The sequence below is a fragment of the Bacillus sp. FSL K6-1006 genome (assembly GCF_038593175.1).
GTDB lineage: Bacteria > Bacillota > Bacilli > Bacillales > Bacillaceae > Bacillus > Bacillus safensis.
The window spans coordinates 3,682,653-3,740,323 of record NZ_CP151970.1; the positions used below are offsets into that span (position 1 = coordinate 3,682,653).

Genomic DNA, 57,671 nt, shown 5'->3' on the forward strand with positions numbered 1-57,671 from the left:
CTACTTATAAATTTTATAAGTAGACTTTTAAGCGTAACAATTGCCATTAGAATTAATAAGACTTACATTTTTCTATTTAATATTCTTTTCAATATTACTTCTAATAAAATTCTCAATTTCTGTTTTTTTGCTTTGTTTTAAAATTAATGAAGAAAACTCTCTTTTTTGTATCTTATTATCTATAAATAAATATTTCATTATATTCTTCATATTAGTTGATGAGGCTTTATATTCTATGTCAGCTATAGGGGAACAAGAAATTATTGTTTTTATATCGTCTACAAGCTTTTTATCATTAAGATTAATTTCAAAATAATAATATATTGCTGCTAGTATAATAGATACTCCTACTATAAACTTACTCTGTCTTTCTTTTTTATCTGAAACCATACTCATTGAAAATGGAAATTCTACTTCCTTTGATATCTTTATAATTAGTTCATTAAAATCATCAAATCTTTCTCTCATTTCTATTAAGTTTTCATCTTCATTTTTTTTGAACAATTTGGATTTTCTCTCTAAAAAGACTTTCGAAGCAGTAATTCCATCCCTTATATTTTCTTGTAACCCCTTTTCTAGAACACTAAATATTATACATATTTCTTGGTGATTTTTTTGCTTATCGTTCCTACCTTTCGTAATATTATAAAGTTTCAGTAATTTCATCTCTCTTAAATTATCGAAATGAAATAGATTATCCTCACTATCCTCAATCAAAGAATTAATAAAGTTACTTATAAATTTACTCGTTTCTGAAAAGTAAGTTGCCATTTCAATTTCTTGTATTTCTAAAGGTTTTGTGTTTCTATTATATCTTTTAAATAATTCTATCTCTACTTCTGGATCTTCAAAGCTTTCAAATTCTAGAATTGATAAATGACTCCCTAAGATTTTAATTTTATCTTTTTTATCTAACTCAGAAAATTTTTTATTATCATATGCTGGATTTTCCCCTATTATCTCCAGATTTTTCAATGGAAATTTATTGTTTATATATCTAAAAATCGCATTTAAACGGTGTTGTCCGTCCATTACATGTCTAATTTGAGCATCATTTTCACCAGAAATAACCAGAAAAACTTCTGGTATTGGTATTCCAATCAATAGTGATTCAATAATTGAGCTCTCTTCTCGAATGGAAGATCGATATTTACGTTGATAATCTGGACTTAAAACAATTCCATGTAATATCTCTATCTCTTCTTGTTCAGTTAAGACATCTAATTTTAGATACTTTTCTCCCTTTTCAATAAATGTAACGATATCTTGAACCGATATTAACGGTCTATTTGATTTTATATTTCTCATGGACTCTTTAAATTTAGAGCTCATCATCAAATATCATCCCCCTTCATCATCTCGTGTTGGAAGTTTATAGATTTAACTACATTATCTTTATCAGGATAAATATTTTCAAAAGTAATACCAAGATTAAAAAGCTCTTTCAACATATTTTTCTTCGCTTCTTTATTTATTATTACAATTTTTCCAAACTCAAATAATCTTCTCTCAAAGTCTTCTCTATCTTGTGTAGATACTTTTAAAAAACACCCTTTTTGAAAATGAATTCTTTCATTTGAATTACCTAATTTAATAAAATATGACCTGGCAGAAAATTTATTCAAACCATCTACCACGTTAGTATCGGAGTAATCTATTAATTTCTCTTTCCTATTAATTGTGTCATCATTATAAGAGAGAGCGTCAATAAAGTATACTATAGAATGATGTTCCCTATATTCATAGTCTTCAATTGCAAATAATAAGGAAATCAAGTGTGCTTCAGTAAAGTCTAAATACTCTGTAGGTAAGCCAAAATGTTGGCCTTCCGCTCTTAATGCTTCTTTTGACTTCCCTATAATATCTCTATCATAAAATACAATTTTTTGTTTAAAAGCACTCTCATACTTATCTGCATATATTTCAAAGTCCTTTGTATACCTTCTATGTAATGAGGGGATTAATTTGTTTGTGCAGTTTTTTTGTCCTCTTGAGACATAGTTTTCAGCAGGTTCTAGTTTCGAGACAAAGTCAATATATTCGCTAAGTTTATTTATATATATAATCTCATCTTTATTTATGCCCAGCATTTCGGAAAGTGTATGCGGAATATTATACTCTTTCCATTTTTCTTCTTCTTCTTTCCTTCTATTTACTAAATTGTTTATTTTGCTGTAATCTAAAATCAATTTCCCATCATCTAATTCTTGTTCTAAGTCAATTATTTCTTCTATTTTAATATCTTTTAAATATTCTAATTCATATTTATTTGAATTAATTTCTGGTTCTTTTAACATAATAAAGTAAGACTGCTTTATATATGTTAAATTTTTTAAGTAAACTTCGAACTGTTCTGTCTCTTTATCCTTAAAATTTGAAAGTTCTTTTTCTATTAAGTCATCTTGCATTTGTGTAATTTCTTCTATTTCTAAAGAATACTCTACCATTATTCTTTTTAATTCTTTTTCATTACAACTTAAATCAATCTGTTCTAATAGTTCAATACCGAAAATATTTCTTTTTGTATTTTGCAAGATATCACCCCTTTGTATTATTATACATAAAATCCACTTTTTGTATAATATTACTTATGATAAGGCTCCCCCCGCACAATCCGAAACGCCCGATAAATCTGCTCCACCAACACCAACCTCATCAATTGATGCGGGAACGTCATCCTCGAAAACGATAACTTCTCATTCGCACGCTGCATCACAGCATCACTTAACCCAAGCGACCCACCTATAACGAAACATACTTTGCTTTTTCCGTATGTTGCCAGCTTATCTATTGTATCGGCTAATTCTTCGGAACTTTTCATTTTTCCTTCGATGGCGAGGGCGATGACGTGGGCGTCTGGGTTGATTTTGCTTAAGATGCGTTCGCCTTCTTTGTCTTTGATGATTTTCATGTCTTGATCGCTGAGATTCTCGGGTGCTTTTTCGTCCGCGAGCTCAATGATCTCGATTTTCGCATAGGCTTGTAATCGTTTTGTGTATTCGGCTATGCCTTGCTTTAAATATTTCTCTTTTAATTTTCCTACTGTGATAATTGATATATTCACAGGTCATCCCCACCTTAAGAACAAGTTATTCATATAAGTTATCAACAATTGTGGATAAAATTTGTGTATTTTGTGTCCGATCATTCGTTCCCCACTATATATATTGCAGGTTCATCGCACAATTCACAGGTTGTGGATAAACTGTGTGTATGTTCGATTTTTCTGAATTCCGGCGGCGTTTCATGATCATCTATGTACATGTCTAGTACGGTTTCTATATGTTCTGCACAAGCATAAAATGTTTTGTTCATAAGTTTCTTATTCCTCCAATAGGTTCTCTGGTTATTCACAAGTGTTTCGCTCATTGTCCAATATAACCGATTTATTCACATGTTAATAGTCTTTTACCATTTCCCACACCTTTTATCCACAAACCAAACAAAAAAGCCTCCACTCCTGTGAAGGCTTCCTTCTATCAAAACGGATTATAAAATCTCGTTCCTCTAACAAATGTAATCACTAGCGATACGATCAGTACCACACCAACAAATATTAACGCCGCATAATCTGCTTTTTGAAAGTCTTTTGCTGTAAACCATGTGCGCTTTTTATGTTTCCCAAACCCGCGCAGCTCCATCGCATTGCTGATCGTCTCTATCCGCTCTAAGCTGGAGAAAATCAACGGCATGACAATCGACAGTGCATTTTTGATTCGTTTCCCCAATTTTTCATTCTTCGATAAATCAATACCTCTTGCTTGCTGAGAAATCGCGATCGTGCGGAAATCCCGCTGAATATCTGGAATATAGCGCAAGGCAATCGCTACAGCATACGAAATCCGGTAGCTGACGCCGATTCGGCTGAGAGATGAGGCGAATTCACTTGGATTTGTTGTGACAATAAATAAAAGCGCTGCTGGCATCACGGTCACATATTTTAGCGTAATGTTCAATTGATAGAAAAGCTGTTCAAGTGTGACATTGTACCAGCCGGCAATATGAAACAGCTCATGCTTTGCTCCGTAGATGGCGACACCTTGCTGGGGTGCAAAGATGTAAATGGCGATGTTATTGATCACTAGGAAAACCGCCAGGACGATCACCACGAAGGAAATATCACGAAATCGTACGTTCGACAGCTGAAAGAATACGATACTGGCGGCTAACATAAAGACTAAAATGCCTGTATCATACGTGAGCATCGCTGCGGATGACCAGAGGATAAAGCAAATGAGTTTGGTTGCTCCTGTCAGCCGGTGAATCGGCGACGGGCGATCGATATAGGACAGCATGTCTACAGCCATGTCATTCGTTCCTTTCTGTCAACCTCAATGAAGCGATCCACGAGTTCATTTGGATTCGGCCAATCTGCTTTCAGCGCCAGTTCATACAGCGACGTTTCTTTTAAGCTCGCCTTTTGGACAAGCAGCTGATCTGTCAGCACTTTGGCTGGTGTATCATCTGCGATTTTTTCTCCATCTGAAATGACAATGGTTCTTGTTGTGTATTCGAGCATGAGATGCATATCATGGGTGATCATCAAAATCGTGACGCCCTGCTGATTTAATTGCTCTAAAAACGTCATCATCTCTGTGTAATGTTTAAAGTCCTGTCCTGCGGTTGGTTCGTCTAGGATGAGGATTTCTGGCTCTAGTACAAGTATAGATGCAATGGTGACGCGTTTTTTCTGTCCAAAGCTGAGGGCTGAAACCGGCCAGTTCCGAAATGGATACAGTCCGCACACTTTCAGGACCCGCTCCACCCGTTCTTTGATCTCTTCTTCCTTTATGCCTCTTAAAACGAGACCAAGTGCCACCTCATCAAAAATCATTTGTTTTGAAATCATTTGATTTGGGTTTTGCATGACGACGCCGATTCGTTCGGAGCGCTGTTTGATCGTATCTCCTGTGATGTCATCACCATTTAAAAGAATTGACCCTTTCGTTGGCTTTTCAAATGCACAGAGCACCTTGGACAATGTCGTCTTGCCCGCTCCATTGGCTCCTGCGATGCTGATCATTTCTCCTTTTTTGACGGTAAAAGAGATGTTGCTCAGCGTATTTGGTCTTGTTGAATAGTCAAAACTCAGCTCGCGCACTTCTAGTAAATCCTGTGCTGCAATCTGCTCGACTGACGGCTCAGATGCTTCCATCCACTGCTCGATTTTCTCTTTTGCCTTATCGTCTAAGGTGAGACGCTGTAAATTAGCGATCTGATCTCCCGGTGCAACCGGAATACCTGCATATTTCATCGCCTTTACATATAAAGGCTCACGTATATATGCCGCTTCTAAAACATTTGAGGCGAGCAATTCATCTGGTGTCATATCCGCTGCAATCGTGCCGTCATTGACAACGATGATGCGGTCCACATGACAGAAGAGCACGTCCTCTAATCGGTGCTCAACCATCACGATGGTTTTTTTCGTTTGTTTTTGCAGCCGGTCAATAAGATCGATGACTTCCTTGCCTGTTGCGGGGTCAAGGCTTGCAAGTGGTTCATCAAACAGTAAAATGTCGACATCGTTGACAAGTACGCCAGCAATGGCGACACGTTGTTTTTGTCCGCCTGACAGCTCATGCACGGACGATGCCAGCTTGCCGTCTACCTCTGTTAATCTAGCTGCTTCCTCGACACGTGTTTTCATTTCTTCGCGTGTGACTTGATCATTTTCAAGCGTGAACGCGATATCTTCTCCAACGGTCAGCCCGATAAATTGTCCATCAGGGTCCTGAAGCACCGTTCCGACAAGCTGTGAGAGCGAGAAAATGTTCTCTTTCTCTGCATTTTTCCCGCCGATGTGAAGACTTCCTTCCATAGAACCTTTATAAGACGCAGGAACTAGCCCATTGATACAATGGGCTAGTGTGCTTTTTCCCGATCCAGACGGGCCTGCGATGAGAACTTTTTCTCCTTCATAGATGGTCAGGTTGATATCCTTTAATGTTGGTTCTGCCTGACTGCGATACTTGAATCCGAAATGTTCGAATTGAATCATCGGTTTCTTCATTTATGTGTTCCACCTTGCTTCATGATGTTTCTTTCGATAGGCTGCCGCTTTTGCTTCTCGTTTTCGCATAAGCTGCAATGATGATGGTCCCTAGGACACCAACTGTGATGATGTTTGAAATCCCTGCCACGATGCCTTGGACAAACACTTTGTTCGCAGGTTCTGCATAGATCACAATGTCGAGTACAGGAGCAATGATAAACCAGCCTAATGCCTGTGCGCCTGCTTGTACGGCGTTGAAGAGCGTGATTTTCTTCCAGCCGAAGTCTCCCTCTTCTACTTTTAAACGGTTAGAAATAAAGCCGATCAATAAACCAACGACACCCGATACAATAATCCAGCTCCACCAAGGGCCAAATGTGGTCGCATCTTTAATGAGATGGCCAATAAAACCAATCAGTGCGCCTGCAACAGGACCAAATAGCACGGCCATTAATGCAAGGAAGGCGTATGAGGTTTCAATTTGTGTATTCGGAATTCCAGTTGGAATGGAGACGAAGCGTCCTAAAATCACAAAGACGGCTGCGCCAATTCCAATGGCAACGACAGTTTTCGTTGAAAGTTGTTTTCCTGCCATGATGTATCCTCCTCTTATTCGTATATAATGCGCGGAGCTTTGCGAATCGAAAGGCGCCAGCCTGTGCCTGTACCGATGTTATAAGCCTTTGCAAATGACCCTTGATTGATCGCCACGCCTAAATGATCGAGTGAATTGACATATACGAGTGGTTCGCCTACCTTTAAGTCGGCAAAAGATCGTCCATAGGTCATGATATTTTTATACACATTTTTCGGCCCGTTGGCAATGGTAACTTCTATTGCATCCCCATAATTAATTGAAAGCTGTTCAAATAGCGTGTGATGAATGTTTGTCCATAGGTTTCCGAATCTCACATCTAAAATATCAATCGTCCCTGTGATCACATCTTCTTCCGCATAAGCCTGTACGACTGGAAGATGGATAATATCATCAATATTCGCCTTTGGCCCAACCTCTTCAAAAGAAATCACACCTGATGCAATTCTCGCCCCTGTATAAGCGTAAATGTCTCTCCCATGGAATGTATGTGATTTTCCCGACTTTGGCAGCCGGTTAATGGTTTCATCTAAGTAGCGGGCTTCCACAATGCCAATATCCTGGGCAACGTGCGTGAGTGTCCCGTTATCTGGGGTAATGATATAGTGAGAGCTTGTCGTTTTGACGACAAGACTTTTTCTCTCGGATCCAACGCCCGGGTCAACGACGGAAACGAATACGGTCTCTTCCGGCCAGTATGTGACGGTTTGAAGCAGGCGATAAGAAGCCTCCCAAATGTCATACTGCGGAATATTGTGTGTTAAATCAAAAATGCGGATACTGCTGCTGACCGTATTTGCCACTCCGTACATTGCACTGACAGCTCCATCATCAATGCCGAAATCTGATTGTAAAACCAATGCATGTTCACTCATGTCAATCTCCCTTTCATTTGAAAAAATGGATGTGGTGTTTCACGTGGAACATTTGAACAATTGTATGAAAAAAAGTGGACAATAAAAAATACCCCATCCTTATCTTTGAATCATAAGGACGAGGTATTTGTCTCGTGGTACCACCTTTATTTACTGTTTGCTCGCGCTAAACAGCCTCTACAAGTACAAAGCTCCAATCTGGCTCATATACTGTGGTTTTGATAACGAGTACCAACTCTCGTCGTCACCTACTAATATCATAGATATGTTCAGCACGAGGCTCAGAGACCATTTTTCGAATCATTATTTTTGCTTCTTTTCAGCTGCCGAAGCTCTCTGTGGAAAAATTGATGATTGTACTTTCTCTCGTCATTGCCTGTATAGTTATCTTGAATTAAAGCTATCATACATGATGTTTTTTGATAAATCAAGATATTTTTCTGAACATTTTTAAAAATGAGTCAACTGGTGCTGGAAGAGTCTTCTTTTTATGAAATTTAAACAAATGTTAAAGAGCAAGATATGGTGTCTTTCTTTTCTAGGGGTATAATAAAGGTGAAGGGAGGTACAGCGTGTGTGGACCATCTGTATGAATGAGTTTAAGCAGCTCTTCAAAAGCACAAAATCTATTTTAACAATTGTTATTATTTTCATTTTATCTACTTTTGTTTCAAGTCTTCCGTTTATCGCTGCTCATCAGGAAAAATGGGAACTGGCAAAAGATCCTTATTCTATTGGGAATGAACTGGTGATGTCTTTATTTGGTTTCTTCCTTATTTTTTTGTTGTCTCATGATATTTTAAGCCGCGAAATTCATTTGAAAACCATTCGTTTTCTCGTCAGTAAAACAACCCGTTTGAACATTATCATCGGGAAATATCTTGGACTGATGCTGTTTTGGCTTAGCTGTATTATGACGACATATGTGCTGAATATGGTGATTTCACACCGTTTTCTGTTCTCAGATGCCTTAAAAATCTTAACCTTTATCAGTGTCGGTATCTCATGTGCTTTATTTTTGTCCATGCTCTTTCCAACACCGCAGAAATCAATGTTTGTCGGCATGTTATTTTCCTTTCTTTTCCCAATCGTCAGTTTGATTTCTGTTCTTTCTTCAGAACGAATGATTCATTGGTTCCAATATATGACGCCTTATTATTATGCGCGCTGGAGTGAACCGCTGACCTACGTCCTAATGAACACGGCATTGACCGTTATCTTACTCATTGGAACTGCACTGCTGTTTCAAAGGAGGGATGTGTAGATGCTTCATACAAAGGGGCTCACAAAAAAATACCGTACAAAAGTCGCAATAGATCATATTAATCTTGATGTCAATCAGGGCGATATCTTCGGACTCATTGGACCCAAGGGATCTGGTAAGACGACGTTTTTCAATATTATTACCGGGATCTCCCGCCCTACCTCTGGTACGTTTACAGTGATGAATATGCCTTCGCTAAAAAAAGTGAGACAGCATATCGGTGTTCTGCCAGAATATACGGATTTATATGAAGGTCTTACGGCTCTTGAGCATATTGCCTATTTATCAAAAGTCACCGGAACACGCCAGAAAACAAGTGATTATGAGGAATTACTCGAATTTGTCGGTTTACATCATGATCATCAGGAGAAGGTCGGTGCCTTCACACCTGGTATGAAGAAACGGCTCGGAATGGCGCAGGCCATCGCCCATCAGCCGGAATTTATTTTACTGGACGAACCTTTTGCCGATATTGATGCAGATTCGATCTTGCACATTCAGCAGGTCATTGAAACATTAAAGGATGAAGGGAAAACCGTCTTTTTAACAGCTGACCGCCCAAGGTTCACCAATAGTATTTGTACCAAAACGGCGTTCATTTCTGAAGGAAAATTAGTGTCCCCACATACTCATCCTCAAGAAAAAACCATCACATCCTCAAACATACGTGCAACCTTCAAGCATGCATGGATTGATGATGAGGTGAAGCCTGTTCTCACGCAGTACCTGCAAACTGTCGGAACAGATCTTGTGATCAGTGATGACGAGACCTCATTGTTAATTCGTTCAGAAGCTCAAGTTCCAGCGATCATTCGCGCTTTCGTGAAGTGTAAAGTCGATTTATACAGAGTCACGGCTCAGGATGCCATGACGTCCTCATAAAAAAGTACCGTACGCTTTCTGCACGGTACTTCTTCTTTTTTATAAAGGTTTACTCATATAGATACCGGTTTCTGCAAATCCCGTTTTCTCGTACAGCGAACGAGCGATTTGATTGTGAGCAAAGACATGGAGCGAGAGTTTTTGCACACCTAATGACTTTGCCTGCTCCTCTAATGCAGCAATGGCCTGCTTTGCAAAGCCTTTTCCTCGATAAGCTTCAAACAAAATAAAGTTATAAATAAATCCTTCGTGCTGCGGGTGATTCGGGTCATAGCAAAGCCAAACCCAGCCAATCGCTTCATCTCCGTTTAAGAAATTCCACAGCTCATGATGCTCTGTCTGAAGACCTTCTGGAAGCAGCCTGTCAAATTGTTCTTCTGCGTTCGCAAGTGATTCTTCCTTTTCCCATGTCCCTGCGAGTACCTTTTCTTCCGCGTACCGCTGAATGGCTTTCTCCATCAATACATCGTAATCAGTTTGTGACATCCGTTGTAGTGTAACCAATCGTACCGCCCCCTTTCCTTCATCATATGTCAGTCATGCCAAAAAAACCAGTTCCTAGTTGGAACTGGTTAGCCGCCATATCGGTCGGTTTGAGAAAGTTTGATCTCTGCTGATTTTTTCTTTCCGCTTCGATAAAACTGCACCTTTACCTTATCGCCGACTTTCCTTTGATATAAATACTTACGAAGATCTACGATATTCTGTACACTCTTGCTATCAAAGGAGGTCACGACATCCAGCTCTTTTAGTCCCGCTTTTCCTGCTGGAGACAACGGCTCAACACTCATGACAACGACCCCAGATGTAACCTTAGATGGCAGTTTCAACGTTTCCTGCCAGTGGTAGCTCGCAATATCTGCTAATGATTTCATGCCGACGCCAAGATACGGACGCTTTACCTCTCCGTAGCGCTCTAAATCCTCTATGACAGGGATGACCAGATTCGCTGGAATGGAAAGCCCGATTCCTTCTACCTCTGATTCAGCAATCTTCATTGAGTTGATGCCGATCACCTTTCCGTCCATATTGATCAAGGCACCACCGCTGTTTCCAGGATTGATGGCGGCGTCTGTTTGCAGTACTTCTGCATTCCAATCCGTCTGTCCGTCCCCATTTGAGTCCACAGGGATCGCACGCTCCGTGCCTGAAATGACTCCTTGTGTGACAGAACCTGCGAATTCAAGCCCTAATGGATTTCCAATGGCGATGACTGGCTCACCCGGCTTCACATGATCTGAGTTACCGAAGGCTGCCGTTTTCTTGATTTTATCACTTTTGACAGTGAGAACTGCTAAATCCATGAGCTGATCGCTGCCAACAAGATTGGCACTAATTCTTGTCCCATCATGGAGGCTCACTTCAAGCTGGTTGGCGCCTTTGATGACGTGATGGTTTGTGACAATATAAAACGTGTCACCCTTTTTTTTATAGATCACACCTGACCCGCTGCCTGCTTCTCCGCCTTCCTCCCAAAAGCTCGACTTTTGGATATTAATGACGCCGACCACCGTATCTGACATATTAGACACCACTTTCGTGACTGCATCATTGACGTTTACATTCACAGTTTTTAAAGGGCCCTGAGATGCTTGTCCATCACCGTTCTGCTGCCATCCAAAGGGACTGCTGCTCTGTCCAGATACATAGGGGAAAAAGAACCCCATTAAAAAAGCTCCTACCAATACACCGATCAAACCAGAAAGAAAATATCCTTTTCTGCTTCGTCTCGGCTTCCACTCTACATCGCGATAATCCACTATGTTTCCTTCCTTTCAGTGAATAGATGATGTATATAGTGTTGGTAAGAAGCTCTTATCTTAATCATACGATTATAAAAATCATACGGCGCAAAGCGGAGTTGCTTTTTTCGGGTCCGTATCAAATAAATCAAAGCCGTCCCCAACAACAAAGCCCTTCATTTCAAGCGTCTGCTGGACCGCCATACGGGCTAAATCTTTCATGTTGTTATCTTGACTCAAGTGAGCCAAATAAATGCGTGAGGTGGCATCTCCAATGACATCTGTCATCGCGAGAGCAGCATCTTCATTTGATACATGTCCGACATCACTCAGAATTCTGCGCTTAATGCTCCATGGGTAGCGGCCCATTTGCAGCATCCCGACATCATGATTGCTCTCAAACACAAACGTATTGGCTGACTTAATAATGCCTTTCATGCGGTCACTCACATAGCCTGTATCTGTCATGAGGGCAAGTTTGCGCCCTCCATAATGGAACACGTAAAACATAGGCTCTACCGCATCGTGTGAGACGCCAAATGACTCGACATCAAGGCCGCCAAAGGATTGAACGGTCTCCATATCAAAATGGAATTTCTGCTCTGTGTCAATCTTTCCGATATGAGACTCCATTGCCTTCCATGTTTTCGCATTTGCATAGACAGGAAGCTTGTACTTTCTTGCCATGACACCAAGCCCTTTAATATGATCGGAGTGCTCGTGTGTCACAAAAATGCCGTCTAAGTCCTCAGGCTTGCGGTCGATTTGGCTAAGCAGCTCGACCATCTGTTTGCCGCTTAAACCAGCATCCACCAAAAAGGCATGCTCGTCTGTTTCTAAATAAAAAGCGTTCCCCGTACTTCCGCTCGCTAGTACACTGAACTGCAAGCTCATGTTCTCTCACTCCATTGAAGATTTGTCATCTTTCTCTATATGATCAAGTGTTGAGCCATCAATGGCATTGATCAAATATTCTTCTTCTGTCTTTTTCTTTGAACCTGCTGATACGCCTTCAAGCTCCACCCGCCATACAGGTACCATGACTTGCGTGCTTGCCCCCGGGTATTGCGTATAGTAGCCAAGCTCTACCTTTTTCACGGTCGTGTTTTGGCTCAGCATATTTTGCGTATATAAGTCCTTCACGGTTTCAAGTGCCGGGACAAGGGTTTCTTTTCTCACTTCATTAATCGATGTCACCATTGATTGCTGATATGAGACGATTTCGTTTTGATCGTTGAGATTTAAGGTGATTTGCCCGATGGTTTCGGTGTCATCAAGGCCTTCTTGGAAGATGTATTTCCCTTTATACGTTTGGAAAAAGACGATTTTCCCTGTCTCTTCATCTATACTCCACAGCTTATAATTCTTCCCATCCAGCAAACGCTGGTTCACAAGGTTCGTCGCCGCTGTTTTGATATCCTTTTTCGGCAAGGCAACTGGCTTGTTGAAGGTCATTTCAAGCAGCGTGACAGGATCATCTTTGTCTGTTTTCGGGAATGTGCTTTTCGCCTTTTGATCAGCTAATCCGTCGACATCCTTTTTCGTATATTGCTTCTTTTCAGCTGTAATGCGGTATCCAATCTTCGCTTCATCTGATAGATTGCCATATTTGATCCCGTCTGCCTTCATTTCTTCCAGCGTATCCGTTTTTTCGATAATCGCAAAATGATCGGTTGACCGTTTTTCAAAGTATTGAAAACCTAGAAAGATATCGAGAATGAGAAAGGCTAGGATAAAGATCGTTTTGGTCTTATTCCACTCCATGATTCTCGCTCCCCTCTGTCAAAAGATCATTCGATAGAATCACGGTTTTGCCGTTATATTTCATGCACCATACAGGCTCCAGCCAGACAAACATTGCTTGATCTTGATCTGAAGCAGTTGAAGCAGCTTGATATGCAGGGAAAATCTGTTCAATTTTCTCCAGATCATCATATTTCGTCTGCTTGATGATCAAGTCCTTCAGCTCTGTCCCGTTCATCAGCTTGACCTGTTCACTTTGACTCGCTTTATTGCCAAGAATATAGTTTGGGCGCTTGTAATTCAAAATGTCATCATTCGCCCATTGTACTTCAAGAGAGGTCATCCCAAATGGATGCTTTGTACTGTTCACGATCGGCAGACCGTCCATAAACATATTAAAGGACAGCTGCTGGTTGCTGTTGATGCCAAAATATTGATAGTCATCAGTAAAGCTTCCCGTATCATTGAAATATTTCACGCTTCGCTTAATCAAATCCCCCGTTTGGAAAACAGTGCTGGAATTGATATTGCGATGCTGATATTGAATGCGGTGGTCTTTTTGATTGGCTTCAAGGCGGCTTGTGCCATCTGTGTACACCGTCCGGTTTAAATTAGATTCCTCACCGACAAGGCTCGGGTCCGTAAACAAAGCGTCTTTGAATTTATTTGTCTTAATCGTTTCGATAAAGAACATCTTCGCTTCAAGCTGCTTTTGCTTTCTCGGAAGAAGGAAATCTCGTTTAGAATTCGTTGAGAATGTATAAAGATCATAGCGCGGCATCTCGTTTTGAGCGGCTGCGATACTGTTCATTAGATTACGGTAATTGGCGGACTCAATTGTCAGCTCAAGCACCGTCTCCTTGCTGTATGAGACCAAATACACTTTTTTATTCGCCTTATCCTGCTGGGCGAACGGCACGATCATCCGATCAAACGAGTTGTATTCAATGGACTTGTTCGGCCATTTAAAGAGCGCTTGGAAAATATCAATCGGAATCGGATCATTGAACACAAGATCCAATGTCTTCCCTTGTCCTTCGCGTCCATAGAAGAAATTCTTAAATTTCTGCTCGGAATATTGATCTGACACATCGTTAATCTCTTTGACATCCCAAAGGCTCACATCATTCCAAAAGTTTTGAAAGAGTTCCTTTTGATCCACTTTAAAATGCTCCCCATTTGAATGGATGAACATCTCGCGCGGCTTCACGACATCAATGAGACTTCTAGGCTCGTCGCTTGAAATCTTCTTCGTTTCCACGACCTGTGTGCCGGTATCTGCCTGATCCTGCATGACGGGCTGGAACATCCAGATATTCCACGTAAATACAAGACTGATCGCAATTAGGATTGTCAATATTATGGTTTTAAAGGTCTCACGCTTCATCCCAATCATCCTCTTGTTCTTCATTGTACGGAAGGGTAAAGGTCACCGTTGTCCCTTTTCCTTCAATGCTGTCAGCCCAAATATCTCCGCCATGAGCCTGAACCATTTCTTTTGCTATCGCAAGACCGAGGCCGGTTCCGCCAAGCTTTCTTGTTCTTGCTTTATCCACCCGATAAAAACGTTCAAAGATTTTATCCATATCCTTCTTCGGAATACCGATTCCTTCATCTTTCACGCTGAATAACACAAGGCCTTTCTCTTCATCCAGATCGACGGTAAACGTGATGTGTCCACCCTCTGGTGAGTATTTCATGGCATTGGAAATGATATTATCGAGCACCTGAGTAATTTTATCTTGGTCGATTTCCACATATACTTCACGCTGCGGCAGGTTGCGGATAAAATCGACATGCTGCTCCTTCGTCATTTCAAAACGATCAATGACGAGCGAGATAAACCTGATAAAGTTCGTCCACTCACGGTTGAATTGATAATCCTTGCTGTCGAACTTAGACAGCTGCAGCAGGTCATTGACAAGCCGGATCATCCGCTCAGTTTCATTTTGCGTGACACTGAGGAATCTTGGTGCAAGCTCTTTATCACCAATCGCACCTTCAGCCAGCGCCTCAAGGTAGCTTCGCATCGTCGTCAGCGGTGTGCGCAGCTCATGCGATACGTTCGCGACGAATTCACGGCGTTCAGCATCAATTTTCTCCTGCTCTGTGACGTCATAAATGACCGCAATTAAGCCATCAATTTTCCCATGCTCTTTCTGAATGACGGAGAAATTCACACGCAATACAGACAGCTGGTCTTCGCGTTCAATTTCTATCAGCATAGAATCTTGATTTTCGACTAAATCTTCAAATGTATGAGTTTCCTCTAAGCCAAGCAAAGACGTAATCGGCATCTCTAGTGCTGTTTCACGTGAAACATTTAACAGCTCTAATGCAGGGCTGTTTAATAGAATAATTGCACCGTTTTGATTCGTTGCGATGACACCGTCCGTCATATAGGCAATAACAGAAGAAAGCTTTTTCCGCTCCCCCTCCGTCATCAGCTGAGCTTCCTCCAGCTCTCTCGTCAGATGGTTAAAGGTTGTCGCAAGCTGGCCAATCTCGTCATGTCCATACTTCCGGACCTTTCTGGAGAAGTTCCCTTTGGCAAGCTCGATCGCCTGCTTTCTCATATCTGAAATAGGATGAGTGATCGTTCTAAAGATGAAGATACCAAGTAGAGCAGTCGTCCCAAGTGCAATCAGTGTCCCAGTTGCTAAAATGGTGTTAATGGTTCGCATTTGGTTAAACACACTTTCCATTGAAGACACAACATAAATCACACCAACGGTCTCTTGGTTCTCATTTTTTACGGCTGTCGCAGAAATACGCACCCTTTTATTTGACTCAGGGTCATAGAATTTTTTCTCATAGTCTTTGCCGACCGCAAAAATACGGCTAATGATTTGATCAGTGATTTTCTTGCCGGCAATCTCTTGGCTGCCGTTATTTACAGAAGCAATGACCTCTCTGCTTTCGTCAATATAGCTGACTTCAGAGATTTCATTAGACTCATCTTTGTTGTTAAAATCGTTTAATATCTTTTGAGCATCCTCTTTTAATTCTGCTTTGCTTTTCGATGAATCTTGTTCTAGGTAATACGATAACGAGTAGATTCGCTGATTCAAGGAATTATCATATGAATTAATTAAGGACTGCTCTAGCTGCTTCACAAAGTACACGCCAATGATCTGCATGGCGACGATGATCAGCAGCACGTAAATCAAGGTCAATTTGAAGTGAATCGAGCGAAAAAAACCTACTTTACTCATAAGAATCTTAGTCCTGCTCTGGGTTTCTTAAATAGTAGCCTACGCCTCGTCTTGTCACGATCCAGCTCGGGTGGCTAGGATTGTCTTCAATCTTTTCACGAAGACGGCGGACTGTGACGTCTACTGTACGGACATCTCCGAAGTAATCATAGCCCCATACGGTTTGCAGCAAGTGCTCACGTGTCATGACTTGTCCGATATGTTTCGCTAAATAATGAAGCAGTTCGAACTCACGGTGCGTCAATTCAATCGTTTCCTCGCGCTTAGACACCACATACGCATCTGGATAAATAACAAGTGATCCAACCTCAATATCATTTGATTCAGATTCTTCCTCCGTCTGCGGAGCAGCGGTTTGTCTTCTCAAATTCGCTTTCACGCGGGCAAGCAGCTCCCGTGTGCTGAAAGGCTTTGTCACATAATCATCTGCGCCAAGCTCAAGGCCGATGACTTTATCAATTTCAGAGTCTTTTGCTGTCAGCATGATAATCGGCATATCATATTTCTTTCTCACTTCACGGCACACTTCAACACCATCTTTATTCGGCAGCATAATGTCGAGCAGAATAATGTCCGGCTTGATTTCTTCTACCATTTCAAGGGCTTCGTTTCCATCATATGCACAATGAACCTCATAGCCCTCTTTCCTTAAATTAAATTCCAATATATCAGCAATCGGTTTTTCATCATCTACGACAAGAATCTTTTTTTCCATTGTGATTTCCTCCTGCATTTTTAGCATCTATGTCATTCCATTTTGCATGTATCATTACACCTTTTCCATTTATGAAAAAAAGGCTCACTGTCTATTATAACGTTTTACGAGGCAAAGATAAAAATAATAACGGCTTTCTTTTCTAGTAAACGTTGGATAGGAAGGCGCCGCTCGAAAAAATTGATGACTTTTTCCTTTTTTATTGAAACTTTTCCAATCACCAGCCGTCTATATAGATGTAACGTCTTCTTCTTATGGAGCCGGGCCCTACCTAGGTCCGGCTTCTCCCTTTTTATGCCTTCTTTTCATAATAAAAACGCACCTGCGATTGCAGATGCGTTTGGAAGTGGCTCGGGACGGAATCGAACCGCCGACACACGGATTTTCAGTCCGTTGCTCTACCAACTGAGCTACCGAGCCATCATCAAAAAGATGAATATGTATAAATGGCGGTCCGGACGGGACTCGAACCCGCGACCTCCTGCGTGACAGGCAGGCATTCTAACCAACTGAACTACCGGACCTCAGTAACTTGCCCGAAAAAGCAATCGTGGTGCTCCTTCAAGCAAGTGAGGAAAAAATTAGCTTAACGCTAAAGTAAATCAATGACCCGTACGGGATTCGAACCCGTGTTACCGCCGTGAAAGGGCGGTGTCTTAACCGCTTGACCAACGGGCCAATACATGGTGAGCCATGAAGGACTCGAACCTTCGACCCTCTGATTAAAAGTCAGATGCTCTACCAACTGAGCTAATGGCTCTCGGCTTGTGAAAAGTGAATCTGAAGAAGCTGTATTGCGCCAAACCAATCGCTTTAAAAAAGCTGGAACATCGCATCCTAACAAGTTTCAGAGACCTTTGCAACAACGAGATTTATAATATCATAGAGTAAATACATATGGCAATACGTTTTTCGACATTTTTTAAAAAAAAGTGTCGGATTTGAAATCTCCTGCCAAAGCCCCCATTTTTGCAACCGCCTTCAATTTTGATGCACCTTTTCGGGTGACCACTGCCTACTTAAACACATAGACACGTTTCAGGCCGCTCAAAAATGGCTATACATGAAACAAGTGACATTGTCATTGAAAAAGGAGGAAGCAGTATGAGTTCATTCAAATTAGGAGATAAAATGCCCAACTTTTCACTTCCAACAATACAGGGCGATCACATTGATTTCGACAAACATTTAGAGGAGCATCAAAGCTGGCACCTGATCGTTTTCTTTAGAGGATCTTGGTGCCCGGTATGTGTAGAAGAATTAAAAGAGCTCGAACAGCAGCAGTCATATTTTCAGGACAAGGATATTCACTTGATGGCGATTTCAACGGATAACCCTGATGACTTGAAGGCATTTGCTGATAAAGAGGGACTGTCCTTCCCGATCATGTATGACCATGATCTCACGTCATTAAAAGCATATGAAGTCCACTATCACGGGGAAGATGCCCCATATGAAGATCACGGGGTGCACGGTGAACCTGCTTATTTCTTATTAAATGAAAAAGGTCAAGTGCTCTATCAGCAAAGACAAACAAGTCCGTTTGGCAGACCGCACGCCAACGAACTACGCAAAATCATCCAGTACATCCGTAAAAATTTAAAAGGCCAATATAAAAGCCTGAAGTAAGGAAAAAGCCCTCGCGATGAGGGCTTTTTTATGAACATTTTTTGTTAAATAGCCAGTCAGCGGAGAAAAAAACAAGGAGTCCCGCCATTAAAATGACAAAAGTAACCGGTGGTCTGTCACCTTGGCAAAACGCGTACAGCGCATGCCCTCCTAATACCAGAAGATAAAAGACAAATGCCGGCACAGCTGCTTTATGTGTATTCGCTTGTTCTCTTTTCGTCATTTTTTTAAAAAACATTGTGCTCTCCCCTTTATGATGCTTGTTTCATCGTCACCCTGCGAAGTGCCCGTGAACGGATATATTCCATTGGTCCAATTCTCCAAACCTTTAGGCAAACTGCTGAAATCACGATTTGCAGAAGTGAAACCAACAGCCATGCCAATACAATAAGGGGCGCATTGATTTGACCGCCAAGACCCAATCCCCAGCTATAAAAAAGAATGGAACAGATGACATTTTGCAGGATGTAGCAGCTGAGCGCCATTTTCCCTACATATTCAAACCAAGTCCATATGAACCATGACTCCTTGCGCGCGAGGAGCTTCGCAATGACAGCTATATAGAAAATAGAGAGGAATGGTGAAAAGACGTAGCGCACCACAAATTCCACTAGATCGTTCGAAACGAAGACTAGTGCATTCAGCGGCAGACCAACCCACAGTCCGATTCGGAACATTATTTGCCGGAGAGATTGTCCGCGTTCATTTGCATAAAATACACCGGCTCTCATCATCCGCACACCCAATAAAAACAGAAATGTGTTCATTGGAATGATAAAGACCGCTTCTTCTCGGTACATGAAGAAGTATTGTAACCGTTCTTGAACCTGCGAGATCCATGTCTCTGGCAGCTGCTCTTCCAGCGCCGGTTCACCGCTTTGATCATCGGTCACTGACTCCATTTCAGAGAGGGAGTACAGCATCAGACATGACATCACGAGCAGATGAATCACACCTGAGAAAATCATGCCCTTTTTGATGCGCCTGCTTCCTCCCCGTACAATGTAAGCCACAAGCAGCCCCGTAACGGCATAGCTCATGAGCACATCATATTCCATCACAAGCGTAAAATGGACAAAGCCTTCGATAAATAAAAATAAAAGAATCCATAAATAAGTACCCGGCCAAGGCGTGTCCTTCCTTTTTGCCTGCTGGTATTTCAGCTCCAATCCAACACCAAACATGATCGTGAGCAGCGAGAGCATTTTTCCATAAACGAACATGGAGACAAGACTTTCTAGAAAACTGCCATTTTCATATTCATCCGCAATCTGATCTGTCGCAAAGGTATCCCCTGCATACGCAAAAAACCAGACGTTCGTTCCCAAGGTGCCTAGTATGGCAAAACCTCGTAAAATATCTAATAATCGTATTCTTTCTTTCACTAGAACGCTCCTTCCTCCTATACAGTTATCATATTTTGGTAATGACCGGAAGTCCGTTCTACTGAAATTAAGGAATATTTAAACAAAAAAACACCAGTAAAATGCGAGATTTTACTGGTGCTTCATCAATCTATTCTTATGGACGGTACACGCTGCGGACAACGTTCGTTTGTGAACGATCTGGTCCGACTGAGAAAATGGAAAGAGGAATACCTGTTAATTGTGAAATGCGTTCTAAATAATGGCGGGCATTTGCAGGCAGCTCACTTAAGTTCTTCACACCTGTAATATCCTCTGTCCATCCTGGCATTTCTTCGTAGACAGGCTCACATTTCGCTAATTCATTTAGGCTTGCTGGGAATTCCTCTGTGATTTCTCCATTCAATTTATAGGCGACACAGATTTTCAATTTTTCAATCCCTGTTAGTACATCAATTGAGTTAAGAGATAAATCTGTAATTCCGCTCACACGGCGTGCATGACGGACAACAACGCTGTCAAACCAGCCGACACGGCGCGGGCGTCCAGTTGTCGTACCGTATTCACGGCCAACCTCACGAATTTGATCGCCAATTTCATCATGGAGTTCTGTTGGGAATGGGCCATCTCCAACACGTGTTGTGTACGCTTTTGACACGCCGACTACATGTTGAATTTTCGTTGGTCCTACGCCAGAACCAATTGTCACGCCTCCAGCTACTGGGTTAGATGACGTCACAAATGGGTATGTCCCTTGATCGATATCAAGCATGACCCCTTGTGCTCCTTCAAATAGCACGCGGCGGCCTTCATCTAGTGCATCATTCAAAACAACAGATGTGTCTACGACATATTTTTTCACTTGCTGGCCATATTCATAATACTCGTCTAAAATATCTTCAATCTTGAAGCCTTCTGTGTCATACATTTTCTCTAAGAGACGATTTTTCTCTTCTAGATTACGTGCAAGCTTCTCTTCAAATACTTCACGATCTAATAGATCTGCGACGCGGATACCAACGCGGGCAGCTTTATCCATATAAGCTGGTCCGATTCCTTTTTTCGTCGTACCGATCTTATTAGCCCCTTTCCGCTCTTCTTCTACCTCGTCCAATTTTAAATGGTAAGGCAGAATAACATGGGCTCTATTGCTGATTCTGAGGTTATCTGTACTCACATTCCGTTCGTGAAGATACGCAAGCTCAGTGACCAACGCTTTAGGATCAACCACCATTCCATTACCGATGACACAAGTTTTCTCTTTATAAAAAATACCGGATGGAATGAGGTGTAGCTTGTATGTCACTCCATCAAATTTGATCGTGTGACCTGCATTGTTTCCCCCTTGATAACGGGCAATCACCTCTGCATTTTCTGAAAGGAAATCGGTAATTTTCCCTTTCCCTTCGTCACCCCACTGCGTACCTACTACGACTACTGAAGACATATCGTGCACCTCCGTTAACCTTTCAAAACGTTATCTCTTTCAAACACATTTATTTTATCAATGCACAACGAAAAAGTCAACGCGAAATCCGAACATTAATATCTCGAAATCAAATTTTGTTCGTTTTAAATATAAAGAAAAGCGCTTTAATCACTTTTCCAGTGCTTAAAAATGGAGATTTTGAGCAAAAACAACTTTTTACCGTTTCCAGCTGTTCATCAACATAAAAAAGACCCCCAACAATGGGCGTCTTTTTTAAACAGGTGTAATACCATCTGTGTTCATCAGCACAACTCGATACCCATCTGGGTCTTCAATGGTTGCTCCTCCCCGGTCCCAGTATGGATTCGTTGAGGTGACATGCCGTCCGCCAAATGAGAGCAATCTCTCTTTCATTTGCTGAAATTCTTCTGCATCTGGAATATAGAAAACAAGCAGCTGTTCTGGATGCGGGACGGGCAGGCTTTCTTCTTCTTCATGTTTGGTGATTTCTAAATGAACATGCTGGTGAGGCAGCCCGAGCATCACACCATCGTACCCTTCATGCTGATCAAATGAGCCTATTCGTTTGAGCCCTAAGCCTTCTTCATAAAAGGAAACAACCTCTTTCATGTTGACGGTTGGGCGTGCGATACGTAATTGAGCGGCTTCAAACTGTTGAAATTTCATCAGTCTTCACTCCTTTTCTCCTTTTAGTATACGCTCTCTCTTTTTCTCTCTCCTCCTCATTTTGATTGTTTTTTCAATCATTCTTTCGATGTAGATCAATCAAAAAAGCCCAGCTTCTTGAGCTGGGCTTTAAGCACCGGGCGGAACACCCGCATCATCAAATCTTCTTTCCAAGTTGACGAATTTGTTATATTCTTTGACGAACGCCAGTGATACTGTACCAACGGGACCGTTACGCTGTTTGGCAATAATGATTTCGATAATGTTCTTATTCTCTGATTCTTTGTCATAGTAATCATCACGATAAAGGAATGCCACGATATCGGCATCCTGCTCGATACTTCCTGATTCACGAATATCAGACATCATCGGACGTTTGTCCTGGCGCTGCTCTACCCCACGGGAAAGCTGAGACAAGGCAATAACCGGAACTTCAAGCTCCCTTGCCAGCGATTTTAATGCCCTAGAGATTTCAGAAACCTCCTGCTGACGGTTATCGCTTGATCGCCCGCTCCCTTGAATGAGCTGCAAGTAGTCAATCAGGATCATGCCAAGACCATTTTCTTGCTTCAATCGGCGGCATTTCGAGCGAATTTCACTTACTCTGATTCCAGGTGTATCGTCAATGAAAATTCCGCTGTTTGACAGCGAGCCCATCGCCATTGTCAGCTTGCCCCAGTCCTCTTCTGTCAGATTACCGGTTCTTAGGTTTTGTGCATTGATATTCCCCTCTGCACAAAGCATACGCATAACGAGCTGCTCAGCACCCATCTCTAAACTAAAGATGGCGACACTTTCATCCGTTTTGGTCGCGACATTTTGGGCAATGTTCAATGCGAAGGCGGTTTTCCCTACTGATGGACGAGCCGCTACAATGATTAAATCATTTCGCTGGAATCCAGCTGTCATCCGGTCAAGCTCAGAGAAACCTGTTGGAATCCCTGTGATATCGCCTTTACGGTTATGAAGCTGTTCAATATTATCGTATGTTTGAACAAGAACGTCCTTAATGTTTTGAAAGGCTCCTGAGTTTTTACGCTGCGCCACTTCCATAATGGTCTTTTCAGCATCGCTCAACAGGTCCTCTACTTCATCCTCACGTGTGTATCCATCTTGTGCAATGGTTGTCGCCGTACGGATCAGACGTCTTAAAATGGATTTTTCTTCTACAATTTTTGCATAGTATTCAATGTTTGCGGCAGTTGGGACAGAGTTCGCAATATCGGTTAAATACGAAATCCCGCCTACCTCTTCTAGTAAATCTGTATTGGCAAGCTCAGATGTCACCGTGACAAGATCGACCGGTTCTCCTCTATCGCCAAGTACAAGCATCGCATTGTAAATCTTTTGATGCGACATTCTATAGAAATCCTCTGGAATTAATACCTCAGAAGCGAGCGTTAGCGCAGATGGTTCTAAAAAAACAGCACCTAATACGGCCTGCTCGGCTTCTATATTTTGCGGCGGCAGCCGGTCATCGAGAAGTTCCGTCATGCCAAGCACCGTCCTTTCATAAAAAAATACGCTACTCATCATTTTAACATTTTCATCAATAAAAAAGTGAAAAACATCGACTATAGTCAAAATTACCATGTTGATATTTTGTGCAAACCAGCGCATTTCAATAGAAAAGACTCTGTAACATCAATTGTTATAGAGTCTTTCGTTATCGCTAATGATTTTGTATCCGTCATCGTTCAAGTTTTGTTAATCTATCGCTTTCTTAACCCCATAATTCACTTTTTGCCCAATGTCTTGTAAAGAATCGTTTTGATAACCAATAGATAACACCAAATCTGGAATGGAATCAAACCCGTTTTTCGCTAGGTCAAATAGCTGTGCTCCGTAATGTGAAGCGGCAATGCGCGCATTTTCTGCTGTATATGGATTTTTAAGAAGTTCTTCTTTGTATAGATCAAAAATATTCGTTCCGTTATCCGTTACAAATTGACCATTTACAATGCTTAAATCCTTTAAATTGTAGCCTGTCACCGTTTTGATTTGATTGACAAGATGGAACTTTGCTAGAGAATCCGATGTGAATTGAGTAGAATCATCATTTCTGCTTTTCATAATATGGAAAAATAATTCTCTTGTATTGTTGGTTGTATTTAATAAGTCTTCTATTTGTTTCATCAGCGATTCGTCTTTTGAACCACTTACCACCAATTTAAAATTGTTCGGGTCAATGGTAAAGGTTAGATTTGTATTTTTAGGAATGGATATCCCGTTTTTAGAGAATAAATCTTGTAATTGTTCGTTGACCTTTTGCCGATTGAATATTTTTTTCTCTACGCTTTCTTGAGTAGGATCGTACCGTTTTTCGTTACGGAAGATGGCGTCATTAAAGTCATATTGTCCACCTTTTCCAGAATTAGCCCAGCCAATCTCCATCGTATATGCAGCTTCTCTTTCTACTTTAGTTAGATCACTCCTAAAATAAGGCGAGCGTGGATTTCGATACTTATCGTGTATATGACCATGAGGATTTTTGAAACGTTTATTTTGTTCATTTATTTTTTCATATTTTTCATCTAGTATTTTCATCCGTCTATCAGATTCGGTCATCACCTCATTTGTACTTTTAATAGCTGATTGACCCTTATAGTCTATTCGGTTCTGATTGTTTGAAACACCTGCCGTGTATGACGTATTAATATTCATTTTGATTCTCCTTTTTAAAAAATAGTGATTATTAAATATATCGGCAATTCAGTTAAAATTTGTTAGTTCTGATCCGATATAGTAATTATTACAAGGAGGGTTAAAATATGACAAATACTATCTTCAAACGTTTTTTGTTACCTGCATTGGTATTAGTGCTTGTTACTAGTTTTTTTGCACCTAATTCAGCAGAAGCAGCGATTACGGGGAATAACAGCCCTAACACAGCAAGCTCAATGGGATATTGGAAAAATAGTCGCCCAGATACAACAATCTTACCTGAAGGTGAAAATGAAGCGTATTATCAGTTCACGATCAATAAGGGTGAAAGGGTCTATGTGCGAAGTTCGTATAATAAGCAATATACGGGGATGAAAATCGAGGTATATAATTCGAAGAGTTCTAAACCAGGGTCAAGAGTGATTAATCCTGATTCAGTAACACCCTTTATATTTGCAAATACTGGTGACGTTACTTCAACTTCAGAAACTTATTTTGTGAAAGTGACCCGTGGCTCATATACAGGGAATATGTATTTTACTGTCTCCATTCAAGATCGTATCAAATCTGGGAATGGGACATTCAATTTTACCGGGACTGCTACCAACTTGGGGAATTCATCTTTGAATCTAGCAGGTGTTGATTCTTCTGTCATTACAATGGATTTAACGAACAATTCTTCTATTCCTAACAATGCTATCGTTAAATCGATTTCAACAACTAGTACCCAATCGCCTAACCAAGGAAATGTCACACACAAACTGATGGCTGATGAAAACAAGATTTGGAACCAATCACTTTTTTCATCTGCAACAAGTGGGTCTTATCGTATTTCACTGGAAGATGAATTAAAAGTAGCTCAAAAATGGAGCTTTAAGTACAACGCAAAGGCTACTGCGAGATCTACTATGAGCAATGTCAAAGCCGATATCCGTTACGAATATGATGTCACAGATGGATTCTAATTAAATGGTGTTTACAGACATATACACCGATTGATCAAAAAGTAAGGGGACATCCCTTACTTTTTTCATTTCCGCATTTTTGATGCTATATGATATTTGGCCAACTTTAAAACAGCACCGTCCTTTCATAAGAAATACGATGCTCATAAAAAGTGAAAGTGTTAATGGTGGTTTTGCTTGAGGGCGTGTTGAAAGAGGAGGATGGTGATCATATCGGTGGCCCGCTGGTATAAATCCCATTGTTCATAGGCCGCAAATGTCATCCGTATTTCATGTAATGATTGCTTCATTTCTTGATATTCTTCCACTGTAAACGTATTTTTCAATTTGAGCTGATGTTCAAGCAGTTTTAGCCTTAGCTTTCCTAATGGAGTTTTCATTCTGCCTACATTCCCTTCGATCTTGTCTTCCTTAGAAAATTGTATATGAATTTACGCATGAGATTGAATAAGTTGTGAGATATGCTCACCAGCTTTTCGAAAAATTCTCCTCTTTTTTCCTAAAAATACAAGAAGGTCTATAGACTTATTTTTCCTCAAAATGATTTCAAGAAGAAAAACCTATATATATTCCTGAATCAAACAGAAGAAAATGGTAAATATCCCGTGACGGTCAAGGTCTTTTGGCATTTCTCCTCTTTTTAAATGACTCAGTCCGGCATTCCCTATTTCCATTCATTTGGTAGTTATTTAGTCCTTTATTTTCCGAAAATTTAGATCAAATTATCAATTACACCACTTAATGAACATTTGACTTCATAATTGATAACCATTATCATTTGATTTGCTTGCGTGATAATTGAGAATCATTTTCATTTGAAGGGACCATTCTTCAATCTCTACACTCATCCTATATCCGCAAGCCTGCTTTTATCAGCATATGAGAGTCAATTTGAGGAAGGGGATTTTTTACACATGTCCAAACGCCCTGAAGGAATGGGTACTGAGGATTCTCTTTTCGGAGAAAGCCGTCCTTTTTTTATACCCGGGACGGAGCAACTGGATATCACAGCACACCCATACAGACTTTTTATATTTAAACCGAATACTACTCCTCCAGCGGCTGGTTTTCCAGTCATGTACGTGCTTGATGGGAATTCACTTTTTGGCACAATGGTCGAAGCCATTCGTTTACAGTCAAGAAGACCCGAAAAAACAGGTGTTGTACCTGCCATCATTGTTGGAATTGGCTATCAGACAGAAGCGCCCTATCATCCGCTCAGGCATTATGATCTCACTCTAACCGGCCCTGACGCTTCCATTGGTGACAAAAGAAAGGATTTCTCCACCCATACATATGGCGGCGCCTCTGCGTTCTTTTCTTTTTTAGAAAAGATTGTAAAGCCTTATATCGAGCAGCGCTTTCCGATCAACCAGAGTCGTCAAACACTATTTGGGCACTCTCTTGGCGGTCTTTTTGTATTACACACACTATTTGAGCACCCTGATGCTTATCAAACATATATTGCAGGCAGTCCTTCTATCCACTGGAACAAAAAATTATTTCTAGAAAAAGAACACCAATTCACCAGCCATATACGTCAGATGCCTATGGATGTCAGGCTGCTTGTAGGTGTAGGTGAGTTAGAAAAACATCATCCGTGTCAAATGAATGATCATGCAAATTCACTAGCAAATCGTATGCTGCCCTTATCCCCATATGGCTTGCATACAGCCTATCACGAATTCCCTAAAGAAGGACATACGTCCGTTTTACCGGTGCTGATGAATGACGCTTTTCGATTTGCACTCTATCATGATGATCCTTTCACAACCACAGACATGAAGGAAAGGCAGTGAACACATGAAACACAGTGGTCTATCTCAAAAAGTTGTCCTTATCACAGGCGCAGGACAGGGTATTGGACAAGCAGTCGCAAAAAGACTAGCCGAAGAAGGTGCGATTATTGCAGCAGTTGACGTAAAAGAAGATCAGCTGCAAAGCACCGTCCAGCAAATGAAGGATGAAGGCATACGTGCCTTTGCCTATCCAGGTGACATTACCGATCAAGCATCTGTTCAGCACATGGTCGATCAAATTGAAAAGCAGCTTGGCCCCATTTATTTACTGGTCAATGTAGCAGGCATTCTTCGAATGGGTTCTATTGACCAGCTTAGTGCAGATGACTGGCAACAAACTTTCGCAGTCAACACACATGGTGTCTTTTACGTATCTCAAGCTGTCTCCAAATACATGATGAAAAGATCAGAAGGGGTCATTGTGACCGTCAGCTCTAACGCAGGTGCCATTCCTAGAATGAATATGGCTGCCTATGCCGCTTCAAAAGCAGCAGCCACTTCATTTACAAAAACGCTTGGATTAGAACTGGCTGCCTATGGAATCAGGTGCAACGTCGTCTCTCCTGGGTCTACCGCAACACCTATGCAATGGGCTTTATGGCCTGATAAACAAGGAGAAAATCAGGTGATTAAAGGTTCACTAGAGACGTATAAAACCGGTATTCCTTTACAAAAAATCGCTGATCCTCAAAATATCGCTGATGCAGTCATTTTCTTTGCATCTGAGCAATCCAGTCATATTACGATGCAGAATCTCACGATCGATGGCGGCGCAACACTCGGAATCTAGCATTTCATTTAAAAGGAGGCCTTTTCATGAAACATTCATTATTGTCGTCCGAAGAAAAAGTACAATTGCTTCAAGACTATCAGCCAGGCGCTTTTTTTCTTGCTTCACCTAAACGCACGATACTTGCCGAAGGGATTTTCCAGCATATTGAAACCAATCAGCTAAATGAACTATCCACAAGGGTAGCGCACGTATTTGAAGATGCCAAACAAGCTGGAATTCAAACACCGATTGTGGCTGGTGCTGTCCCATTTGATCCGGCGCAGCCCGTTCGTTTAAATGTACCAGTCCATGTACAGTTTAGTGATCCACTCGAATTTCAACAAGGTGATGAGGAGTCAGAAGCGGCATCGCCATCCTATGAGGTGACACCTGACCCTTCTCCTGAAGTCTACATGAATGGTGTGAACGAAGGGTTAGCTAAAATTGAAAAAGGAGAGCTTAGCAAAATCGTCATTTCTCGATCTCTCCATCTCAAATCAAATCAAGACATTCCTACGAAAACAATACTCGAACGACTGGCTCGTCATAATACGACTGGCTATACGTTTGCTGCAAATGTAGCTGATCCGAAGTCTTCCCAAAAGCGCACACTTCTTGGGGCAAGCCCTGAGCTGCTCCTTTCTAAAACCGGTTCATCTGTGATTTCCAATCCACTCGCTGGTTCCCGGCCGCGCAGTTCAGATCCAGTAGAAGACCAGCGCCGCCGCGATGAACTCCTTACCTCAGCGAAGGATTTACACGAGCACGCAGTGGTTGTTGAAGCTGTTACTAAAGCGCTTACTCCATACTGTCATACACTAGATGTGCCTGCATCTCCATCCGTCATTCAAACAGAAACGATGTGGCATTTATCTACTGTGGTCAAAGGTGACTTAATAGATTCCAGTGTGTCCTCAATTGATTTGGCACTTAGCCTTCATCCAACACCCGCAGTATGCGGAACACCTACAGCAGATGCACGTGAAGCCATTCAAGCGATTGAACCCTTCGATCGAGGATTTTTCACAGGAATGATCGGTTGGGCAGATACAAATGGTGATGGTGATTGGATTGTCACCATTCGTTGTGCAGAAGCTGAGGGTCACTCCCTACGTCTCTTTGCTGGTGCAGGAGTGGTCAAAGGATCAAAGGCAGAAGAAGAGCTAGCTGAAACATCTGCAAAATTCAACACGATGCTTCACGCGATGGGCATCCATCAGTGATAAAAATAAATAGGAGATGACAAAAACATGTTTGTTCAACCACCTACATGGCCAGAAGAATTTGCAAAACGCTACCGTGAAAACGGCTGTTGGCGTGGGGAAACCTTTGGCGGTATGCTTCGTGAACGCGCCGCATCGTTAGGAAATAAAACAGCCATTACATACGCTGATACGCACATAAGCTACCAAGAACTTGATCAGCGCGTCAGCAGTCTTGCTGCCGGTTTTCTTCAGCTTGGAATTCAGAAAGGAAGTCGAGTTGTCGTGCAGCTTCCTAACATTCCTGCTTTTTTTGAAGTCATTTTCGCTTTATTTCGAATCGGTGCTTTACCCGTCTTCTCTCTGCCATCTCATAGAAGCAGTGAAATCACTTATTTTATTGAGTTTGCCGAAGCAGACGCATATGTCATACCAGATATCGATGGCGGCTTTGATTATCGATCACTCGCACGTCAAGTGAAAGGAAAGCTTCCCTCATTACCTCATGTCATTGTTGCAGGGGAAGCTGAGGAATTCCTTGACTTGGATGATCTGCGCAAGGACCCAGCACTTGATCCCCAAATTCATGTAGAGGCAAGCGATATTGCATTTCTTCAGTTATCTGGAGGCAGCACAGGCCTTTCAAAGCTTATTCCTCGCACGCATGATGACTATATTTATAGTCTTTGGAAAAGCAATGAGGTGTGCGAGCTCACACAAGAAAGTGTGTATCTAGCTGCACTTCCAGTTGCGCACAACTATCCATTAAGCTCGCCTGGCGTCCTTGGGACGTTATACGCAGGCGGAAGAGTCGTTCTTGCACCTGGATCAAGCCCTGATGTCGTCTTTCCACTCATTGAAAAAGAACGGGCGACCATTACCGCTGTCGTTCCACCAATTGCATTGATTTGGCTAGAGGCCGCTCCTCATCGGTCAGATGACTTATCGAGTCTTGAAGTCTTACAAGTCGGTGGTGCTAAATTCAGTGCTGAGGCAGCAAAACGAGTGATGCCTACACTTGGATGTAAGTTACAGCAAGTTTTTGGCATGGCAGAAGGTCTGGTCAACTATACCAGATTAGATGACCCTGAACATGTCATTATTCATACACAAGGACGCCCAATGTCTGAATATGATGAGGTACTAGTGGTAGATGATGAGGACAAGCCCGTCCCGCATGAAGTGGCTGGACATCTTTTAACAAGAGGACCTTATACGATTCGCGGCTACTATAAAGCCGATGAACAAAACAAAAAAGCATTTACATCCGATGGCTTTTACAGAACAGGTGACATCGTGCGATTAACCAAAGAAGGAAATGTTGTTGTAGAAGGCAGAGACAAGGATCAAATCAATCGTGGCGGCGAAAAAGTTGCCGCTGAAGAAGTTGAAAACCATTTACTTGCGCATCCTGACATTCATGATGCCGCCATGGTGTCTATGCCAGATCCATTTCTTGGCGAACGCTCATGTGCCTTTGTTATCGCGAAAGGAAACAACAAACCAGCACCGCACATCTTAAAATCATTTCTAAGAGAACGCGGGCTCGCAGCCTTTAAAATTCCCGACCGCATTGAATGGATCGATGCGTTCCCGCAAACAGGTGTAGGCAAAGTCAGTAAAAAAGCATTAAGAGAATTAGCTGCAACCCATACTGCCAACGTATAAAAAAGAGGAGTGAAAACCATGGCAATCCCTACTATTCCTGCATATCCAATGCCAAGCACACAAGATTTACCCGAAAATAAAGTGAACTGGATACCAGATCCGAAACGTGCTGTTCTGCTAATACATGACATGCAGCAATATTTTTTAAATGCATTTCAACAAGATACATCACCGATCACAGAGTTAGTGCAGCATATTCAACAATTACGTGATACATGCAATGAACTTGGAATCCCCGTCGTCTATACAGCGCAACCTGGTGACCAAGACCCGAAGGATCGTGCCTTATTAACAGATTTTTGGGGACCTGGACTTGGTGATGATGAAGCATTGACAAAAATCATTGATCAGCTTGCTCCATCTGAGGCAGATACAATGCTGACAAAATGGCGTTATAGCGCATTCAAGAAATCTAATTTTTTGGATATCCTTCAAGAAGGCGGGCGTGATCAACTGATCATTACTGGCGTATATGCACATATTGGCTGTATGCTGACAGCCGCAGAAGCATTCATGCTCGATATTGAAACCTTTTTTGTCGCCGATGCCGTCGCTGACTTTTCACTGAAACATCACAAAATGGCCATGACCTATGCAGCTGAACGCTGTGCAGTCACCACAACGACAAACCAAATCATCAGTCGTTTAACAGGACAAGAAGCAAACAGTGATGATTTATCCTTTGAGGCCATCGTTCACCAAGTAGCTGAGTATCTCCAAATCGAGCCAAATGAAATACCACTTGATGAGAATCTCGTCTACCTTGGACTTGATTCTATTAGAATGATGAGCCTAGCGGAAAAGTGGAGACAGCAAGGAGCGACAGTTAATTTCGTTGAGCTTGCCGCAAATCCAACGCTCGCTCATTGGCGGACTCTTCTTTTCCCAGAAAAGCAGCCATCTATCCCAAATATCGATTACTTGTAAAGGAGGAATAGACCCTTGTCGATCCAGTCAGTCGATTCATTCCCGCTAACCGGTGCCCAATCAGGCATTTGGTACGCGCAGCAGCTTGATCCAGCTAATCCTATTTTCAATACAGCTGAGTATATAGAGATTAAAGGTCCTATTGATCCCATACATTTTGAAGCCGCCATTAGAAAGACTGTCTTAGAAGCAGATTCCTTGTATATGCGCTTCATTGATGATACTGACGGTCCAAAGCAATGGATGAGATCTAAGAAAGAAATCCCATTTCAATATGTCAATTTACAAAATGAAAAACAGCCGCTTGATGCGGCTAAAGCATGGATGAAGGCAGATCTTTCAACACCAGTCTCTTTAGAGAAAGATGTATTATTCCGTGAAGTACTTTTTCAGCTTGCTGACGACCGATTTATCTGGTATCAGCGCATTCATCACATTGTCATTGATGGATTCGCCTTTTCGCTCATTGCACGTCGTGTTGCTGAGGTCTATTCAGCCCTATCGCAAGGGACACCTGTGCCTCCTCAAACATTTGGAGCCTTACATGACGTAGTTCAAGAGGAGTCCACTTATCGACAGTCCAATCGATATGAAGCTGATCGAGCGTTTTGGAAAAATCGCTTTGCTGATCAACCTGAAGTTGTCAGCCTTGCTGAGCTTGCACCAAGAACGTCGGATCATTTTATTCGCAAAACGGCTGGCTTCGATGCCGAAAAGGTAAGCAAAATGAAAAGAAATGCTCAAGCCTTCGGTGGTACGTGGCATGAAATGATCCTTGCAGCATCCGCATTATATATGCATCGTATGACTGGTGCACATGATATTGTTTTAGGATTACCTGTGATGATGCGCCTTGGATCGTGCGCCTTACAAACACCCGGAATGGTCATGAACCTGGTACCGCTTCGTTTAACATGCAAACCAGAAATGACGCTATCAGCACTTGTTCGCCAAGTATCTGATGAACTAAAAGCCATTCGCCCTCATCAAAGATATCGTCACGAGGACATGCGGAGAGACTTTAAACTTATCGGAAGAAATCAGCGATTATTTGGCCCGCAGATCAATATCATGCCATTTGATTATGATCTCATGTTCGATCAGAGCTTGGGTCAAGCACATAACCTCTCAGCAGGACCCGTGGATGATATATCGATCAACATATACGACCGCGTGGATGGGAACGGATTTCAAATCGACTTTGATGCGAACCCTGCCGTTTACAAAGAGCAAACAGTTGACGCTCATCAGCAGCGTTTTCTTCAATTGCTGGAGGAAATAACCGGACTAGAGCAAGAGCAAACGATCAGTCAATTCAACCTTCTTTTGTCTGAAGAGAAAGAGAACATCCTCAAGCACTGGAATGATACAAAACGAGAATTACCAAAGGAATCTTTACGGGAACTATTTGAAAAACAAGTGAGCAAAACACCACAAGCAAAAGCATTACAGTTTGAAGGAATTACTTTGACCTATGAGGAGTTGAATAACCGGGCTAATCAATTAGCTCATTATTTGAAAAAACATGACATTGGACCAGAACAATTTGTCGCAATTGCTCTGCCTCGGTCCATCAATATGGTCGTAAGTCTATTAGCCGTCGTCAAAACGGGAGCCGCATATCTGCCACTAGACCCTGATTATCCTAACGATCGTGTCGCCTATATGCTAGAAGATGCCAAACCAGCGTGCTTGCTCACAGTCAAAGAGACAGCAGACGGTTTGGACCATCCGCACATCGTTCAGCTGGATGATTCAACTGTTCATCAGGAGATAGCAGACAGTCCGCACATCAATCCGGCTTGGAGCGAGGGCTCTCCACATCACCCAGCCTACATCCTCTACACGTCAGGATCGACAGGCAAACCAAAGGGTGTTGTTGTAACAAAACGAAATGTGATCAACTTTATATTGTCCATGCAAGATTCATTTTTATTAGATCAAAAAGACCAGCTTTTAGCGGTAACGACCATTGCTTTTGATATTTCTGGGCTGGAAATGTTCCTACCGCTTTTACATGGGGCTGCTATTTTATTGGCAAAAAAAGAAACCATACAAGAACCAGCAAAGCTTTCAGACATGATTCGTTCTCATCATGTCACAATCATGCAGGCAACGCCAACGTTGTGGCATGCGTTGGCAGATGAATACCCTGATGTGATCACAGGTATGCGTGTTCTTGTTGGAGGTGAAGCACTCCCTGCCTCCCTTTTGCACACATTGCAATCTCTTCAATGTGACATTACTAATTTGTACGGACCTACAGAAACGACGATCTGGTCTACGATGGAAAATGTCACAGCACATCGAGAAAATAGTGGACCGGCAATTGGTAAACCCATTTGGAATACGAGCATTTACATTTTAGATGAAGGACTAAACCCAGTCCCAGCAGGATCAATCGGTGAGCTTTATATTGCAGGTGAAGGAGTATCCAGAGGATATCTTGGACGATATGATTTAACGGCTGAACGCTTTGTCGCTGATCCATTCGGCACAAAAGGCACGAGAATGTATCGTACTGGTGATTTAGCCAGATGGCGTGAAGATGGTTCAATTGATTATATCAGCCGTGCCGATCATCAAATTAAAATCCGCGGCTTCCGTATTGAACTAGGTGAAATTGAAACAGTGATGATGCAGCATCAAGCCATAAAGCATACATCTGTTATCGTTCGTGAGGATCAACCTGGGCAGCAGCTGCTTTGTGCGTATGTTGTGCTGACAGACCGGTCTTCTCTGCACCCTTCAGAGCTCAGGCAGTTTGCGGCTGCATTACTTCCTGATTACATGGTGCCTTCTGCTGTTGTCGTTTTGCCAGAACTTCCACTTACACCAAACGGTAAAATCGACCGCAAAGCATTACCAGCACCAAATATGTCTTTAGTTAGTTCTGAGCGTACACCTAGAACACCACAAGAAGACATGTTATGTAGTTTATTTGCAGAAACCCTTGGCCTATCTCAAATTGGCATAGATGATAGTTTCTTTGACTTAGGAGGACATTCCTTACTCGCCGCTCGCCTGCTTAGACGTATACGCGATACACTTGGTGCAGACCTAAGTATGAGTACCATTTTTGAATCACCTCGGGTTGCTGAGCTTGTGCAGCACATTGACAAAGCGAAGGACATTCGGCCGCCGCTTCAGGTTGAAGACAAACCAGATGAAATTCCATTATCCTTTGCCCAAAAACGGCTCTGGTTCCTTCATTGCCTTGAAGGGCCAAGTCCAACTTACAATATTCCACTTGTCATTCAACTGACAGGTACACTAGATCAAACAGCTCTCATTGGTGCTTTGGCAGATATCACTGAAAAACACGAAACCCTTAGAACCATTTTTCCAAATAAGAACGGCATGCCAAGACAGGTCATTTTACACCCGAAAAGTGTTCAGCCTGAACTCCATGTCACAGCTTCAAGCGATCAACAAATTGAGAATCAGTTAAACGAAGCCATTCGCTATAGCTTTCAGATTGAAGAAGAACCTGCACTTCGAGCTGAATTATTCACGCTTGATGCAAACCGATCCGTACTGCTTCTATTGCTGCATCACATCGCTGGTGACGGCTGGTCACTTGCACCATTGACGCGAGACTTAGCTGCTGCTTACGAAGCCCGTATACAAGGAAAATCCATCTCCTTGCCAGCAGAACCTGTTCAATATGCTGACTATGCTATTTGGCAGCAGAAGCTGTTGGGCAGTGAAGAAAAGGCGGATAGTCTATTTGCCAAGCAGCTCAGCTATTGGAAAGGTGCCTTACATGACCTGCCTGAAGAACTTGAACTGCCTTATGACTTCCCGCGTCCACAGGAAGGAAGCTTCAACGGTGCGACGATAGACTTTACGATTGAACCCGCTTTACATCAGAACCTCCTTGAGCTTGCAAAGCAGCATCAAGTGAGTTTGTTCATGGTGCTTCAAGCATCACTTGCAGCATTACTGACACGCATTGGGGCCGGTACAGATATCCCAATCGGCAGTCCAATTGCTGGACGGAATGACGATGCACTTGACGATATTGTGGGCTTGTTTGTGAACACACTAGTATTACGTACAAATACAGCTGGTAATCCAACCTTTAGTGAGCTATTGAAGCGAGTGCGAGACGTTGACCTAGCAGCCTATGAGCATCAGGATCTGCCATTTGAAAGACTAGTCGAAATTCTAAATCCAACCAGGTCCAGATCACGAAATCCATTGTTCCAGGTCATGCTAGCCTTCCAAAATACACCGAAGGCAGAAATGAAGCTGACACAACTTGACTCAGATCTTTACGTGAAACCAGTAGGGTCAGCTAAATTTGATCTGACCATCGAATTAACAGAACAAAGAACGGAAACTGGGTCAGCAGCAGGTTTAACAGGATTGTTTGAATTCAGTACAGATGTATTTAAAGAAAGCACCATTCGAGCAATCGCTGACAGAATGAAGCGCTTTTTAACAGAGGTAGCTGAGCGCCCGCATCTGCCGATTGGTCAAGTGAACATTTTATCAGATAAAGAGCGGCAAACATTTCTCCCTGACAAAAAGACATTTGCTCAGTTAGACCAAGCACATAGTCTCCCGGCCTTATTTGAAAAAACGGCGCAGCAATCCCCTGATCGAGTCGCAGTAACGTATGGTAATAGGCAGCTTACCTATGAAGAGTTAAATAACAAAGCCAATCGTCTTGCTCATTTATTAATAAAAAGAGGCGTTGGACCAGAACAGTTCGTTGCACTTGCCCTGCCTAGATCAATCGATATGCTCATAAGCTTATTAGCCGTTCATAAAGCAGGTGCAGCCTATGTTCCGCTTGATCCTGATTATCCAGCAGACAGGCTGGCATACATGATACAAGATGCCAAACCCGTTTGCAGCATCACAACAAAAGCAGATGCAATGCACCTCCCTGCTGATTGCGATTTGATTTTGTTAGACGAAAAGGAAACGAGCGATCAATTGCTGACAATGCCAACTCACAATCCGGCTGATATAGACAGAATTGAGCCGCTATCTTCTCTGCATCCGGCCTATATTATTTATACATCCGGTTCTACAGGGAAACCAAAAGGAGTGGTCATCCCACACCAAAATGTCATCCGTCTTCTGACATCTACTGAACATTGGTTCCAATTTGATGAAGAAGATGTTTGGACAATGTTCCATTCATATGCCTTTGATTTTTCAGTATGGGAAATATGGGGACCACTTTTATATGGCGGCCGGCTTGTCATTGTACCTCATACCATCTCTCGCTCCCCAGAAGAGATGCTGCAGCTTCTAGTTGAGGAAGGCGTGACTGTACTTAATCAAACACCTTCTGCCTTCTATCAGCTCATGCAGATAGACAAGGAACAACAAACACTTGGTCAAGCATTATCACTCCGCTATGTCATCTTTGGCGGTGAAGCATTAGAGCTTAGCAGATTAGAAGATTGGTACAGCCGTCACTCAGACTGTAAGCCAAAGCTCATTAACATGTACGGCATCACAGAAACCACCGTACACGTTACGTACAATGAACTCAATCGAGATATGATCACAAAGAACTCCAGCAGTTTAATAGGCGAACCGATTCCTGATTTACACGTGTACGTACTAGATGAATACCTGCAGCCTGTTCCCCCTGGGACGACAGGTGAAATGTATGTAGCTGGAGCTGGCCTTGCAAGAGGTTATCTAGGCAGACCTGACCTGACATCAGATCGATTCCCTGCCGATCCATATGGCGCACCTGGCACAAGGATGTATCGTACAGGCGACCTTGCGCGCTGGACAGAAGAAGGGGCTCTTGATTACATTGGCAGAGCTGATCATCAAATTAAAATACGCGGCTTCCGCATTGAACTTGGAGAAATCGAAGCCGTTCTGGCACGCCACGATGCAGTTGCACAAGTTGCCGTCATGATGCGAGAGGATCAGCCTGGCGACAAACGCTTAGTCGCCTATATCGTCCCAACTGAAGAAAACCGTTTCGATACAGAGACCCTTCGTCATTTTGCAGCAGCCAGTCTTCCTGATTACATGGTGCCCGCGGCATATGTACAGATTGACGCCATGCCGCTTACAGCAAACGGGAAGCTTGATCAAAAATCACTGCCAGCACCTCAATTGCATATGCAGCAAGCAGATGGCCGCGGCCCTAGAAATCCGAAAGAGGAAATCCTATGTCATCTCTTTGAAGAGGTGCTTGATTTGCCTAAAATCAGCATAGACGATCGCTTTTTTGACATTGGCGGCCATTCCTTACTTGCGGTTCGTTTAATCAGCCGCATTCGTGATGCACTTGGTGTCAAACTAAGCATTGGAACATTGTTTGAAGCACCAAATGTGGCAAGTTTGGCAGAGAAACTAGAAACAGGAAGCGATGAAAACGCACTAGACATCCTGCTGCCGCTGCGAACAAATGGAGAAAGATATCCACTCTTCTGTGTTCATCCAGCAGGTGGTCTTAGCTGGTGCTATGCAGGTCTCTTGAATACATTAGAAAAAGACATCCCTATTTATGGATTACAGGCTCGAGGAATCGCAAGAAAAGATGACTACCCGCACACACTAGATGATATGGCTGCGGATTACATCAAGCACATCCAAACGATTCAGCCAAAAGGCCCTTATCATCTTCTTGGCTGGTCACTAGGCGGAAACGTTGTTCAGGCAATGGCTACACAGCTCCAGCAGCAAGGTGAAGAAATCGCACTCGTTGCGATGCTGGATGCCTATCCAAACCATTTCTTACCGATTAAAGCAGCACCTGATGAAGAAGAAGCACTAATCGCTCTTCTTGCGCTCGGCGGTTATGATCCAGATACCTTAACAGGTGAACCGCTCACAATGAAAAGTGCCATCGACATCTTGAAAAAAGATGGCAGTGCACTAGCTAGCTTAAATGAAGATGCCATTAGAAATCTAAAAGAAACCTATGTGAATTCAGTTCGATTGCTCGGAGAATATCAGCCAAAAACTTATCAGGGGGACATATTATTCTTTAGATCTACCATTATCCCAGATTGGTTTACACCAATTGATCCCGAAGCATGGGCACCTTATATCAACGGAACAATCGAACAGCACGACATTCATTGCCGGCACAAAGACATGTGCCAGCCTAAACCCCTAGCAGAAATTGGTGTCATCTTAGACAACGCACTGCATCGGGTCAAACAAAAGCACTAAGAATAAAGGAGAGATGACAAATGACAAATCCCTTTGATCGTGAAGACGGTGTATTTCTTGTGCTGGTCAATGAACAAGGACAGCATTCACTTTGGCCATCATTTGCACCAGTGCCAGATGGATGGGAAAAGGTCTTTGGGGAAGACACTAGAAATGCCTGCATCGATTATATCCAGACACACTGGCAGGACTTGCGGCCATTAAGCTTAACAAAAGAACCTGCGCTAGCACATGGAAAAACGGAATAAATCACCGCACCCTGATCTCCATCAGGGTGCTTTTTTGACAGAATAAACATCACCATCTTTCAGCTCTTTCTGCTACAATTTAATTGAGAATGTTTATCAATCAATAAGAGATCAGGTGGTTTTATGGGAAACAACAATCAATTACGTACATTGGCAAATGCCGAACAATTCATCTACCGATTAACATATACTGAAAAAATAAATAATGCAGAGCTTCCACATACAGAGCAGCAGCTATCAGATACATTCTGCCTCCTCTTCAGCATAAGCGGCAGCGGTTTACTCACATTGAACGATCAAAAATGGCGATTGAAACATCTGACACTCTATACAATCATGCCTGGGGAAACATTTATGTTAAAAACAGAGCCTTATCAAAAACACGAGCTCTATCTGTTTCGCTTTCAGCTCTACACGCTGCAAAATCAAAACATAGGAGAAGTATCAACGGAACATGCCCGTTCTTTACTGAATAAATGGCAATTTATCGATATTAGCTCGATTGAACATATTCATTCTTTATTGTCCGATATGACAGAGGAATGGCAAAGACCTGAATCCATTAGCTTTTTTAGAAGCCAAACTCTTTTTCAGGAGCTCATTATGCAGCTTTTCACACTGCATAAAGAAGATATTTGTGACACGGCACATGCCCTTTTCAAAACAAAACAATATATCGATCAACATTCCGAAGAACCCCTCAGCCTGACAAGTCTATCTCATATGGCTGGCATCAGCGCCAATCATTACAGCGAGCTATTTAAAAAGCATTTTGATGTGAGTGTCACTTATTATATCACCAAGAAAAGGATGGCTAGAGCCAAACAATTAATCGCAAAAGGCAACGTAAAGCTCAAAGACATTGCACTGGAAATCGGCTATCAAGATCCGTATTACTTCAGCCGCATCTTTAAGAAAAAAACGGGCATGACCCCTTCTACTTATATGAAAAGCCGTCAGCGGAAAATTGCAGCCTATGGCCATTCCATACTCGGCCAGCTCACACCCATTCATATCATCCCATATGCTGCCCCTCTTCACCCTAAGTGGACAGCACATGATTTTGAGCATCATGCAGAAGAAATTCCGATTCACCTGAGTGCACATCGGATCAACGAGCACGCTGAAGCCAATTTACAGCTATTAAAAGAAACAAAACCTGAGCTGATCATTGCCAATGATCATGTGACAGAGGAAGAAAAACAAGTGTTAAAAACCATCTGTCCTGTTCACTTTGTTCCATTCACACAATTAGATTGGCGCACTCAATTCAAACAAACAGCTATGTTCCTAAATGAAGCGAACGAAGCAGAAGAATGGCTGATTCATTACGAGGAACTCGTCAATCAAGCGAAAAAGGCATGCCTTTTTGATCATCCACCAAAAACCGTCCTGCCTCTTCGTATCTTTCAAGATCAGCTCTATTTGTCTGTGAATCGCACCATGTCAGAAGTAATTTTTCAAGATATTGGCCTTCTGCCAGCTTTTCAGAATGACGGCCAGCTAATAGAAAAGAAAATCAGCATTCGCTCTATACAACAGCTAGATCCAGACGCCATCTTCCTCTTCCTGCATAAGGAGCCAAAAACCATTGCTTTTTATCAAAAGTTAAAGCAGCAGGAGTCTTGGCAAAATCTCAAGGCTGTGACGCAGCAAGCCGTCTATCCACTTACGTCTGACCCTTGGCGTGAATACACAGCAGCCAGTCATCAACGAGTCATTCAGGACCTTTTATCTTTTTTTCCGTAAAAAGTCCATCATTTGACAGATCATTGTCTATGGATAAAAGGACAAAAGACTACTACAATCTTTAATTGAGAACAATTATCAGTTAAAGGAGAAAACAAATGAAAAAATGGTTCGCATTGCTTATCCTTTGTATCATGACGATCACCGCAGCAGCCTGTGGTGCTGCAGAAAATAAACCTGCTTCAAACACGACCAAAAGCAAGTCAGCTGAAACAGCAGAAACAAATATCAACTACTTAGATCAAACGTACAAACTCAAAACACCAGTGAAACGAATTGTCATTGCTGGAAGCCTTGAATCAATGGAAGATGCAAAATTACTTGGTATCGAGCCTATTGGTGCTTCTACTGTAGGCGGCACATTCCCTGAATTATTTAAAGACATTACAGCGAAAACAGAAGGTATCGGTGAAAAAACAGAACCGAACCTGGAAAAAATCCTAAAACTAAAACCAGATGTGATACTCGGATCAACCAAGTTCCCGCCTGCAACAATTAAAAAATTGGATAAAGTCCAAACGACGATCCCAGTATCCCATGTCTCTTCTGACTGGGAAAGCAATCTATTATTACTCGGTGAACTGACTGGAAAAAGTAAAGAAGCGAAAAACATCATTTCTGATTATCAGAAAGATCTCAAACAAGCGAAAGAAACCCTGAAAGACAAAAGCAGCAACAAAACAGCTGTCATTTTGCGCATTAGACAGGGCGACCTGTACGTTTACCCTGAAGACGTATACTTCAACTCGACCTTATATGGGGACTTAGGATTTACAGCACCAAGTGATATCAAAAAAGCCAAAGCACAAGCATTGATTTCATTGGAGCGCCTAGGCGAACTCAATCCTGACTATATTTTTGTTCAGTTCTCTAAAGAGGAAAACTCATCGAATCCAAATGCATTGAAGGACTTAGAGAAAAATAAAATTTGGACAAGCCTAAAAGCTGTGAAAAATGGGCACATCAATGAAAATGCCGTTGATCCTATGCTTCAAGGAGGAACAGCACTAAGCAAAACAACCTTCCTTGATAAGGCTGTCAAATGGTTAGATCAAAACAACTAAACAGATGCGTGATCAGATTTTTGACAAAGGGCTAAATTGTTTAGCCCTTTGTCTTCTTTTCAACGCAGTTGAAAACCTTTAGGAGAGGATACACATGAACGGAACGTTTCTATATGAAGAGTTTAATGGGCGTCAGCTTGATATTTACCTTCCACAGGACACCTCTATTGATATCCCAGCTGTCTTTGTACAAGATGGCTCTTCTTTGTTTAGAACACACCTGCTAGAGATCGAAAGAATGATCGAAACCAAAACCATCTCGCCAATCATCATTGTCGGCATACACCCATTCAATCGACTTGACGAATATACACCATGGAAGGCGTCATCACTGCGATCTGGGTTTCCTGACTTTAAAGGTGAGGCACAGACGTATGTGTCATTTTTAGCGAATGACTTACTCCCATATATCAAAAGAGAATATCCAGTTCAAGAGACCTGTCATGAACATAGCCACGTAGGTGCTTCATTAGGCGGGCTGTTTGCTATTTATACTTTATTCATGCACCCTGATCTTTTTAAAAACATCGCATCGATCTCCGGGTCATTTTGGTATCAAGATTTTCTACCGTTTGCTAAACAACAAAGCATTCAGTGTGTGGATCACTTTATTTATTTGTCTGTAGGCAGTGAAGAAGGGAAAGGAAAAACATCTGCTCAACAGCACATGCCTTTATTCAACAAACAACTACATGATCTTTTATTACAGAAAGGGATGCAAGAAAGGCAGCTGCAATATCACATCGAACAAGGGGAGGGCCATCATCAGAAACAATTTCAAAAAAATTTCTTATCGGCCCTAAAGTGGTTTTATCAAAGAGAACGCTAATTTTTTATCAGCATGGCACAAAGCCGATATGATATATTGGAACGTATAGATTGAAAGAGGAGGGATTTGCGCTTGAGACCTTTACAAATCTCAGCCGATACCGCACAAAAGCTAGCTGCATCACTCAATGTACCGTTAGAACAAATCATGCATATGCCGCAGCATATCTTATTAGCTAAATTAGCGGAGCTTGAACAGAAGAAAGATCGTTCTTCTTAAAGAAATAAAGGAGTTTACATTCATGGAACAACAACTAGAAAAATCAACATTACATCCTCGCAGTACAGGACAAACCATCCTGCTGATTGCTGGGATTTTGCTCATTGCATTTAATCTTCGGCCTGCCATTACATCCGTTGGCCCTGTTATCGGCGCGATTCGTTCCGATTTACAGCTTTCAAATGGACTGGCGGGTTTTCTTACGACATTACCACTGCTCTCATTCGCATTGCTTTCTCCAATTGCACCTAAAATCGGAAAACGACTGGGCAATGAACGAACCCTCTGGCTTGGACTTGCCGTTCTTCTCTTTGGGATTGTGATTCGCTCGTTTGGCACCATCACCTTCTTAATGATTGGAACGGCGCTAGTCGGCGTTGGAATTGCGATTTGTAATGTGCTCTTACCGGGGCTTGTGAAGCATAAATTTCCTGCACATGCAGGTTTGATGACAAGTGTATATACGACTTCAATGTCCGTTTTCGCTGCACTTGCATCAGGTGTCAGTGTTCCGCTCAGTCATACGATGCCTGGCGGCTGGAATACATCATTCCTTGTTTGGGCTGGACTTGCCCTTCTCGCCATGATGGTTTGGGCGCCGCAGCTTCTTCATCAGAATACAGCGGCCGTCAAAAATATTTCTCTTACAGAGCAGCCAATATGGCGTTCACGTGTTGCATGGCAGGTAACCTTTTTTATGGGGTTGCAGTCATTCCTTTTCTATAGCAGCATCGCATGGTTTCCTGATATCTTAACATCACATGGAATGAACCTGTCGACAGCTGGCTGGATGCTGTCCATTATGCAGTTTGTTGGGCTGCCATCCACCTTCTTAACGCCCGTTTTTGCAGAAAAATTAAAAACGCAAAGACCGCTTGTCGCCGGCCTTGTCCTTGTGTATTTACTTGGCATGATTGGACTTCTTCTCGGAGGATCGACGCCTATCCTTGTCATCTCTGTTCTTTTGATCGGCATTGGACAAGGGGCCAGTATCAGTCTTGCCCTCACATTCATCGGATTACGAACAACCAATATGCAACAAGCAGCTGCCCTCTCTGGAATGGCGCAGTCTCTCGGTTATTTATTAGCTGCTGTTGGGCCGTTCATGATTGGAATCCTATTTGATTCCACACATACATGGACACCAGCGATTATCATCTTTATCATCATCCTATTTTTCATGTTTTTATCCGGTATGCGTGCCGGACGCAGCGTCTATATTTCAGATCCTTCATAAAAAAGAACCCGTCTCCTCGTGAGACGGGTTCTTTTCTGCTTATGCCTGCTCTGTCACATGTACCTTTAACGTTGCTTGTACCTCTGGATGAAGCTTTACCGGTACATTTGTATAACCTAATGCACGGATGGCGTCATTCAGCTCGATTTTACGCTTATCGAGTTTAATTTGATGATCTTTTTGCAATTTATCAGCGATTTGTTTGCTTGTAATCGAGCCAAACAAACGGCCGCCTTCACCTGATTTTGCAGTGAGTTCCACTGTTAACGCCTCAAGTGTTTCTTTTAATTGTTTTGCTTGTTCAAGCTCTTGGATGGCATTCTTTTTCTCTTTGTTTTTCTGCCCTTCCAATGCGCTTAGGTTCGTTGGAGTTGCTTCAACAGCTAACCCTTGTTTGATGAGAAAGTTGTGCGCGTATCCGTCAGCTACATTCTTGACTTCGCCTTTTTTTCCTTTGCCTTTTACGTCTTTTAGAAAGATGACTTTCATCTTTGAACCCCTCCTTCGAAATATTCGTCAATGGCAGCCTTTAATTTCCCTACCGCTTCTTCAATGGTTATACCATAAATCTGGGTAGCAGCGTTAGTCAAATGACCGCCGCCGTCTAATGCTTCCATAATAATTTGAACGTTGATATCCCCTAATGATCTAGCACTAATACATACTGTGTCGTCATCTCGTCTAGCGACAGCAAATGACGCTTCTACCTCACTCATTGACAACAGGGAATCCGCTGTCTGGGCAATCGTAATTTGATCATAATACTCCGACCTGTCAGATGGCAATGAAGCAATGGCCACCTGATTTTGATACAGTTCTGTATGCTGAATGAGTTTTGCTCGTTTGATGTAATGATCGACGGTTTCTTTTAAGAACTTTTGCACAAGGACAGGATCTGCTCCCTTTGCACGAAGGTAGGATGCTGCATCGAACGTTCTTGACCCCGTTCTCAGGGAGAAACTCTTCGTATCAACGATGATCCCAGCCAGAAGCGCAGTCGCCTCAATCATGTTAATCCGTAATTTCTTCGGCTGATATTCTAAAAGCTCTGTCACAAGCTCTGCTGTAGATGAAGCATACGGCTCCATATAAACAAGTAAAGGATCACGGATAAATTCCTCGCCGCGTCTATGATGGTCAATGACCACGACATTTTCAATCTTATTCAGCAGCCGTTCTTCCATAACGAGAGACGGTTTATGTGTATCCACGACGACAAGCAATGTGTCATCCTTTGCAAGCTCCATTGCTTCCTCTGGGGTGATAAAACGTGACCAAAGCTCTTCATAATTTTTAATTTCACTAATTAAGCGTTGAACACTGTCGCCAATCTGATTGGCATCAATGACAATATAGCCTTCTTTTCCATTGGCCTGGGCGACCTTTAAAATCCCAATGGATGCACCGATCGAGTCCATGTCGGGGAACTTATGCCCCATGATCATGACATTACCGCTTTCAGATACAATTTCTTTTAAAGCATGAGAAATGACCCGTGCGCGTACGCGTGTCCGTTTCTCCATTGGATTCGTTTTTCCACCGTAGAATTTCACTTTTCCATTCGGCTGTTTAATGGCGACCTGATCCCCGCCTCGTCCGAGGGCAAGGTCAAGACTCGACTGGGCAAGTGCTCCAAGCTCTTTCAAGGAAGGAACGGACGCACCGATCCCGATACTCAGAGTAAGCGTCGCACTATGTGCCCCTGTTTTCTCACGGACCTCGTCTAAAATGGAGAATTTTGACGCTTCAAGCTCAGCTAAAATGCTCTCATTTAGAACCGCCATAAATCGTTCAGACGAAATTCTCTTCAGGAAAATACCGTATTCTTGTGCCCAATTGTTGAGCAAAGACGTCACTTCACTATTAATCGCGCTGCGAACTTGATCATCAAGGCCCTGCGTGACATCGTCGTAGTTGTCTAAAAAGATATAAGATAACACCGTTCGTTCATTTTCGTACTGTCGTTCAATCTGCACTTGTTCCGTGACATCAAAGAAATATAAAAGGCGCTCTGACCGTTTAATAATGACTTTGAATTTCCGGTCATTCAGCGTCACATTTTCGGTCTCGACCTCTTGTTTAATAAGAGGCACAATAGACTCGAATGTATCGTACAAGGATCTGCCGACAAGTGTGCTTTCATGAAAGCACGAAGCGAGAAACGGATTGGTCCATTCGATATAATACTGGTCATTAAACAGCATAATACCAATTGGCATCTCCATTAATGCTTCTTCTCCAACCTTTTTGACTCGATAGGATAATGTTGAAATATATGAATCAATCTCTTTCTGCACTTGCGTATCTGCCCACTTTAAGAAGTAGAGCACACCTGCAAGGACGATAAGACCAACTGCTCCTATGATCCAATTGAAATAAAGGTTGAGGAGGACTGTGACCACCGCAAGAACAATTAACGCGAAGATCGGATACTTGATGACAGGTTTTCTATAGAAGCTTGGCACTGATATCAACTCCTCAACATTCAGAGTGAATTATTTGTTTTTTACTTTTTCTCTTAAATCAAAGCCTATGTCAGCAATCCCTATAATTCGCACAATCACACCGATTGGCGGAAAGAAAACCGTTAACACGACAGCGAAAATGGGTACCGCTTTTGAGATGTTTTTTTCGTGGCAATAATAGAAGAGAAAAGAAAATCCCTGAATAAGCACCAGTATAAATAAAATTTGAAACGCACTCGTTTGAACGAGCCATAAAAAGCTGCCTTTTTCCGTCTGAATCAGCATCAAAAGCAATGTGAGTAAATAATACCATACCATGCTTTTTGGCAGTCGCATATCCTTAAATTTCTTCAAGGACGGCATGTCTGAAACAAACCGTTTGAGCAAAGGCCGCACGAACCAGTGATTCACAAAAGCCATCAGCGTCACCAAAATCAATAACGCTACAGGTAAAGCACTTAATGCCGTATCCTGCATCTCTTTAAACTGTTTGAGCTGTTTAGCTATGTCCTTTTCAGAAGCCCCGGATTGCTTTAAAACACTCTCTACCATCGGCATCATTTGCTCAATCGACTCTTTCGCAATATTCATAATATCGATTTGAAAGAGCTGAACACTGACAACAAAGGAGATGAGAATACTGAATAAATAAAGCAGCGCACCTGTAATGATGGCATTCCCAGGCTGCCTTCTGCTGTAGAAAACACCCATGCCTAATCCGACGGCAATTAAGATAGGTGCACTCATGAGTCCAGCCATAGACCCAATTAAAAAGCTGATCACTATGCCAATAGCGCCAGCAGCAATTCCTTTTTTCAAGCCGTGTCTGATTGTATAGAGGATGATCGGAATCGGAGCAGCTAGAAAGAAAATAATAGATAAAAGCGGCACATACAAATAAAACAGCATCATGACCGCAAAAATACTCATCATGATTGCGCCCTCTACTAACGCTTTTGTTTGTTTCACACCTTCACCTCTATCCAATCCTTTTGTCTATATCTTGCTCAATGTGTACTTCTATGTATACGTATGATGTCAGCTCCATCATGTCTTGCCCCAACCTTTATTTTACCATAGCGGTAAATCTCAAGTAAAATGCAGGCTGTCCTGGGAGCGTTTCACGTGGAACACCGATATGGAACCGCACATGCAAGTTTTCAAACAGCATGTTACAATTTTTTAGATTATTCTTAGCTATAAACCCTGAATTCAAGGTCAAAAGCTGTTAGAATAGAAACATCATCAATAAATGTAAGAAGGAGAATTCACATGGGAAAAACACTCGTATTCGGACACAAAAATCCTGACACAGACACGATTTGTTCTGCTATTGCTTACGCTGATCTGAAAAACAAAATCGGCGTTCAGGCAGAAGCCGTCAGACTTGGAGAAATCAATGGAGAAACACAATACGCATTAGATTTCTTTAAACAAGAAGCACCTCGTTTCATTGAAACGGCTGCAAATGAAACAAAGCAAGTCATTCTTGTCGATCATAACGAATTCCAGCAAAGTGTAAGCGATATTGATCAAGTACAAGTAACTGAGGTCATTGACCACCACCGTATTGCCAACTTTGAAACAAGTGAACCTCTTTACTATCGTGCAGAGCCTGTAGGCTGTACAGCAACGATCTTAAACAAAATGTATAAAGAAAACCAAGTGACGATTGAAAAAGAAATCGCTGGTTTGCTTTTATCTGCGATCATTTCTGATTCCTTATTATTCAAATCCCCAACATGCACACAGCAAGATATTGATGCTGCACATGAGCTTGCAAAAATCGCAGGGGTAGATCCAGAAGTTTACGGTCTAGATATGCTCAAAGCAGGCGCTGATCTAAGCCAAAAAACGGTTCAAGAATTAATTACACTTGATGCAAAAGAATTCGCACTAGGCAAAAGCAAAGTCGAAATTGCACAAGTCAATACAGTAGATATTGCTGAAGTGACAGCAAGACAGGCTGACATTGAAGCGAAAATCAATGAAGTCATTGCAGCAAAAGGTCTTGATCTATTTGTTTTAGTCATCACAGACATTTTGGAAAATGACTCCCTTGCTCTTGCACTCGGTGCTGAAGCAGCAAAAGTAGAAAAAGCATTTAACGTCACGCTTGAAAACAACACAGCTTTACTAAAAGGTGTTGTATCAAGAAAGAAACAAGTCGTACCAGCGCTGACAGACGCACTTTCTTAATCAACACGACAAGACTGCTGAATCATTCAGCAGTCTTTTTTGTCTATATTCTTTTTAATGAATATACATATCACTAACGAGAACATCCTTTAGCACGCTTGTTGGAATCGTGAATTCAACAACACCCATGTAGCCAGGTGCCACATCATATTCATTAAAGGAAATCACAAGCTTTCCTTTTGAATTGATATAGAAGTTTTGATCCGGCTTAATTTTCTTAAATGGTTCCGCCATATCTTGCTTGCCAATCCAATACATTTTGTTTGAATCCTCTTTCATCTGTTTCTTCATTTGTTCTTTAATATTTTCACTAATTACATCAATATAACGGTCATCTTTAAACAGGCTTGGTAATGTAATGAGGACATGGTTTTTCTTATCAACCGTATCATATGTCATTTCCTCTGCCGCAGAAGCCTGAGTCGTCACCTTGTATCGGCCTAGTGAAAGGATTTGATCATTGTTCGTTCTCACTTCATAACCGCTCTCAACACTTAAATGACCATTTTTATACCCCTTTGTTTCCTTTTCAAAATCTTGATACAGCTTTTTGTTTTCAGCTAAATATTTTTGATTCAGGCTGTCTTGTAATGTTCCGTCCCCAAGTCCTGAAACGTGTGGTGTTTTAAGATCAATATTCGTTCCTTGATCGCTCTTTTTAAATTCTGTAAACGTTACGACTTTCACCAGCTCGCCAATGACAGGCACCTCTGAAATCGCTCTTGCTGCCTGTGGACTGACATTAACCGTTGTGACAAAAAGAGCTGCCGCCGCAACAAGTCCTATTGTCCATTGCTGAAAATGAGGTTTTTTATTTTTTCTTTTTAACGTTCGTTCAACCATCGCATCATATTCCGGTGGAATAGGGATTTCTAAATATTCATCTTTTAAATGTTCCAAATACTTATCCATTTATATTTCCTCCTGTGATAATTCTACTTTTAAAAGCCGCAGCGCCTTATATAATCTTGTTTTAATGGTGTTTTCATTTTCATCGAGAATCTGGGCGATGTCCTCTAGTTTTAAATCTTCAAAGAATCTCAAAATAATGATGACCCGATACATCTCAGGCAAATCCTCTATAGCCCGTTTGACGTCTTGATCCTCGTATACATCTGATTCGCCCTGAGATAAGAATTCAAGCGTATCATCATCTGTCACCTGCACCCGTTTCTTCTTTCGTAAAAAGTCTAGGGCAGCGTTCACCACGATTTTATAAAACCAGCTATGCATTTTGCTCGCATCCTCTAATCGGTGAACAGATTTGAGTGCTTTATGAATGGCCTCCTGAACAACATCCATAGCATCTTCTGGGTTTTTGACATAACTATAGGACAACCGATAAAAACTGTGTTTATGTTCCATGACGTAATCCGCAAATTGATCGTCTATTTTTCGTTTCTTCATTTTACAAAGAGCTCCTTTATCTTAAATGCGCATCTGTTATTTCTTACATTGGATAGACGCGCACCTTTTGAAAATAGTTTGCGCTCGGTTATTTTTTTAACATGTCATCGCATTTACGTTCCTATACAAAAAGAGCGAACCTGATGGGTTCACTCTTTCCAAGCGGATAGTGTTTGATGAACAAACTGTTTTAGTGAAGAAAGCGGATGAATGATAGGAACGCCTGTCTCCTGCTCCATCTGCTGTGCCGCATGAACCATCGAAAGCTGCATCACACAAATGTCTTTCCCTTTTTGCTTCATACATCTTCTCAGCTGCTCCTTGATTTGTTCATCATAGGCTTGCATATCACCGTTTAGACAGAGATGAAAGGCATCCTCCATCACAACCAATTCCACTTCAACCTGTTTGCCCCGCTCTGTGGCATATGATTCAAGCCGCTGCATCGTCCCTTCCACTGTATCTGGGTTGGAAAACACCAGTTGAAGAGGCCCTTGTTTCTCACAAATCATCTCAAATAACGGTTCATCGATCGGAACAATCGGTTGTTTGAAATGGTGCTGCTGATCACCTAGAGCAGCAATGTATTGTGTACATGTGAGCAGAATGAGATCGGCTTCACTTTCTTGCTTTAATCTGTTGATAGCATACGTTTGCTGCTTGTATTGATCAAATGCAGGATCTTGAGTGGCCCGTTCTATAAATGATGAATCGACTGTGTGATGCAAATCAACATCTGTATCACCAAAAACATCTTCTATATATGACTGATTGGACGGATGGGCGTGAAGGCAGTGTAATCGAATCATCTGGTTTGCTCCTCGTGAAAGTTTTCAATCATTATATCAATCCTTGTATGAAATAGGGAGCAACATGACCATATTGTTAGGGAGATATTGAAGGAGGGATTCGAATTGAAAGAAGATCAACAGCCTAAATCATCTTCAGAGTCAGAAGAAACGTTAACGAATCGGCAAGGTCATCCCGTAACAGACAATCAAAATATGAGAACTGTTGGGAATAGAGGACCCACTACGCTTGAAAACTACGATTTCCTAGAGAAAATCAGTCATTTTGATCGTGAACGCATCCCTGAACGTGTCGTTCATGCACGCGGTGCTGGAGCTCACGGTTATTTTGAAGCCTACGGCACATTTGGTGATGAACCCATCTCTACCTATACGAGAGCGAAATTATTTCAGGAAAAAGGAAAAAAGACGCCTGTTTTCGTTCGTTTTTCTTCTGTGATTCACGGCGGTCATTCGCCAGAAACATTACGTGATCCGAGAGGTTTTGCGATTAAATTTTATACAGAGGAAGGCAACTGGGATCTCGTAGGGAACAACCTGAAGATTTTCTTTATTCGAGATGCTTTAAAGTTCCCTGATTTGGTTCATGCCTTTAAGCCTGATCCTGTCACCAATCGTCAGGACGGCGAGCGTATTTTTGATTTTGTCTCACAATCACCTGAGGCGACGCATATGGTGACATTTCTCTTTTCACCATGGGGCATCCCAGCTACATACCGGCACATGCAAGGCTCAGGTGTCCATGCGTACAAATGGGTCAATCATGAAGGAAAAGCCGTGCTGGTTAAATATCATTTTGAACCGAAACAAGGCATTCGCAACCTGACCCAAGAACAGGCGCAAGCGATCCAGGGAGAAAATTTTAACCATGCCACACAGGATTTATATGAAGCGATTGAGCAAGGAGATTTTCCTGAATGGGAGGTATATGCACAGATCATGGAAGATGATGCCCACCCTCACCTCGACTTTGACCCGCTAGACCCGACAAAGCTTTGGTACAAGGATGACTATCCATGGAAACCAATCGGACGGATGGTATTAAACAAAAATCCAGAAAACTATTTCGCAGAAGTCGAACAGGTTGCCTTTGGTACTGGTGTACTCGTAGACGGCTTGGACTTCTCAGATGATAAATTGCTACAAGGCCGCACCTTCTCCTACTCTGACACGCAGCGATATCGTGTAGGACCAAACTATTTACAGCTGCCGATCAATGCACCGAAAAAGCATGTCGCCACCAATCAAAGAGATGGACAAATGGAATACCATGTCGATCAAGGCAAAGGGCAAAATCCCCATGTGAATTATGAGCCGTCGATCCTCGGGGGATTAAAAGAAGCCAAACAGGATGGAAAGGATCATACGCCTTTTGTAGAGGGTGAAGTCAAACGAGAAGCCATTGACCGCCCGAACAACTTTGGACAAGCAGGAGAAACGTATCGCCGTTTTAATGATTGGGAGCGTGAGGAACTGATTAAGAACTTAGTCAATACCCTTGCGACATGTCAAAAGGACATTCAAGACCAAATGATCGAAAACTTTACAAAAGCAGACCCTGATTACGGAAAGCGTGTCGCTGAGGGCTTAAAAGCCTTTAAACAAGAGCAGCCAAGCGGACCTATCGGCTCTACAGGCGCTGCCGAAGCCGTGGACGAAGCCATCAACAACAGCACACCATCAGATCCTTATTAATGAAAAAAAGAATGCAGCGGCGAGGCTGCATTCTTTTTGTTTACATCTATTAAGCGTTTTGACCTTTTTTGATCCATTCTGCTACATTGACTGTACGTTTTGCCTGATGTTTCACAGCTGCTTCTGCATCCTCTTGGATTTTTCCATTTTGGTCAACAGTGACACTTACGCCATAAGGGTTGCCCCCTGCACCGTATAAGGAATCATCTGTGTATCCAGGAGCGGCAATAATGGCTCCCCAGTGGAACATCGTCGTATATAGGCTGAGAACCGTCTGCTCCTGTCCGCCATTTGCGTTTTGAGCTGAAGTCATCGCGCTGACTGCTTTGTTTGCCAATTTACCTTGGAACCACAAGCCGCCTGTTGTATCTAAGAACTGCTTCATTTGAGCTGGCAGGTTACCGAAACGTGTCGGCATGCTAAAGATGATGGCATCTGCCCACTCTAAATCACTTAATTGAACCTCTGGCACATCCTTTGTTTCGTCTAAATGTGCTTTCCATGCTGGATTTGAAGCGACAACTGCTTCTGGTGCCAATTCAGCAACCTTTAATACTTTGACCTCTGCGCCAGCTTCTTTTGCTCCAGCTTTAGCCCATTTCGCCATCTGATAGTTTGTACCTGTTGAACTATAATAAATAATCGCTAATTTTACGTTTTCCATTTGTTCCATCTCCTTTTGTTTATTTTGCCCAAAAAGCTTCTGTAAAAATCCCACCTGTATTCCCCACCTTATTTAAAATTGACGACGATACCATAAAGCCGCAGCATCGACTTCTTCTCTCGTTAGCTGATGTCCGCGATTTTCCCAATGAAGTGTAACCGATGCACCTGCACCCTGCAGCAATTGCTCCAGCTCCTGTGATTCCTCTGGACGGCACATTGGGTCATTTTCACCTGCTGCTATAAAGACTTGTTTCCCCGCTAATGAAGGCAATGAAACTCCGCGTCTTGGAACCATTGGATGATGCAGGATGGCGCCTTTTAGGGCATCCCCATAATGGAATAACAAGCTTCCAGCAATGTTTGCCCCATTGGAATATCCGATAGCTACCACATTGTGACGATCAAATCCATATTCATCAGCTGCTTCGCCGATAAATGTATATAGTTCCTCAGTACGCTCAATCAAATCCTGTTCATCAAATACACCCTCTGCCAAACGTCTGAAAAAACGCGGCATGCCGTTTTCTAATACATTCCCTCTCACACTAAGAACAGATGCGTCAGGGTCTACTATCTGTGCAAGCGGCAATAAATCTTCTTCCGTCCCGCCAGTTCCATGCAGTAATAACAGGACAGGTCTTTGTTCATTCTTTCCTTTTCGAAAAAGATGCTTCATCATGAATCTCCTTTCCCTTTAACTTCTCTCACTTCAATTGGAAACACAATTTGTTCAATCTGGCTGCGCTGCGCCTCATATTGCGGTGGCAGTTTCAATGCTTCACCCATTGTTTCCACTGATTCATCGTGTGCAAACCCTGGAGGATCAGTAGCGATCTCAAATAATATGCCGCCAAGCTCTCTAAAATAAATAGCATTAAAATAATTTCGATCTTGCACAGGTGTCACTTGATACCCACTTTGTGCAATATGTCTTTGCCAATCTAATTGATCATGATCATCTGTTGCTCTCCATGCAATATGGTGCACAACTCCAACACCCATACGTCCTCGTGGAACAGGTGTGATGTTCACATCAATGACATTGCCTATTTCACCAAACGAACGGAATCTCACATAGTCTCCTTCTGCTCCGACTCGTTCAAGTCCCATCGTTTGCTCTAGCAGCTGCATCGTTTGCTCCGGCTGCGAAGTTAATAAAACAGCTCCGCCAAATCCTTTAATGGCTACATCTGGTGTGACACCATTAAAGGTCCACTCGTTTTGCTTTCCTTCCGCACGCTCTACCAGCTCAATCAATAAGCCGTGTGGATCTTCAAATGAGAGAAAAGCTTCACCAAAACGTTCAACCGTTTCATAAGAGACATTAAACTGCTCAAGACGATCTTTCCAGAAAGAGAAAGCGCCTGTCGGTACAACATATGTCGTCACGCCCACTTGCCCTGCACCAATTTGACCTTTTTGTGCCCCCGGCCAAGGGAAAAACGTAATAATTGTCCCTGGAGAGCCGCCTTCATTTCCAAAATATAAATGGTATGTGCCCGGATCATCAAAATTCACGGTCTTCTTCACGAGACGAAGTCCTAAAACACCTGCATAAAAATCAACGTTCTCCTGAGGATGACCTACAATAGCTGTAATATGGTGAATTCCTTCTGTTTTTTTCACTTCTCATGACCTCCTAATTGAAGTAAGAAACCTCTATTCATTATGTCTTTACTGACGCCTTTATATTATCTCGAATTCGAGATATTAGATCAAAAAAATATATTTATCTCGAATTAAGGATATGATGTTTTTAAATAAATGTCAATGTTTTTTGTTTTTCTTTTAAAAAAGCAGAGCTGCTTTGCATGAAACAGCTCTGCTTTCCCTTGATTATTGCAGCAATTTTTTCTTTTTTAAATAGGCCTTCGCTACCTGAAATGCATCCTTCTCCTTCACATTGACTTCATAATTCATTTCTCTCATCTCATCGTCTGTGATTTGACCCGCAAGCTTATTGAGAGAGGTCTCAATCTCAGGGAATTCAGTTAATGTCTCCTGCCTGAGCAGCGGTGCTCCTTGATATGGCGGGAAAACATGCTGATCATCATCAAGCACCTTTAATTTGTATTGTCTCAATTCACTGTCTGTCGAATACGCATCGACCAAATTGATATCTCCTTTTTGAATCGCTCGATAACGAAGCTTCGGCTCCATCGTCACAACATCGTCAAAGGAAAATTGATAAGCTTTTTGAATGCCTCGATACCCATCCTGACGATCAGAAAACTCTAAGGTAAATCCAGCTTTTATACGGTTTTTGATCTTACCTAGATCTGAAATGTGGGACACCTCATATTGATCAGCCAGTGACTGCGGCACGGCTAAAGCATACGTATTGTTGTATGCCATGGGCTCAAGAAGACGGAGCTGAAAGGACGATTCCAATCCACGCCGCGCTTGCTCATACACTTTTCTTTTATCTGTGCTTTTTGCTGTTTCTTTGAGGAATTCGGAAATCGCTGTACCCGTAAACTCGGGATAAATGTCAATATCACCAGAGCGTAAAGCCTGGAAAACAAAGGACGTTTTACCAAGACCGGGCTTCAGGTTCACTTGAATATCTGTATCCTGTTCAATTAAAAGCTTATACATCGAGATCAAAATCTCAGGCTCTGATCCTAACTTTCCGCCAATGGTGATTTCTTTCTTTTCTTGCTGAAACAGCGAGGGGGCAGCGACAACTGCTCCTGCAATCAGAGCAAAAACAGCTACAGAGATCACAGTCGTTTTAAAGGGAATTTTCTCAAAGGTTCGCAGCACCACATCAAATAAAAGTGCGAGTAAGGCTGCTGGTATCGCACCAATGACAATGAGCGACATATCATTTCGATCAATTCCCAGCAGAATTAAGCTTCCTAATCCCCCAGCTCCGATCAGTGCTGCCAGAGTGGCGGTCCCCACAATGAGTACCATCCCGGTTCGGATACCCGCCATAATGACTGGCATGGCAAGTGGAAGCTCTACCTTTAATAACCGTTTGCGATGATTCATCCCCATGGCAAGCGCTGCTTCTCTCAAGGAAGGATCGACCTCCTGAATGCCTGTATATGTATTTCTTAAAATAGGGAGTAAGGCATAGACCACAAGCGCAATAATCGCAGGCACTTGCCCAATCCCCACGAGAGGAATCAGCAAGCCAAGCAGTGCAAGCGACGGAATCGTTTGCAAGACAGCCGTCACCCCAATGACCCATTCCGCTAGCTTTGGAACCCTCGTTAAATAGATACCTAATGGAATGGCAATCAAAATCGCTAAAAATAAAGCAATAAAAGAAATTTGAATATGCTCTAGTAAAGCGTGCCCCAATTGTTCTTTTCGTTCCCATAACACACGGGTCCAATCATTCATGTGACTCGCCCCTCTCTTTAGAAGAATCAGCTAAAAACTGAATCACTGCTTGACGATTCACTAGTCCAATCCGCTCTCCATTCTTTTCAACAGCCAATTCCTCGTGCTTTGCCAATAGAGACAAGGCTTCATCCAGTGTGGCATCTGCTGAGACCGCCTCATAGAGGAAAAGAGCTTCGTGAGCCATCGGGTGGGCCAAGGTTTCCAGCTCAAAAGCTTGATGTCCCACATGGCGGGCAGCCCCTGAAACAAACTCCTTTACAAAAGCATTGGCTGGATGTTGAACCAATTCCTCAGGACGTCCGATCTGCACTACTTTTCCTTCATTCATCACACAAATCCGATCACCAAGCTTCATAGCTTCCTGCATATCATGCGTCACAAAAACAATGGTTTTTTGTATGCGGCGCTGCAAATCAAGCAGATCATCCTGC

The 57,671-nt window shown here is 42.2% G+C and carries 51 protein-coding genes, 4 tRNA genes and 1 other annotated feature (1 of these 56 only partly in view); of the genes, 18 read left to right on the forward strand and 37 right to left on the reverse strand.

Features of this window, described 5'->3' with window-relative positions; translation table 11 throughout:
• Positions 1–72: 72 nt before the first annotated feature.
• The 8 genes from NSS65_RS19115 to NSS65_RS19150 all read right to left on the reverse strand — a co-directional run bounded on the left by NSS65_RS19115 (position 73) and on the right by NSS65_RS19150 (position 7,465).
• Positions 73–1,335, reverse strand: coding sequence for a DUF262 domain-containing protein (locus NSS65_RS19115; RefSeq protein ID WP_326135173.1), 1,263 nt, complete (start codon positions 1,333–1,335; stop codon positions 73–75).
• Positions 1,335–2,534 (reverse strand): FRG domain-containing protein, encoded by a 1,200-nt coding sequence (locus NSS65_RS19120; protein ID WP_059375772.1) that lies wholly within the window; start codon positions 2,532–2,534, stop codon positions 1,335–1,337. Before NSS65_RS19120 ends, NSS65_RS19115 begins: the two co-directional genes overlap by 1 nt.
• Before the next feature lie 50 nt (positions 2,535–2,584).
• Positions 2,585–3,064 carry a 23S rRNA (pseudouridine(1915)-N(3))-methyltransferase RlmH gene (gene rlmH / locus NSS65_RS19125; protein WP_003214880.1) on the reverse strand — a complete coding sequence of 160 codons (480 nt, stop codon included), beginning with the start codon at positions 3,062–3,064 and terminating at the stop codon, positions 2,585–2,587.
• An 80-nt stretch (positions 3,065–3,144) separates the two neighbouring features.
• Positions 3,145–3,315 carry a CxxH/CxxC protein gene (locus NSS65_RS19130; protein ID WP_065215011.1) on the reverse strand — a complete coding sequence of 57 codons (171 nt, stop codon included), beginning with the start codon at positions 3,313–3,315 and terminating at the stop codon, positions 3,145–3,147.
• 164 nt (positions 3,316–3,479) lie between these two features.
• A complete protein-coding gene (locus NSS65_RS19135) occupies positions 3,480–4,307 on the reverse strand; it encodes an energy-coupling factor transporter transmembrane component T (protein ID WP_326135172.1) in 828 nt (275 codons plus the stop codon).
• Complete coding sequence (locus NSS65_RS19140; protein ID WP_326135171.1) at positions 4,298–6,013, reverse strand: ABC transporter ATP-binding protein; 1,716 nt, start codon at positions 6,011–6,013, stop codon at positions 4,298–4,300. Before NSS65_RS19140 ends, NSS65_RS19135 begins: the two co-directional genes overlap by 10 nt.
• Before the next feature lie 19 nt (positions 6,014–6,032).
• A complete protein-coding gene (locus NSS65_RS19145) occupies positions 6,033–6,590 on the reverse strand; it encodes an ECF-type riboflavin transporter substrate-binding protein (RefSeq protein ID WP_024424020.1) in 558 nt (185 codons plus the stop codon).
• Between the two features lie 14 nt (positions 6,591–6,604).
• Complete coding sequence (locus tag NSS65_RS19150; protein ID WP_024427616.1) at positions 6,605–7,465, reverse strand: S-adenosyl-l-methionine hydroxide adenosyltransferase family protein; 861 nt, start codon at positions 7,463–7,465, stop codon at positions 6,605–6,607.
• 111 nt (positions 7,466–7,576) lie between these two features.
• Positions 7,577–7,847, reverse strand: a binding site (T-box leader).
• Between the two features lie 192 nt (positions 7,848–8,039).
• Here NSS65_RS19150 and NSS65_RS19155 point away from each other — a divergent pair.
• Both NSS65_RS19155 and NSS65_RS19160 read left to right on the forward strand, forming a co-directional pair.
• Positions 8,040–8,729: an ABC transporter permease subunit gene (locus NSS65_RS19155; RefSeq protein WP_034283580.1), complete on the forward strand. Its 690-nt coding sequence runs from the start codon at positions 8,040–8,042 to the stop codon at positions 8,727–8,729.
• The gene (locus NSS65_RS19160) at positions 8,730–9,611 is read left to right on the forward strand and encodes an ABC transporter ATP-binding protein (RefSeq protein ID WP_070326246.1); all 882 of its coding nucleotides are present in this window, start codon (positions 8,730–8,732) and stop codon (positions 9,609–9,611) included. It abuts the gene before it with no gap.
• A gap of 39 nt (positions 9,612–9,650) precedes the next feature.
• Here the strand turns inward: NSS65_RS19160 and NSS65_RS19165 are convergent, their stop codons facing one another.
• The 11 genes from NSS65_RS19165 to NSS65_RS19215 all read right to left on the reverse strand — a co-directional run bounded on the left by NSS65_RS19165 (position 9,651) and on the right by NSS65_RS19215 (position 17,786).
• On the reverse strand, positions 9,651–10,115 hold the full coding sequence (locus NSS65_RS19165; protein ID WP_034283585.1) for a GNAT family N-acetyltransferase: 465 nt from the start codon (positions 10,113–10,115) through the stop codon (positions 9,651–9,653).
• Between the two features lie 68 nt (positions 10,116–10,183).
• A complete protein-coding gene (locus tag NSS65_RS19170) occupies positions 10,184–11,371 on the reverse strand; it encodes a trypsin-like peptidase domain-containing protein (RefSeq protein ID WP_070326247.1) in 1,188 nt (395 codons plus the stop codon).
• Positions 11,372–11,452: 81 nt separating this feature from the next.
• Positions 11,453–12,247 (reverse strand): MBL fold metallo-hydrolase, encoded by a 795-nt coding sequence (locus NSS65_RS19175; protein ID WP_070326248.1) that lies wholly within the window; start codon positions 12,245–12,247, stop codon positions 11,453–11,455.
• Between the two features lie 6 nt (positions 12,248–12,253).
• Positions 12,254–13,117, reverse strand: a complete 864-nt coding sequence (gene yycI / locus NSS65_RS19180) for a two-component system regulatory protein YycI (protein WP_034283591.1) — start codon at positions 13,115–13,117, stop codon at positions 12,254–12,256.
• Positions 13,104–14,483 (reverse strand): two-component system activity regulator YycH, encoded by a 1,380-nt coding sequence (gene yycH, locus NSS65_RS19185; RefSeq protein WP_034283594.1) that lies wholly within the window; start codon positions 14,481–14,483, stop codon positions 13,104–13,106. Before yycH ends, yycI begins: the two co-directional genes overlap by 14 nt.
• Complete coding sequence (gene walK, locus NSS65_RS19190; protein WP_024424029.1) at positions 14,473–16,311, reverse strand: cell wall metabolism sensor histidine kinase WalK; 1,839 nt, start codon at positions 16,309–16,311, stop codon at positions 14,473–14,475. The genes yycH and walK overlap by 11 nt, the downstream gene beginning before the upstream one ends.
• Before the next feature lie 7 nt (positions 16,312–16,318).
• Complete coding sequence (gene yycF, locus NSS65_RS19195) at positions 16,319–17,026, reverse strand: response regulator YycF (RefSeq protein WP_024424030.1); 708 nt, start codon at positions 17,024–17,026, stop codon at positions 16,319–16,321.
• 347 nt (positions 17,027–17,373) lie between these two features.
• Positions 17,374–17,446 (reverse strand) — tRNA-Phe (locus tag NSS65_RS19200).
• Positions 17,447–17,473: 27 nt separating this feature from the next.
• Positions 17,474–17,550 (reverse strand) — tRNA-Asp (locus tag NSS65_RS19205).
• 82 nt (positions 17,551–17,632) lie between these two features.
• A tRNA-Glu gene (locus NSS65_RS19210) sits at positions 17,633–17,704 on the reverse strand.
• Between the two features lie 6 nt (positions 17,705–17,710).
• Positions 17,711–17,786 (reverse strand) — tRNA-Lys (locus NSS65_RS19215).
• A gap of 344 nt (positions 17,787–18,130) precedes the next feature.
• Between NSS65_RS19215 and NSS65_RS19220 the strand changes: the two genes are divergently transcribed.
• Positions 18,131–18,655 (forward strand): peroxiredoxin family protein, encoded by a 525-nt coding sequence (locus NSS65_RS19220; RefSeq protein ID WP_024424031.1) that lies wholly within the window; start codon positions 18,131–18,133, stop codon positions 18,653–18,655.
• 28 nt (positions 18,656–18,683) lie between these two features.
• On the opposite strand, the gene NSS65_RS19225 is transcribed toward NSS65_RS19220, so the two are convergent.
• From NSS65_RS19225 to NSS65_RS19250, 6 genes are all read right to left on the reverse strand, one after another.
• Positions 18,684–18,893: a hypothetical protein gene (locus NSS65_RS19225; RefSeq protein WP_070326249.1), complete on the reverse strand. Its 210-nt coding sequence runs from the start codon at positions 18,891–18,893 to the stop codon at positions 18,684–18,686.
• A gap of 13 nt (positions 18,894–18,906) precedes the next feature.
• The gene (locus NSS65_RS19230) at positions 18,907–20,040 is read right to left on the reverse strand and encodes a DUF418 domain-containing protein (RefSeq protein WP_342467321.1); all 1,134 of its coding nucleotides are present in this window, start codon (positions 20,038–20,040) and stop codon (positions 18,907–18,909) included.
• A 136-nt stretch (positions 20,041–20,176) separates the two neighbouring features.
• On the reverse strand, positions 20,177–21,466 hold the full coding sequence (locus NSS65_RS19235; RefSeq protein WP_024424032.1) for an adenylosuccinate synthase: 1,290 nt from the start codon (positions 21,464–21,466) through the stop codon (positions 20,177–20,179).
• Between the two features lie 255 nt (positions 21,467–21,721).
• Positions 21,722–22,135 (reverse strand): VOC family protein, encoded by a 414-nt coding sequence (locus tag NSS65_RS19240; RefSeq protein ID WP_041118423.1) that lies wholly within the window; start codon positions 22,133–22,135, stop codon positions 21,722–21,724.
• A 129-nt stretch (positions 22,136–22,264) separates the two neighbouring features.
• A complete protein-coding gene (gene dnaB / locus NSS65_RS19245; RefSeq protein ID WP_003214779.1) occupies positions 22,265–23,629 on the reverse strand; it encodes a replicative DNA helicase in 1,365 nt (454 codons plus the stop codon).
• 213 nt (positions 23,630–23,842) lie between these two features.
• On the reverse strand, positions 23,843–24,799 hold the full coding sequence (locus NSS65_RS19250; RefSeq protein ID WP_326135170.1) for a DUF4885 family protein: 957 nt from the start codon (positions 24,797–24,799) through the stop codon (positions 23,843–23,845).
• Between the two features lie 107 nt (positions 24,800–24,906).
• On the opposite strand from NSS65_RS19250, the gene NSS65_RS19255 reads away from it, so the two are divergent.
• Positions 24,907–25,764 carry a hypothetical protein gene (locus tag NSS65_RS19255; protein ID WP_144496501.1) on the forward strand — a complete coding sequence of 286 codons (858 nt, stop codon included), beginning with the start codon at positions 24,907–24,909 and terminating at the stop codon, positions 25,762–25,764.
• Between the two features lie 161 nt (positions 25,765–25,925).
• Here the strand turns inward: NSS65_RS19255 and NSS65_RS19260 are convergent, their stop codons facing one another.
• The gene (locus tag NSS65_RS19260) at positions 25,926–26,144 is read right to left on the reverse strand and encodes a hypothetical protein (protein ID WP_024424038.1); all 219 of its coding nucleotides are present in this window, start codon (positions 26,142–26,144) and stop codon (positions 25,926–25,928) included.
• Between the two features lie 534 nt (positions 26,145–26,678).
• Here NSS65_RS19260 and NSS65_RS19265 point away from each other — a divergent pair.
• The 12 genes from NSS65_RS19265 (at position 26,679) to NSS65_RS19320 (ending at position 44,642) form a co-directional block, all read left to right on the forward strand.
• On the forward strand, positions 26,679–27,563 hold the full coding sequence (locus NSS65_RS19265) for an alpha/beta hydrolase-fold protein (RefSeq protein WP_041118431.1): 885 nt from the start codon (positions 26,679–26,681) through the stop codon (positions 27,561–27,563).
• A 4-nt stretch (positions 27,564–27,567) separates the two neighbouring features.
• Positions 27,568–28,353 (forward strand): 2,3-dihydro-2,3-dihydroxybenzoate dehydrogenase, encoded by a 786-nt coding sequence (locus tag NSS65_RS19270; protein WP_144496503.1) that lies wholly within the window; start codon positions 27,568–27,570, stop codon positions 28,351–28,353.
• Positions 28,354–28,379: 26 nt separating this feature from the next.
• Positions 28,380–29,558, forward strand: coding sequence for an isochorismate synthase DhbC (gene dhbC / locus NSS65_RS19275; RefSeq protein WP_144496504.1), 1,179 nt, complete (start codon positions 28,380–28,382; stop codon positions 29,556–29,558).
• Between the two features lie 27 nt (positions 29,559–29,585).
• Complete coding sequence (locus tag NSS65_RS19280; protein ID WP_144496505.1) at positions 29,586–31,205, forward strand: (2,3-dihydroxybenzoyl)adenylate synthase; 1,620 nt, start codon at positions 29,586–29,588, stop codon at positions 31,203–31,205.
• A gap of 18 nt (positions 31,206–31,223) precedes the next feature.
• Positions 31,224–32,132 (forward strand): isochorismatase family protein, encoded by a 909-nt coding sequence (locus tag NSS65_RS19285; RefSeq protein WP_144496506.1) that lies wholly within the window; start codon positions 31,224–31,226, stop codon positions 32,130–32,132.
• A gap of 15 nt (positions 32,133–32,147) precedes the next feature.
• Complete coding sequence (locus NSS65_RS19290; RefSeq protein WP_144496507.1) at positions 32,148–39,296, forward strand: non-ribosomal peptide synthetase; 7,149 nt, start codon at positions 32,148–32,150, stop codon at positions 39,294–39,296.
• 20 nt (positions 39,297–39,316) lie between these two features.
• The gene (locus NSS65_RS19295; protein ID WP_025093680.1) at positions 39,317–39,544 is read left to right on the forward strand and encodes an MbtH family protein; all 228 of its coding nucleotides are present in this window, start codon (positions 39,317–39,319) and stop codon (positions 39,542–39,544) included.
• Positions 39,545–39,667: 123 nt separating this feature from the next.
• Positions 39,668–41,293 carry an AraC family transcriptional regulator gene (locus NSS65_RS19300; protein WP_144496508.1) on the forward strand — a complete coding sequence of 542 codons (1,626 nt, stop codon included), beginning with the start codon at positions 39,668–39,670 and terminating at the stop codon, positions 41,291–41,293.
• Positions 41,294–41,391: 98 nt separating this feature from the next.
• On the forward strand, positions 41,392–42,357 hold the full coding sequence (locus NSS65_RS19305) for an iron-hydroxamate ABC transporter substrate-binding protein (RefSeq protein ID WP_034283615.1): 966 nt from the start codon (positions 41,392–41,394) through the stop codon (positions 42,355–42,357).
• Positions 42,358–42,451: 94 nt separating this feature from the next.
• Positions 42,452–43,186, forward strand: a complete 735-nt coding sequence (locus tag NSS65_RS19310) for an alpha/beta hydrolase-fold protein (RefSeq protein ID WP_144496509.1) — start codon at positions 42,452–42,454, stop codon at positions 43,184–43,186.
• A gap of 72 nt (positions 43,187–43,258) precedes the next feature.
• A complete protein-coding gene (locus tag NSS65_RS19315) occupies positions 43,259–43,405 on the forward strand; it encodes a YycC family protein (RefSeq protein WP_064498621.1) in 147 nt (48 codons plus the stop codon).
• Between the two features lie 22 nt (positions 43,406–43,427).
• Positions 43,428–44,642: an MFS transporter gene (locus NSS65_RS19320; protein WP_144496510.1), complete on the forward strand. Its 1,215-nt coding sequence runs from the start codon at positions 43,428–43,430 to the stop codon at positions 44,640–44,642.
• Between the two features lie 39 nt (positions 44,643–44,681).
• On the opposite strand, the gene rplI is transcribed toward NSS65_RS19320, so the two are convergent.
• The 3 genes from rplI to NSS65_RS19335 are packed head-to-tail and all read right to left on the reverse strand — an operon-like array spanning position 44,682 to position 48,076.
• Positions 44,682–45,131 carry a 50S ribosomal protein L9 gene (gene rplI, locus NSS65_RS19325; protein WP_008359128.1) on the reverse strand — a complete coding sequence of 150 codons (450 nt, stop codon included), beginning with the start codon at positions 45,129–45,131 and terminating at the stop codon, positions 44,682–44,684.
• On the reverse strand, positions 45,128–47,107 hold the full coding sequence (locus NSS65_RS19330) for a DHH family phosphoesterase (protein WP_046312571.1): 1,980 nt from the start codon (positions 47,105–47,107) through the stop codon (positions 45,128–45,130). The genes rplI and NSS65_RS19330 overlap by 4 nt, the downstream gene beginning before the upstream one ends.
• 30 nt (positions 47,108–47,137) lie before the next feature.
• Positions 47,138–48,076: a YybS family protein gene (locus NSS65_RS19335; protein WP_034283621.1), complete on the reverse strand. Its 939-nt coding sequence runs from the start codon at positions 48,074–48,076 to the stop codon at positions 47,138–47,140.
• Between the two features lie 303 nt (positions 48,077–48,379).
• Between NSS65_RS19335 and NSS65_RS19340 the strand changes: the two genes are divergently transcribed.
• Positions 48,380–49,306 carry a manganese-dependent inorganic pyrophosphatase gene (locus NSS65_RS19340; RefSeq protein WP_024424048.1) on the forward strand — a complete coding sequence of 309 codons (927 nt, stop codon included), beginning with the start codon at positions 48,380–48,382 and terminating at the stop codon, positions 49,304–49,306.
• A 54-nt stretch (positions 49,307–49,360) separates the two neighbouring features.
• Here NSS65_RS19340 and NSS65_RS19345 read toward each other — a convergent pair whose 3' ends face one another.
• The 3 genes from NSS65_RS19345 to NSS65_RS19355 form a co-directional block, all read right to left on the reverse strand.
• Positions 49,361–50,218, reverse strand: a complete 858-nt coding sequence (locus NSS65_RS19345) for a DUF3298 and DUF4163 domain-containing protein (protein WP_034283623.1) — start codon at positions 50,216–50,218, stop codon at positions 49,361–49,363.
• Positions 50,219–50,713, reverse strand: coding sequence for an RNA polymerase sigma factor (locus NSS65_RS19350; protein ID WP_034283625.1), 495 nt, complete (start codon positions 50,711–50,713; stop codon positions 50,219–50,221).
• A 149-nt stretch (positions 50,714–50,862) separates the two neighbouring features.
• Positions 50,863–51,522, reverse strand: coding sequence for an aspartate/glutamate racemase family protein (locus NSS65_RS19355; RefSeq protein WP_034283626.1), 660 nt, complete (start codon positions 51,520–51,522; stop codon positions 50,863–50,865).
• Positions 51,523–51,627: 105 nt separating this feature from the next.
• Between NSS65_RS19355 and katX the strand changes: the two genes are divergently transcribed.
• The gene (gene katX, locus NSS65_RS19360) at positions 51,628–53,217 is read left to right on the forward strand and encodes a catalase KatX (RefSeq protein WP_326135168.1); all 1,590 of its coding nucleotides are present in this window, start codon (positions 51,628–51,630) and stop codon (positions 53,215–53,217) included.
• A gap of 49 nt (positions 53,218–53,266) precedes the next feature.
• On the opposite strand, the gene wrbA is transcribed toward katX, so the two are convergent.
• The 5 genes from wrbA to NSS65_RS19385 all read right to left on the reverse strand — a co-directional run.
• Entirely contained in the window at positions 53,267–53,881 is a 615-nt protein-coding gene (wrbA, locus tag NSS65_RS19365; protein WP_326135167.1) for an NAD(P)H:quinone oxidoreductase, read from the reverse strand.
• A gap of 72 nt (positions 53,882–53,953) precedes the next feature.
• Positions 53,954–54,562: an alpha/beta hydrolase gene (locus NSS65_RS19370; RefSeq protein ID WP_034622294.1), complete on the reverse strand. Its 609-nt coding sequence runs from the start codon at positions 54,560–54,562 to the stop codon at positions 53,954–53,956.
• Positions 54,559–55,509, reverse strand: coding sequence for a ring-cleaving dioxygenase (locus NSS65_RS19375; protein WP_046312559.1), 951 nt, complete (start codon positions 55,507–55,509; stop codon positions 54,559–54,561). Before NSS65_RS19375 ends, NSS65_RS19370 begins: the two co-directional genes overlap by 4 nt.
• A 210-nt stretch (positions 55,510–55,719) precedes the next feature.
• On the reverse strand, positions 55,720–57,237 hold the full coding sequence (locus NSS65_RS19380) for an ABC transporter permease/substrate-binding protein (RefSeq protein WP_046312557.1): 1,518 nt from the start codon (positions 57,235–57,237) through the stop codon (positions 55,720–55,722).
• Positions 57,230–57,671 carry the 3' portion of an ABC transporter ATP-binding protein gene (locus NSS65_RS19385; protein ID WP_326135166.1) on the reverse strand. The gene runs 524 nt beyond the window's last position, so only the last 442 of its 966 coding nucleotides appear in the window; the start codon falls outside the window, past its right edge — the gene reads right to left on this strand; it ends in the stop codon at positions 57,230–57,232. The genes NSS65_RS19380 and NSS65_RS19385 overlap by 8 nt, the downstream gene beginning before the upstream one ends.

Coding starts and splice junctions, on each gene's coding strand:
- NSS65_RS19250 (WP_326135170.1), bottom strand. CDS start 24,799: ATGAATATTAATACGTCATACACGGCAGGTGTTTCAAACAATCAGAAC.
- NSS65_RS19255 (WP_144496501.1), top strand. CDS start 24,907: ATGACAAATACTATCTTCAAACGTTTTTTGTTACCTGCATTGGTATTA.
- rplI (WP_008359128.1), bottom strand. CDS start 45,131: ATGAAAGTCATCTTTCTAAAAGACGTAAAAGGCAAAGGAAAAAAAGGC.
- NSS65_RS19285 (WP_144496506.1), top strand. CDS start 31,224: ATGGCAATCCCTACTATTCCTGCATATCCAATGCCAAGCACACAAGAT.
- NSS65_RS19345 (WP_034283623.1), bottom strand. CDS start 50,218: ATGGATAAGTATTTGGAACATTTAAAAGATGAATATTTAGAAATCCCT.
- NSS65_RS19370 (WP_034622294.1), bottom strand. CDS start 54,562: ATGATGAAGCATCTTTTTCGAAAAGGAAAGAATGAACAAAGACCTGTC.
- NSS65_RS19240 (WP_041118423.1), bottom strand. CDS start 22,135: ATGAAATTTCAACAGTTTGAAGCCGCTCAATTACGTATCGCACGCCCA.
- yycF (WP_024424030.1), bottom strand. CDS start 17,026: ATGGAAAAAAAGATTCTTGTCGTAGATGATGAAAAACCGATTGCTGAT.
- NSS65_RS19235 (WP_024424032.1), bottom strand. CDS start 21,466: ATGTCTTCAGTAGTCGTAGTAGGTACGCAGTGGGGTGACGAAGGGAAA.
- NSS65_RS19300 (WP_144496508.1), top strand. CDS start 39,668: ATGGGAAACAACAATCAATTACGTACATTGGCAAATGCCGAACAATTC.
- dnaB (WP_003214779.1), bottom strand. CDS start 23,629: ATGACGGAACTTCTCGATGACCGGCTGCCGCCGCAAAATATAGAAGCC.
- yycI (WP_034283591.1), bottom strand. CDS start 13,117: ATGGAGTGGAATAAGACCAAAACGATCTTTATCCTAGCCTTTCTCATT.
- walK (WP_024424029.1), bottom strand. CDS start 16,311: ATGAGTAAAGTAGGTTTTTTTCGCTCGATTCACTTCAAATTGACCTTG.
- NSS65_RS19340 (WP_024424048.1), top strand. CDS start 48,380: ATGGGAAAAACACTCGTATTCGGACACAAAAATCCTGACACAGACACG.
- NSS65_RS19225 (WP_070326249.1), bottom strand. CDS start 18,893: ATGTTTTTTAAAAAAATGACGAAAAGAGAACAAGCGAATACACATAAA.
- NSS65_RS19295 (WP_025093680.1), top strand. CDS start 39,317: ATGACAAATCCCTTTGATCGTGAAGACGGTGTATTTCTTGTGCTGGTC.
- NSS65_RS19115 (WP_326135173.1), bottom strand. CDS start 1,335: ATGATGAGCTCTAAATTTAAAGAGTCCATGAGAAATATAAAATCAAAT.
- NSS65_RS19350 (WP_034283625.1), bottom strand. CDS start 50,713: ATGAAGAAACGAAAAATAGACGATCAATTTGCGGATTACGTCATGGAA.
- NSS65_RS19305 (WP_034283615.1), top strand. CDS start 41,392: ATGAAAAAATGGTTCGCATTGCTTATCCTTTGTATCATGACGATCACC.
- NSS65_RS19355 (WP_034283626.1), bottom strand. CDS start 51,522: ATGATTCGATTACACTGCCTTCACGCCCATCCGTCCAATCAGTCATAT.
- NSS65_RS19380 (WP_046312557.1), bottom strand. CDS start 57,237: ATGAATGATTGGACCCGTGTGTTATGGGAACGAAAAGAACAATTGGGG.
- NSS65_RS19160 (WP_070326246.1), top strand. CDS start 8,730: ATGCTTCATACAAAGGGGCTCACAAAAAAATACCGTACAAAAGTCGCA.
- NSS65_RS19220 (WP_024424031.1), top strand. CDS start 18,131: ATGAGTTCATTCAAATTAGGAGATAAAATGCCCAACTTTTCACTTCCA.
- NSS65_RS19140 (WP_326135171.1), bottom strand. CDS start 6,013: ATGAAGAAACCGATGATTCAATTCGAACATTTCGGATTCAAGTATCGC.
- NSS65_RS19260 (WP_024424038.1), bottom strand. CDS start 26,144: ATGAAAACTCCATTAGGAAAGCTAAGGCTAAAACTGCTTGAACATCAG.
- NSS65_RS19145 (WP_024424020.1), bottom strand. CDS start 6,590: ATGGCAGGAAAACAACTTTCAACGAAAACTGTCGTTGCCATTGGAATT.
- yycH (WP_034283594.1), bottom strand. CDS start 14,483: ATGAAGCGTGAGACCTTTAAAACCATAATATTGACAATCCTAATTGCG.
- NSS65_RS19130 (WP_065215011.1), bottom strand. CDS start 3,315: ATGAACAAAACATTTTATGCTTGTGCAGAACATATAGAAACCGTACTA.
- NSS65_RS19265 (WP_041118431.1), top strand. CDS start 26,679: ATGTCCAAACGCCCTGAAGGAATGGGTACTGAGGATTCTCTTTTCGGA.
- NSS65_RS19270 (WP_144496503.1), top strand. CDS start 27,568: ATGAAACACAGTGGTCTATCTCAAAAAGTTGTCCTTATCACAGGCGCA.
- NSS65_RS19320 (WP_144496510.1), top strand. CDS start 43,428: ATGGAACAACAACTAGAAAAATCAACATTACATCCTCGCAGTACAGGA.
- NSS65_RS19175 (WP_070326248.1), bottom strand. CDS start 12,247: ATGAGCTTGCAGTTCAGTGTACTAGCGAGCGGAAGTACGGGGAACGCT.
- wrbA (WP_326135167.1), bottom strand. CDS start 53,881: ATGGAAAACGTAAAATTAGCGATTATTTATTATAGTTCAACAGGTACA.
- dhbC (WP_144496504.1), top strand. CDS start 28,380: ATGAAACATTCATTATTGTCGTCCGAAGAAAAAGTACAATTGCTTCAA.
- NSS65_RS19310 (WP_144496509.1), top strand. CDS start 42,452: ATGAACGGAACGTTTCTATATGAAGAGTTTAATGGGCGTCAGCTTGAT.
- NSS65_RS19135 (WP_326135172.1), bottom strand. CDS start 4,307: ATGGCTGTAGACATGCTGTCCTATATCGATCGCCCGTCGCCGATTCAC.
- NSS65_RS19280 (WP_144496505.1), top strand. CDS start 29,586: ATGTTTGTTCAACCACCTACATGGCCAGAAGAATTTGCAAAACGCTAC.
- NSS65_RS19150 (WP_024427616.1), bottom strand. CDS start 7,465: ATGAGTGAACATGCATTGGTTTTACAATCAGATTTCGGCATTGATGAT.